Raw genomic sequence first — 56109 nt, 5'->3', positions numbered from 1 at the left:
CGCGCACGCTCTCCTGGTCGCAGATCCGTTCCAGCAGCTCGCGCATGACGCCGGGCGGCATCAGCCGGAACGGGTAGTGGTGCGTCCGGGACCTGATGGTGGTGAGCACCTTGTCCGGCTCCGTCGTGGCGAAGACGAAGATCAGGTGCTCCGGCGGTTCCTCGACGATCTTCAGCAGGGCGTTGAAGCCCTGCGTGGTGACCATGTGGGCCTCGTCGATGATGAAGATCCGGTACCGCGACTGGGCCGGCGCGAAGAACGCGCGGTCGCGCAGCTCGCGGGTGTCGTCCACACCACCGTGGCTGGCCGCGTCCAGCTCGACGACGTCGACGCTGCCGCCGCCCTCCGGCGCGAGCGCCACGCACGAGTCGCACTCGCCGCACGGGTCGGCGGTCGGGCCCTGCGCGCAGTTCAGCGAGCGGGCGAGGATGCGTGCGCTGGAGGTCTTGCCGCAGCCGCGCGGGCCGGAGAACAGGTATGCGTGGTTGATGCGCCCGGACGCGAGCGCGGTCCGCAGCGGTTCGGTGACGTGTTCCTGCCCGACGACCTCAGCGAAGGTCGCCGGCCGGTACTTGCGGTAAAGGGCGAGCGCCACGGTCGAGACCCTACGCGGTGGTGCCGACAGTGCTGTCGAGGGACGAGCCCGGTGACCCGGCCCAGGAAAGTAAGGGGACCCCGTGCACCCGCCAGAGCCCGCTTACCCTTGCTGCCTTCCGGCCCTGGGGGAGTTCACAGGATGGACGCCGCACGAGGTCCGCGTTAAGTGTAACCCGCCGCCCCCACGGCTTCACGAAGGCCCCGCCGCCCGGTCCGGCGAAGCGCTCCAGCAGCCGGGAACCTGCGCCGCAGCAGCCAAAACACCGTCAGCCGCCCTCACGGCACGCGAGCGCCGCGGACCGCGACCCCGAACGCAGAACCCGCCCCTGAACGCGACGGAGCCCCGGGCGCGATGCGCTCCGGGGCTCCGGTTTGGCGGAGGATACGGGATTCGAACCCGTGAGGGCTGTTAACCCAACACGATTTCCAATTCCGGTGGTACCGGTTCGGAGCCGTCCGAACCGGTACGTCATCGCTGGTCAGCGCAATGGCTGGAACAGTGGGGGTGGTTCGCACGGGGGCGAACTGAGACCCCAACTGAGACCCCGTCGGCCGCCCGTGCCCGGTGCCCTACGGGCACTCGCCCAGCCCAAACCACACGGGGGCGCCCGTTGAGCGCTCTACGGCGCTCTCAGCGCCTCCTGAGATCCATTCTCCGCCAACGACACCCCCCGGTTCCCTAGCCTCAACCAGCATCCGCCGAGCCGTGCTCGACGACCTGAGCCCCCCCCTGTTCCAGCCCGGACCGGGTTCCGGGGACAGTCGACGTGACGACCCTCTAGACCTAGACGGGCCCCCTCTAGGTCTAGAGGGGGCGCTAGAACCTCACACGCGTCCTGGCCAGCCATCTAGCGCCTAGATGCCTCACGCCGGCACCCGAGCGGACCCCCATATTCCAGCGATCGCCCGAGGGGCGACGCCTTGCAGAGATGTACGTTCGAGGAGCTAGTGAAGGGATGACGCCAACCGTGGCATTGACTAGGGAAACCGCGCAGAACGCCCTGAACGCCGCATGCGCCGCCGTAGGACTGGACGCTGCCGGAGCGGAGCTGATCCGCATCGGTTCGAACGCGGTCTACCGGCTCTCAGAGCCCGTGATCGTACGGATCGCGCGCAACGGCGAGTCGATCGAGAACGCACGGATGCAGGTTCAGGTAGCTCGATGGCTGAGCGGCGAAGGCTACCCAGCGACGCGCGCGCTCGACGTCGACCAGCCAGTGAGGTCCCGCGGGTTGGTGACGACCTTCTGGGAGTCGGCCTCGGAGCGGGAGGAGTACGCACCGCTCGACCAGGTCGCTGAGCTGATCCGGCGACTCCATTCGCTCGACGCGCCGTCGTCGTTGCACCTGCCGGAGATACGGCCGCTCGCGAAGCTGGATGCGCAGATCGGGGACCTGGCCAACCTCGACCGCGCGGATGCACAATTCCTGGAAAACCGAATCTTGTCGATTCGAGACCAGTACGAGCGTCTCGAATTCGACCTTACCCCCGGCGTGATCCACGGAGACGCGAACGTAGGGAACGTCATCCTCGATCGCGCGGGCCAGCCGATACTCATCGATCTCGATAGCTTCGCGACGGGACCGCGCGAGTGGGATCTAGTTCAAACCGCGCTGTTCTATGAGCGCTTCGGTTGGCACACCGAAGACGAGTATCGAACCTTCGTTAAGGTCTATGGCTACGACATCATGACGTGGCCCGGATATCGGGTTCTCGCCGACTACCGCGAAGTCGCAATGACGCTTTGGCTGTGCGGTAAGGCGGGGACGGATATGCAGGCTGCCGCCGAGGTCCGCAAGCGGGTGGAGTCGCTCAGGTCAGGAGGGTCGCGTCACGACTGGGCGCCCTTCTAGCGTCTTCTGGCGTCCAGAGTCGAGTACCTGAAACCTGATCGACGAAGTCCTTGACGACCGCACTGCTACCAACACCTGAAAGACGCTGTCGGAACTCGCCGACGTATGCCTCACATCGGGCGGACTTGAGCTGTTCACCGATTTCGAGCGCACCCAACGCTACTTCGCAAGCCTTTTCCGCTTCTCCTTGATCGAGGTATGCGTCGGCGAGAACCATCGTCACGAAGAAATCACTACGCACATATCCGCTCTCCACTGGCCCAAGTGATTGGGTAGCGTACGTCGTAGCGTCAACCGCTCGACCGAGATCACGGTTGCAGTGGCCGAGTTCGGCCGCTAGCTCAGCTTCGTTGAAGTATCCGAACCAGTCTGCGGGATCGTCGTCAGGCTTACGCCGCTCGAACTCGCGGACCGCGGCAGCCATTGCCCTATCGCAGTCAGCCGCCTCTCCAAGCCGAGCCAGGGCGCGAGCCTCCATCGAGTAGAAGTGCGCGGCAGCGCTGGCTGATCCCGAGCTCGCGGTTCCCATCCGCGCCGCACGAGCAAGGTTCGCTGCCTCGCGGTAGTTACCCAGGAAGGTCGCCTGGTGGCTCATGGCGTCGAGGATGCTCGCGCCAAGGAGCCGATCCCCTGACTCGTCCGCCAAGCGGAGCGCCTGGATGAAGTAGCGCTGCGCCAAGCCATGCAGCCCAGCATCGTAGGACATCCAGGCACCGAGCAGCGTTGCTTGAGCTGCGGCCTTGTACAGCTCCCGCCCGACCTTGTCGTCGTACGAACCGCGGAGCAGGCCGCCGAGGTCAGTCCCCAGGAATTCGATCAGCGCTCGCCGGGCATGGCCTCCTCCGTGCTGCCCGTCGAGCCGATCGAACATGTCGGTCATGCTGCGGAGGCCAGTGATGTCCGCCGTAGTAACCCGACGCTTTCCGGTGCCATTGACCATGTCGTGACGTGCTGCGACCAGCCAAGAGAGCGACGCTTCGTTCCAAGCCGCGACGTTGGCCGGCGCAACGAGCAGAGCCGACGCCTGGTCCAGATCAGCGCGCCACAGACTGGTGACCGCCGCGATTCCGTCCAATGCCTTGGTCGGGTACGAAAGGCCGAGATCAGCGGGCATCGTCTCGCCCGAGGCGAAACCGACCTCTTCAAGGCCGACACGACGACCAAGACGCTCACTGAGGGCCTGTGCAACGGCTTTTCGTACCTGCGGGTCGCGCGGAACCATGCCGCTCAGCCAGCGCTGAACGTAGGTGTGTGTGAAGGTCTTGCCCGCATGACGGCCAGCGGCCCGCGCGAAGACCTTCAGCCCGACGCTGCCGTCTTCCTTGAGGAACCCGGCCTCGCGCATCAGGGCAGCTAACTGCTCGTTGTATGCCATCCCTGTGCTCCTCGTGTGTCCACCGAGTGTGCAAGTGTGCCCCCTTGTGTGCCCTGTTGTCCTGCATTTCCTGGCGGTTCCATTGAGGCGTGAGCAACCACAGGAACAGCACAGTCCAAATCGGACTAGCGCTGACGGTTCACGGACTCAACGCAGGAGGATGCAATGGGCAAGAACGCGCTCCCGATGGTGCAGAACGGCGGCGGGGTTCTGCGGAAGCTGGCCGGATGGGCCGTTGCCGTCGCGCTGGTGGTCGTGGTGGTGAAGTACCCGAGCGAGGCCGCCGGCTGGGTGCAGACGGCGGCCAGCTGGCTCGGCTTCGTGATCGACGGGCTGGTGACGTTCTTCCGGCAGGTCGGCAACTAGCCGTCCGACAGCCGGTTTTCCAGCGCCGTAAGCCGGTCACTGATCTCGCGCAGAAGCCGCAGGACTTCAGTCAGATCACCGGCCTGTACTGCGACCTGGCGGTCAACTACGGGCGGGAGGCTCGCGGGGTCAAGATCCTCGTGAACGAACGATCCGGTGCCATGCCTCGTCACGATCACCGAACGGTCGCGCAGCACCTCGAGGGCGCTCCGCACGGTCCCGACCGCTACGCCGTATTCGGTAGCGAGTGCGCTGTAGGTCGGAAGCTGGTCCCCAGGTCGAAGGGCGCCGTTTCGGATCGAGTCCGTCAGGTCTTCGGCGATCTGAAGGTACGGGGGCTGGGAACTTTTCGTGTCGAGTTTGCCCATGTCAGGCAGGGTACAGACAGGTCTAGCAACGTACCTAGTCAAGCAGTTCTGTTGACAGACCTGACACACATGTCTACTGTTCCTCTCATACCGGTTGTTGCAGGAGTCCCAGACGCCCCAGCCGGACACGAAAAAGCCCCGGTCAGTGCGGCAACACCGACCGGGGCGCACATCGAAACCGTTGGAGAAACGATGCAGTTCGAGGGTAGCCGGATGTACCGGGTGAAGGCAGTAGCCGAGATGTTCGACGTCTCGGTGAACACGATCTACCGGGCGATCGAGTCCGGTGAGCTGGACGCGATGAAGTTGGGGACGGGCAAGGGCACCATCCGCATTCCGGGGTGGGCGTTGTCGGTCTACGCCGAGAAGTGCTCGCAGGCCGCCTACGAGGCGTTCGTGACCGGCACCGAGTCGGCCGCCGCCGACGACCGTGACGAGACCGCGGGGGAGGTGGCGTGACGATGCGACTGCACACCGAGCGCGCACAGGGCATGGTCGGCGACCACCACGCCACGTTCATCCCCACCCACCGCGAGGACAACGACACCCCGATCGTGATGCAGGTGAGCATGAGCGTGCCGGTGTCGCTGGAAGACGTCGAGGCCGTGTTCTGGATCCTGGTCAACGGCGGCGCGACGCTGGAGCCCTGCGAACTGGGCGACGACCAGTACGCCCACGCGATGGTGCTGGAGACCTTCCTGCACGAGGGCTCCAACCGCATCTACCTGGTACGCCAGGACATCGAGGACATCAAGCCGGGCAGCGGGGACTACGCGCTGCTGCTGATGATCCGCCGCCGGGTCGCCGAGCTCTACGGCCGCCCCGACGTGCCCGCGCCGCGTCGCGCGCTGACGGGGGTGTGAGGCATGGGCGTGCGATTGCGGGAGTACCGCAAGGCCCGGTGCTGGTCGCAGAACATCGCGTGCAAGCACCTGATCGCGGTCGCCGACCGGCAGGGCCTTCGTATCCACTCGTGGGGCACCCTGCTCGGGCTGCTCAGCGAGTGGGAGCGCGGTGTGCGGGTCGTGTCGGCGACCTACCAAGAGCTCTTTGCCGAGGTCTACGGCACGACCCCGGAGATGCTGGGTATCGCGGGATCCTGGTCCCGCAATCACCCGGTGGTCACCCGCGCCGACATCGACCGCGGCGCTCCGATGACGCAGGTGATCTCCAGCCCGAAGGACCCGCTCATCGGCGGCCTGTCCGGCGCCGAGCGCATCGAGCTGGAAGGGGCGGCCGCGTGATGACCGCCTCCAAGGTGCCGGTGCATGGCGTGGTGACGGTGCTCTACGCCTGCCCGCTGACCGACGCGCAGCTGCGCGACGCCGAGGTCTCCGACCTGGCCCGGTTCGTCGCCCTGGTCCACCGCACCACACCCCGCAAGGTGCTGGGACCACTGGAACAAGGGCTGGCGGTGCTGGCCGAGTCCGGCGGGCCGAGCTTCGACCGGCGCCGCTACGCCCTGGCCCAGGCCAGAGCCGACGCGATCCGGGCACTCATGCCGGCACCGGGACGGGACACCTCGGCAGAGCCCCCGCCGGTGCATCCGGTGGAGATCGAGCCGGACGCGATCTGGCCGAACTAGCCCGGGTGTTCCCGCTGGTCGCGGCCACACCGCCAGGGAACAGCGCAAACACACTGTTTCCGCTGGTCGCAGCCACACCCGTCGGGAACAGCGAAAACGGGTGTTCCTGCTGGTCGCAACCACAGGGCGTGTTTTGCCCTGTCGGAAGCGTCCCGACAGGTGCGCGAACAGCACCAACCCCGGCCCGGTGGCGCCATCCGACCACCCCACCCGTGGGGCCTTGAACGCCGCCATCGGGCCGGGTCTCCCGCCCCTCCCGATCAGCCGACCGGTCCCGGGTCCGGACCCGCCAGTTCGACAGGGGTGCTCCCAACTCCCCCGCGGGTTGGGAGCCCTGAACCACCGCCGAACGCGGGCCGCGGACCCGAGGCCGACCGCTCGTACTACGCGGCGTGACCGGCGCCCTGCCCGTCACCACGGGCACGCCGCCCGACATGTCGCCAACCGCCGTAGCAAACCCGCAAACCCCGCAACCAGCCCCACGACCAGCAAAAAGAGGCCGGGACAGGAGGGGGAACCAAACCCGCCGAGCTTCCCGCCAAACCCGCAAACCCGCCAAACCCAGCCGCCCAAACCCGCAAACCCGCACCAAACCCGCACCGCAAAACACCAGCTCGAAGCCCCTTTTGCGGGTTTGCGGGTTTAAAACCCCGATTCCCGCCCCCACTGTTCCAGCCTCAGTGAACCCGACCCGACCACGACCGCAGCGTCACCGCCAGTAGCCGCCCGGGGCCTGGCTCCGATCCCAACCGAGCGGGGATCGGGGGTCGATCGACCTGGACTCGATCGGCCTCGATCCACCCGGTTGGCCTGCACGAATCGAGGTCGATTCCTCCGGGTTCTTCACCGCTTCTCACCTGCATGGGAAGAACCTCACCAAGATCACCGAGAACGCCAGCGAGAACCCACCCGAGAAGCCGTGAACCCGGGTCCGCCCCCGGGTTCCCAACCCCTCTGAACAGCACTACGACCCATCGGAGCGGTAGCCCATGAGCAAGCCCGACACCCCCGCAGCCACCCCAGCGGACCAGCCTCGGCGGCTGCGCCTGGTCTCCGACTCCGACCAGCCCACAGCGAGCCCGGAGACTCCCGGCACGGGGACGGGGCCGGTGTTGCCGCCGGACCCGGAGACCGAACGCCAGGCGCTCGCTCAGATCGCCAACGCCCGCGCCGAGCTCCCCGCCCGTGATGAGGCGATGTTCGAGACCTTCCTCGGCGACCTGGTCCGCCAGGTGCAGCCCACCAGCGAGGCCGACCCCACCAACATCCTGGCCTCCCTGCTGGCCGGGACCGGGGTTTACCTCGGTGCCCGCCCGCACCTGCGGGTCGGTGACGACCGGCACCCGCTGCTGGTGTGGCCGATGGTGATCGGCCGGACCGGCATCGGCCGCAAGGGCGCGGGTTGGTCGGCCGCCAAACGCCTGCTGCTGGCCGCTGATGCCGGGTTCGTGGCCTCCAACATTCACAGCGGGCTCACGTCCGGTGAGGGCCTGACGCAGGCGTTCGCCGACGAAGACGAGGGGGACGGGACCGAGCCCGGCAAGGGCAAGCCGCGGCCCCGGGCGCTGCTGCCGACGGGAGATCGGCGGCTGCTGGCCTTCGAACCGGAGTGGGCCTCGGTGATGGCCCGGATGCGCCGCGAGGGCAACACCCTCTCGGCGACGCTGCGCGCGGCCTGGGAAGGCGGCAACCTGTCCACCCTCGGCGTCAACGCCCGCATCGTGCGCGACGCCCACGTCGGCATCCTGACCCACATCACCCCCGGCGAGTTCACGGCCAAGCTGTCGTCGTCGGACATGGCCGGAGGCACCTACAACCGGTTCCTCCCCGTCTTCGTCGCCCAAACCCAGTTCCTCCCAGCAGGCACCGGCGCCGACCCCGCGCTCATCGAGCGCCTGGCCGTCGACCTCCGCGCCCGCCTGGACCAGGGCGCCACCCTCGGACAGCTCGGCTTCAGCGATGAGGCCGCCTACCTGTGGCGACGGCTCTACGTCGAGTTCGGCGGCTTCAGCACCGAAGACGGCCCGATCGAGCAGTTCCTCTCCCGCGCCGCACCCAACTGCCTCCGGGTGGCCGGCATCCACGCCGCCCTCGACGGCACCGCCACCATCCAGCCCCCGCACCTGGTCGCCGCCGCCGCGTTCATCCGCTACGCCGTCGACTCCGCCCGCGCGGTGTTCCGCAAGGCCGATCCGGTGCTGGCCCAGCTCGCCGCGTTCATCCGCGAGGCCGGGCCGCAGGGGCGCACCCGCACCGAGATCACCTCGGACTTCTTCCAGGGCAACGCCAAGAAGCCCCGCATCGACGCGCTGCTGGAACGGCTCGTCGCCGACCAGACGATCGCCAGGACCCAGCGGCGCCCGGAGGGCCGGAAGGGAGGACGCGCCACCGACATCGTCATCGCGCACGAACACTACGAACTTACGAACAATGCCCCTGACCAGGACAAACCCTGAAAGCAAAGTTCGTAGCTACGAACTTTGCTCCCCACGAAACCGCAGGTCAGAGCCAAAGTTCGTAATTTCGTCAACTTCGTACCCACGGGAGCCGCCATGCACACCGACCACCACCCGACCCCCGCCGCAAGGCAGGGGACCCGGCAGGGAACCGCCAGGGAGGCAGGGAATTTCCCCTACCCCGTTCCCTCCACCACTCCCTCGACGCGACCTGCGCAGACCCCGCCACAGGGAACGAGGGAACGCCCCGCACACACCGCCCGAAACCCCCGGAATCCGGGGTTGTCGACCTCGACGCCAGCTTCCCTCCCCCGCCCCCGGGAGGCCGGGGACGCAACCCGGCTGCTGCTGACCGTCGAGCAAGCCGCCCGCCGGTTGTCGGTCGGCCGCACCACCATGTTCAAGCTCATCAAGTCCGGCGACGTCGACTCGGTGCGCATCGGCCACGCCCGCCGCGTCCCCGCCGAAGCGCTCACCGCCTACATCAACCGCCTGGCCCGGAACGCGGCATGACCACCGCCGCCATGTCGCCCAGTCGGCCCACTCCGAGGGTGGGAGGGGGTGCCGTCCCAGCCGTCCCAGCCGTCCCACCGCAGGTCAGCGCGGGACGGCAACACGCCCTGGGACGGCACGAGCCGTCCCACTCCTGCAAGCCGTCCCAGCCTGACCAGCACCGGGACGCTTGGGACGGCTGGGACGGCTACCCCCCTCACCCCGTGCTGCCGGACCGAGGTTGGCCAGTGAACGGGCCAGTGAGCCCGGCAGGGGCCAGTGAATATCCACTGGCCATCCACTTGCCCGGCCCACTGGGCGCGACCTGCGCGAACGCGTCCCCAGTGGGCAAGTGGATGCCCGGTGGATCAGGGGTGGATGCGCCGATTCAGGGTGGATTCCCACCGACGCGCCCACCCACTCACTCCACCACCCGCCACCAGCCACAACCCCGCCCAGGTGGATGGGTGGATCTGGTGGACACCCCGCGCGGAGACGCCCCTGCGCGGCTGTGCCGGGGCGGCCCGCACCGTCCACCCACCCGCTCGAACCGCCCGCCCTCAACCACACCGGGAGACCCGCGATGACCCCGTTGGACATCACCGGCCGCGCGCTGGCCATGCTCGCCGCCCTCGCCCTGCTCACCGCCGCAGCTGCCGCCGTCGTGCTCTGGCGCGCGGTCCTGCCCGTGATCCTCATCGCCGCCCTGGCGGTGACCTCCGGAATGGTGCGCACCCTCGCCCTCGGCGGCTTCGCCGCACTGGCCGGACTCCGCGGCCTCATGCTCGCCCTCGACCGCGCGGGCACCGCCGTACCCACACCCCGACTCCGACGCTCGCCGCCTGCCTGGATACCTCAGACCGCCGGTGCCGGCCATGAGCCCGGCAATGAGCACCCCGCCACCGAATGAGATCGCTCATCCCCCGCTCATCCCGCCGCGACCTGCCGAAATGAGCCGAATGAGCCCAATGAGGTCGGCGCCCGGGGCGCCTGTCGGGGCCCGCTGGCACGCTCACCACCAAGGCACCTCGGCTCATTCCGCACCGCTAGACCTAGCACCCACACCCGCTAGACCTAGCGGGAGCGCTAGCGGCCCGGACCGCCGCCGACCAGCGAGCTAGCACCTAGCAGGCCAGCGGCCAGAGCCCCACCACAGCACCGAACACGGCCCGCCCGTGACCCCGACCAGGCACTAGACGAGTTAGCCACCCGGCACCCTCGCTCACCCCCGAATTGGGAGCCCCCAAGGCCGCTCCCAATCCCGGGTCTAACCCGTAACTCGGCTAACTCTCCGCAGGTCAGACCAACAAGCAGGCGATCTCACCCCCGAGTTAGATATCTAACTCGCCTCCGGCGACCTAACCCCGGGTCTAACCCCCACCGCGCTCTCGCGCGGCGACCCCGCACGCCCACAACCAGCCACGAAACCGACCACCGAGAGGAACCACCCATGCCCCGCAAACGCCGCCCAGAAGGCACCCGCGCGCCGAACGGATCCAGCAGCATCTACTACAGCGAGACCGACGGCTACTGGCACGGCCGCGTCACGATGGGCGTCAAGGACGACGGCAGCCCCGACCGACGCCACGTCAAGCGCAAGGACGAAGGCGAGTGCCGGCGGCGGGTGCGCGAGCTGGAGAACGAGCGCGACTCCGGCAAGGTCCGCAAGCCAGGCCGCGCCTGGACGGTCAAGAAGTGGCTTGAGTACTGGGTGGAGCACATCGCCGCACCGTCCGTCAGGGAAACCACGATGGTCGGGTACCGCGCTTCGGTCTACCGGCACCTGATCCCCGGCGTCGGAAAGCACCGCATCGACCAGCTACAGCCGGAACACCTCGAACGGCTTTACGCCCGCATGCAAAAGAACGGTTTGAAGGCGGGTACCGCCCACCTGGCGCACCGAACGATCCGGGTCGCGTTGAACGAGGCGGTTCGTCGTAGGCACCTCTTGGAGAACCCGGCAAAGGTCGCGAAAGCGCCGCGACTCGACGAAGAGGAAATCGTCCCTTTCACGGTCGACGAGGCCCGGCGAATCCTCGATGCAGCTTCGAATGTTCGAAACGGCGCGCGGTTCATAATCGCGCTGACGCTGGGCCTACGTCGAGGAGAAGCGTTGGGAATCAAGTGGTCGGACATCACGATCGCGTGGAAGCACGGCTGCGACAAAGGCAGTCCTTGTCGGCGAAAGCAGGATGCACAGAGGTGCGGCCAGCGCCGCGGAAGCGGGACGCTCGTCATTCGTCGCGCGATTCAGCAACAGGTGTGGAAGCACGGCTGCCCGGAAGAAAAGCCGTGTGACCATCGCTACGGCGCGCATTGTCCGCAACGTCACGGCGGCGGCGTGGTCGTGACCGACGTGAAATCCCGCGCCGGAAGACGCACCGTTGGTCTCCCACAGCCCGTGATCGAAGCGCTCGAAGACCACCGCGCACACCAGCAGTTCGAGCGCGAACGGGCACGCGACGAGTGGGAAGAGGACGGTTGGGTCTTCGCCAACCGGTGGGGCCGGCCGGTCCACCCCACCGTCGACTACGACAACTGGAAAGCGCTGCTGCGCCTGGCAAACGTACGCAACGCTCGCCTGCACGATGCCCGACACACGGCCGCGACCATGCTGCTCGTGCTCAAAGTCCCGCTTCCTGCGGTCATGGAGATCATGGGGTGGTCGGAGGCGTCCATGGCGAAGCGGTACATGCACGTGCCCCACGACTTGGTCACTGCGATCGCTGATCAAGTGGCCGGATTGGTGTGGCCGGATTTGGATGCCTAGTTGCTGCCCCCAACTGGCGCGGAGAGACGCTGCCCCTCCGCGCCCGACGCATCAATGTCCACGCCCAACTGCCGTCGAAGTGCCGTCCGCATACGGATCAGGGCTTCCGGCAGCCGACTTTGGGCTACTAGGGAACGTGTGTGTGCTCGGCTGTGCCTGTCCAAATCATCCGCCTTCACCGCGGCACGGGCCTCCTCGGCCGCTTCAGCGAGATCTGCAACAACGGTGGTGACGTCGTTCATGCGCTGCGCGACCTCGGGCGTCACCAAGATAGCCAGCTCGTAGGAAACTCTGCGGAAGCCCTCGAAGGGCGCCTCAAGGTCGGACTGCGTGATCTGCGCGTAGCGTTGACTGTCCCGAGCCTCCGTACAGAGTTCAGAGAGCTTCAGGGCGTGAGAGATGTAGTCACCGTATACGGCCTGTATGCGGTCCAGCCGCCGTGTTTCTCTCTCGATCTCTCGCTCGGCGGCGCGAGCCTCCCGTTCAGCCTCTCGCTCAGCGGCGCGGGCTTCCCGCTCAGCCTGACGATCCAACTCGCGCCGCGCGTCCTCCCGTCGCTCGCGCAAGTGACTTACGTAGAGCAGCACGCATTGGGCGACGAGCACGCCACCCAGGGCGACACCACTAACGATCAACGACACAACTTGGGCAGCGCCCACACGGCCTCCCCACGATCCAGTAAACAGAGCAGCCGACAAACGAGCCTACTGAGACCCAAACTGAGACCCCACGCGAGAGGCCCCGACCGCGGGACTCGCGGTCGGGGCCTCTGACCTGCGGAGGATACGGGATTCGAACCCGTGAGGGCTGTTAACCCAACACGATTTCCAATCGTGCGCCTTAGGCCGCTCGGCCAATCCTCCGTGCGGAAGCCTAGCAGAGCGGTTCCTGACCAGGAGATATGGCCTGTGAGCTGCGATGACGGCGCTGGGTCCCCGATCATCGGGGATCACCCGGTGGCACGACCCGGATCGCTCCGCCGGAGCACGCCGCGCAGGACCGCCGGGAGCGGTCGGCGAAATGTGAAACAGATCGCACGCGGCTCGCTAGCATGATCTCCGCCGCGCGGCGCGAGATCTCCTCGCGACCACCGCCCGGCGATGGAGCGCCATGAACGACGCGGGATGGCTGCACGATCGGCCCATCGCCCACCGGGGCCGCTACGACGAGAGCGCGGGCGTGCCGGAGAACTCCCTGGCGGCGTTCCGCGCCGCCGTCGAGCTCGGCACTCCGTTCGAGTTCGACGTGCAGCTCACCGCCGACGGCGTCGCCGTCGTGGCGCACGACGCGAACCTGCGCCGGGTGACGGGTGAGGACGTCCTCGTCGCCGAGAGCACGCACGCGCGCATCCGGCGGCTGCGCACCGGTTGCGGCGGCGAGCCCGTCCCCACCCTCGACGACGTGCTGGAAGTCGCCGGTGGCCAGGTTCCGGTCCTGGTCGACGTGCGCAGGTGGGGCGGGCACGGCGGCACCGACCTGGAACGCGTCGTGGCCGCGAGCCTTCGCGGATACCGGGGCGCGGTGGCGTTGCAGTCGTTCGACCCGCGCGCGGTGCTCCGGCTTCGGCGACTCACCGCGGACCACCCCGTCGGCCAGGCTTCCGGTTCCCTGCCGTCGGCCGCGCCGCCGCTGCGGTGGATCGGCCGGTCGATGGTCTCCAACGTGCTCACCCGCCCCGACTTCGTCAGCTACGAGCTGGCCGCGCTGCCGTGCTGGTTCGCCGACCGGTGGCGGACGCGAACCCGCCCGCTGATCGCGTTCACCGCGCATTCCCGGGCCGAGGCCGGACGCGCGTTGCAGGTCGCCGACAACTACTTCTACGCGGGCTTCACCCCGGACGAGCATCGCGAGGAGCAGAGGCCATGAGGTTCCGCCCGCCGTTCCGCCACCGGCTCCCCGACGTCTCCGAGCACGGCCTGGAGGCGGCGGCCGACATCTACGCCCAGCGGCTGCGAGCCTTCTACGACTCGCGCGCCCGCTGGCACCGGCGGTTCTACCGGTTCAGCGGAATCCTGGTGATCGCGGTCGGCGCGGGGCTGCCGATCCTGACGACCCAGCAGTTCCCCGGGCAGGACCTGGTCATCTCGATCGCCGGTGTCACTGTCGCGGTGTCGGCGGGCCTGCGCGCCTTCTACCGCTGGGACCAGTCGTGGATCCTCCTGCGCCGCACCGAGATCGCCCTGACCGACGCGCACTGGCAGTGGAAGGCCGGGCTCGGCGCCGACCCGGTCGCCAACGCCGAGAACACCCAGCGGTTCCTGGAGGAGCTCGGGTCGCTGCGGCGGCAGGAGTCCGACTCCTTCTTCCAGGACCTGTCATTCCCCGGCTCCGCCGAGGCTTCCCGCCCGCAGCACTGACCGCGGTACCGGCCGGGCACGCCCTGCCGGTACCGCGGCGACCTCAGCCCTTGAGGCGCACGATCTGCGGGTCGTGATCGCTGGCCTGGTCGGCGAACTCGGCGTTGACGTGCACGACGTCGTAGTCGGCGGTACCGGCCGCCGGACTGGTCAGGATGTGGTCCAGCGCCTGCGAGTTGCCTTCGTAGACGTAGCTGTAGCGCTCGGCGGGCGGCAGCCCCTCGGCCGCGTCGACCAGCGCGCCGTCGGCGGTCAGGGTGCGCACCACAGGCGAGAACCCGAAGTCGTTGAGGTCACCCGCGACCACGATCCTGGCCTGGTCGTCGACCGCGCGGAGCTGGTCGGCGAAGGCCCGGACCGCCTTGGCCTGCGCTTCCCGCTGCTCCTCGGAGCCGCGGACCGGCGGCTGGAACCGGCCGTGCAGCGGCTGGTCGCCGCCCTTGGAGTTGAAGTGGTTGGCGACCACGAAAACCCGCTGACCGCGGAAGGTGAACTCGCCCACCAGCGGCTTGCGGCTGTTCTCCCAGGCCGCGTTCGCGGGGTCGATGCGACCGGGCGAGACGCTGAGCGCGGCTCCGCCGCCGTCTGCGACCGGCCGCACCGGCGTCGTCGCGTCGCCGCCGGGGCGGTCGTTGAACGACACCCGCGCCGGGTCGAACAGGAACGCGACCCGGATGTTGCCGCCGGGCTCCCCGCCGTCGGCGCCGTTCTGCGGGTCGATCTGCCGCCACTCGTAGCGCGGGCCACCCGCCGCGGCGATCGCGTCGGTGAAGCGGCGCAGCGTCTGGTCGGCCGCGACCACGCCGTCGTCTTCGGCACCGGTGTTGTCCTGGACCTCCTCCAGCGCGACGACGTCCGGGGAGGCCAGGTTGCCCGCGATGCCCTGGGCGAGCCGGTCGAACTTGGCCTGGTCGTCGTCGGCTGCGAGGTTCTCGACGTTGTAGGTGGCCACCGCGAGCTCGTCCTCGGCCTGGTCGCGGGTCGTCTCCCGCTGGAGCCCGCCCGGCTGGTGCTCACCCAGGACGGCGGCTTCCAGGACGTAGCCGCCGAACCGGCTGTAGTCCAGCGGACCTGCGGTCGCGCCGGCGAGCCGGTCGCCGACGTCGGCCTTCGGGAACGGGCGCTCGGCGAACGGGATCAGCGACTCGACCTTCAGGCGCCCGCCATTCGGGTCGTCGTAGGAGGTGTAGGTGCTGCCGCCACGCTCGTTGGCACCCTGCTCCGGCTTGGACGTCACCCACAGCGCGTTGTAGGCGTCGGTCGGGCCGACGACGCGTGCGTCGGACACCGCGAGGCTCATCCCCTCGCGGGACTCGTAGAAGTCGAGCGCGTACTCGGCCGGGTCGAGCTCCCGCTTCTCCAGCTCACCCTTCGGGGCGTAGGCCTGCGGCACCGACTCCGGGGTCAGCGCCTCCGCCCGGACCGCGCCCTTGCCGGTGACCTGCCACTGCGCGTTCTTGAGCTCGGTGACCGACTGGTTCGCGGTGTCCTGCGGCGTCTCGCCCTCGGCGGTCGGGTAGTACTCGGCGACCTCGCCGGAGACGGTCACGGCGTCTCCGACGGCGACCTGCGGGGTCTGCTGACCGGTGAACACGAACAGGCCCTCGCTGGTGCGGGGGTCCTTGTCGGGTTCGGGGTCCTGGAACCAGAACCCGCGCGACGAGCCGAAGGCGCGGACGCCGGTGACGACTCCCGGGACGTCGGCGACGTGCTTGCCGGCCAGTGGCGAGAGCCGCCCGGTCCCCTGGATGTCGTGGATCCTGTCGGCCGCGTCGGCCGTCGCCACCGGTGCGATCGACAGCGCACCGCAGGCGACGACCACGCCGGCGGCGATCGTCGAGTTCCTGCCCACTTCGCACACCCCTCGTCCAGCAGCGGACGCTGCTCGTGAAAATTTCACTCCGAGGGGTGAAAATACCGTCGAGAGGTAACCTGCAGTGGTCATCCATGTGGCGCAAGTCAGGCGCCCGGATGAGCCATCGCTCCTCGATCGAGGCTCAGGTCGAGGCAGGAGCGCTCGTCAGACACCCGGTGTGCGGCCCGCCGCGGGCCCCGCGAAAGCAGAAGAGCCGGTCACCGCCTTGCGACGATGACCGGCTCTCACCGGCGGTAGCGGTGGGATTCGAACCCACGGTGGCTGTTAACCACACACGCTTTCGAGGCGTGCTCCTTAGGCCGCTCGGACACGCTACCGCCAGCAACTGTAACGGACGGACTCCGCGCCTTCGGCAGGGGGGCCACCCCGCCTGATCAGCGCCAGGCCCGCATCGCGTCGGCCAGGGTGGCGCGGGCCCGCGACAGCCGGCCGCGCACCGCCTCCTCCCCCGCCCCGACGCGCTGCCCGATCTCCACATAGGACAGCCCGTCGACCTCGGCCAGCAGCCACACGTCGCGCTGCCGCGTCGGCAGTCCGGCCAGCGCGCGGCCGAGCGCGCAGACCCCCGCGCCGGCCTCGGCCATCCGCTGCGGGTCCGCCACCCCGCGCGCGGCCCCCACCGCGGGCCGGTGCTCCGGGACCGAGCCCACCGGGTAGGTCCGCCGGATGCGCTTCCGGCGAAGGACGATCAGGCACTGCCTGCGCGCGATCTGGAACAGCCACGCGCGGGCCGCGCCGAAGTCGGCGAGCTCGCCGACCCGCCGCCAGACGGTCACGAAGACGTCCTGCACGACGTCCTCGGCCTCCACCCGGTCGCCCAGCATGCGCAGCGCGAGCGCGAACACGCCATCCGAATGGCGACGGACGAAGACCGCGAACGCCTGCTCGTCGCCCGCCGCCGCCCGGGCGGCCAGCACAGCATCCGTCGGTTCCACGCCAACCCCCGAAGTGCGATGGATCCGCCCCGCTCGCGCCGGCGGGGCGGATCCATCGTCACAGGCCGGGCATCGGATGACGGCCGGGACAGGCCACCCGAACCGGTGGAATGCGCGGCCCCCGCAAGGCCCTTGTCCGGGGCGCCCGAAGATCACCGAGCGGGTCAGCGCTGGCCGTGGAAGAAGGCCTCCAGCAGCGCCGAGCACTCCGCCTCGAGCACCCCGCCCACGACCTCCGGGCGGTGGTTGAGCCGCCGGTCGCGAACCACGTCCCAGAGTGAGCCCACCGCGCCGGTCCGCGGCTCCCAGCACCCGAAGACGACCCGTTCGACCCGGGCCAGCACCAGCGCGCCCGCGCACATCGTGCAAGGCTCGACGGTCACCGCGAGCGTGCAGCCCTCCAGCCGCCACCCGTCGCCGAGCACCCCGGCGGCGGCCCGCAGCGCGAGGATCTCGGCGTGGGCGGTCGGGTCGTGCAGGGCCTCGCGGCGGTTGTGGTCGCGGGCGAGCACCCGCCCGTCGGGGCCTGCGACGACCGCGCCGATCGGAACATCCCCAGTGGACAGAGCGCCGGGCGCGACCTCCAGCGCGGCCCGCACCAGCTCGGTGTCGCGGGCACCGGCGGCGGTCACTGGTCCAGCTTCTCCATCAGGCCGGCGAACTGCTCCCCGAACCCGCAGCGCTGGGCGATCATCTCCAGCTGCTCGTCCGGGTACAGGTCGACCTCCTCGATGATCACCAGGAGCTCGCCCTCGGGCAGCCCGATGTCGGACAGGATGGCCAGGTTGCCCTCCGGCCACACCTCGTCGTCGTCCTCGTCGGGCGGGTCGATGCGCAGCAGGTCGAGGACGTCGGCGGCGATGTCGTAGTCCAGCGCCGCCGCCGCGTCGGACAGCAGCAGGTCGACGCCGCCGGGCACCGGCCGGATGAGGACGAAGAACTCGTCGTCCACATTGCACATGCCGAACACCGCGCCGGTGGATCGCAACCCGCGCAGTTCCGTGATCGCGGTGTCGAGCCCCGCCAGCACCGAGCTGTCCATCGCGCTGCACCGCCACCGGCCGTCCTCACGCACCACGGCAACGGCGAAGCCCGCGACCGGCTCCTGGTCCGTCATGAGGACACCGTAGAGGGTGCGAACGCCACCCGAAAGCACTATTGCGCGCTCGTAACCTTCCGGGCTCGGATTCCCGCTCATCCGGGTACGTGGGCCCGCCGGCGGCGGCTCCGGCAGGATGGTCGCCATGCGTGCCGTATGCGTCATCGGACTCGGACTGATCGGCGGCTCGGTGCTGCGGGCCGCCTCCGCCGCCGGACGCCCGGCGTGGGGCGCGACCGCCTCGCGGCCGGACGCCGACGCGGCGCGGGCGGAGGGCTTCGCCGTCGAGGACAGCGCGGAGGACGCGCTGCGCAGGGCCGCCGCGGAGGACGCGCTCGTGGTGGTCGCCACGCCGCTGACGGCGGTCCGCGAGGTGCTGCGCCAGGTCGCCTGGCACGCGCCGGAGGCATGGCTGACCGACGTGGTGAGCGTGAAGGACCCGGTCGAGGCCGAGGTCCGCAGCCTGCTGCCGGGCGCGAAGTACGCCGGGGGCCACCCGATGGCGGGCCTGGCCGAGTCGGGCTGGCGGGCCGGGTCGGCCGAGCTGTTCAGCGGCGCCTCGTGGGCGGTGACCATCGAGGACGGCACGACGGCGCCGGCCTGGCGGGAGGCCGCCGCACTGGCCGTGGACTGCGGGGCGCGAGTCGTGCCGTGCTCGGCGGCCGAGCACGACTCCGCGGTCGCCCGCGTCTCGCACCTGCCGCACGTGTTCGCCGCGGTGCTCGCTGCGGTGGGAGCCGACGGCGGCCCGCTCGCGCTGTCGCTGGCGGCCGGGTCGTTCCGCGACGGCACGAGGGTCGCGGGCAGCGCGCCGGACCTGGTGCGCGCGATGACCGAGGGCAACCGGGTCGCGCTGCTCGACGCGGTCGACGACGCGCTCGGCAGGCTGGGTGCCGCCCGCGGCTCGCTGGCCTCCACCGGCTCGCTGAAGTCCACTGTGGATGCCGGCCACGAGGCCCGCCGGGCACTGGAGGCAGCACCCGAGCCGCGCAGCCTGCGGGTCCGGCTGGACGAGAAGGGCGCACTGGACCGGCTGCGCGACGTCGGCGCCCGCGGGGGCCGCGTGGTCGCGCTGGACGAGGACGCGGCGACCGTCGAGGTGCCCTGACCGGCACCACGGAGCCGAGCGGCCGGGCTGTTTCACAAGCGGCGTCAGCCGATCGCGGTGCGGGACCAGCACCGCTGCGCCAACCATTTCCTCCGCCGTCCCCCGGACAGACAGAGGGGCCGCCCTGTGCGAGAGGCGGCCCCTCCATGATCCGCTCCGGCCACTACCGAGCGGGACGGCCGAACCCCCGGTCCCACCCGCCAGCCCTGGGCCGGGCGGCGAAATCGACTACCGGCCAAAAGTAACCAGGCCTCGCTGCTCCCGCCCCGCCGAAGCGATCAATCCGCACCACCGGGTGACGCAAGCCCGTTGTCACCCGACCCGATCGGGTATACCGTTCGAATGACCGGATGACCAGATTTCAAATCTGGTCATAAGGTCACTGCGACACGACCCACTACCCATCCAGACGACCCGAACAGGAGGGCAAGTGCCCAAAGCCGAGGTCAGGAACACCGACCGCGCCGACCGCATCCTCGACGCCGCCGCGGAGCTGATGCTGCGCCTCGGCTACCGCAAGGTGACCATCGAGGACGTCGCCCGGCAGGCCGGAATCGGCAAGGGCACCGTGTACCTGCACTGGCGCAGCAAGGAGACGCTGTTCCGGGCGCTGCTCCACCGCGCGTCCATCGCGCTCACCGAGCAGATCCTGGAGCGTCTGGAGACCAGCCCGGAGGAGATCCGGCCGCACCGGTTCCTCCGCACGGCCTTCGTGATCACGATGCGCGACCCGATCCTCCACGCGATGTTGCTCCGCGACACCGAGGTGCTCGGCGACCTGCGGGACAGCCTCACCGGCAGCCTGGAGTCGGTGGTCAACGAACGCTACTTCGCGCTGATGGCCGAGCGCGGGTTCCTGCTCGACATGCCCCACCTCTCCTACGCGGTGTCGGCGTCGATGCTCGGGCACTACCTGATCGACCGCTTCGACCCGAGCGTGCCGTCCGACCTCGAGCTCCGGGGCGAGATCGTCGCCCACACCGTCCGCGCCTCCTTCGAGCCGGCGGAGGGTCCCGACCGCGCCACCGTGGTCAGCACCGCGACCGAGATCAGCACCATGCTCCGCGACCTGCTCGCGCACTACCGCGAGCGGATCTACTCCCACGACCCGACGCGCGAGCACGGCTGAGGTCGTCGCCCGCAGACCGGAGGCACCGCCATGTCCATCCCCGCCGACACCTGGGGCATCCCCGCGTCGCAGTTCTGGCTGCGCGGCCGGCGTCCCGAGCGGACCGTCGACTACGACGCCGCGACCGGCATGTGGAACGTCTACGGGTACCCGGAGATCCAGCACGTCCTCAGCGATCCGCGCACCTTCTCGTCGGACACCACGCGGCTCATGCCCGCCAAGGTCGCCGAACGCACCTCGGCGCTCTCCGAGGGCAGCCTGCTGCAGATGGACCCGCCGGAGCACACCAAGCTCCGCAAGCTGGTCAGCCACGCCTTCACCCCGAAGGTGGTGGCCGACCTCGCGCCGCGCATCGCCGACCTGGCCAACGAGCTGCTCGACGACGTCGGCGACCGGATGGAGATGGTCGAGGACCTGGCCTACCCGTTACCCGTGATCGTCATCGCCGAGCTGCTGGGAGTGCCCGGCAGCGACCGCCACCTGTTCAAGAAGTGGGTCGACGCCCTGCTGCAACGCGACCAGCAGTTCTCCCTCGTCGACGAGAGCGACGAGCAGGTCCAGCAGGTTGAGGAGGCGATCGCCCAGGTCAAGCACCTGACCGACTACCTGGGCGAGCACGCGGCCGAGCGGCGGCGGGCGCCGCGTGAGGACCTGCTGACCAAGCTCGTGCAGGCCGAGGTCGACGGCCACCGGCTCAGCGACACCGAGGTCGTCAACTTCGCCAACATCCTGCTGCTCGCCGGGCACATCACCACGACCATGCTGCTGGGCAACACGGTGCTCTGCCTGGACACGCACCCGCGGCAGCGCGACGCGGTCCGCGCCGACCGGTCGCTCGTGCCGTCGGCGATCGAGGAGTCGCTGCGGTTCTTCAGCCCGTTCGCCGTGCTCGGCAGGGTCACCCAGCGCGAGGTCGAGGTGGGTGGGCAGACCATCCCGCAGGACCAGATGCTGATGCTGTGGATCGCCGCGGCCAACCGCGACCCCCGGCAGTTCGCCGATCCCGACGTCTTCGACGTCACCCGCGACCCGAACCCGCAGATCGCCTTCGGGCGCGGCATCCACTTCTGCGTCGGGGCGCCGCTGGCCCGGCTGGAGGGCAAGGTCGCGCTGAACATCCTGCTGGACCGGTTCCCGCACCTGCGCACCGATCCGGACGAGGGGCCCACGTTCCTGCCCGCGCCGACCACCACCGGCGTGCGGAAGCTGCCGTTGCTGCTCACCCCCAGCGCCTGAGCAGCAACGGCAGCCCGCAGTCCCCCGGCCACTCCTTTAGACGCACCAACCGCCGAATGGTTGCCTCGAAAGGCTGACTTTCCGCGCGAACGGACACGCCGCGTGGGGACGCGGGGCGGAGCGCCTCCGGGTGAGGAGCACCCTCACCCGGAGGCGCCCACCGGCACGTCCTCGGGACGTGCCCGCTCGGGGACGGCGGCCCGCGCGGCGGGCGCGGGCAGGCGCCAGAACAGCACCAGCGCCAGCACCGAGACCACCGCCGACGCCGGCCCGAGCGCGGCCCAGCCCCACGCCGCCGCGACCGCGCCTCCGGTGATGCCGCCGAGCCCCATGCCGAGGTAGAGCGCGGAGGAGTTGAACGCGATCACCACCGCCGCGCTCGCCGGCGTCAGGTTGATCAGCCGGTGCTGGATCGCGGGCATGATGCCCCAGCCGCCGAGGCCCCACAGCACCAGCAGCCCGGCGACCGCCCAGGTCGCCGAACCGGCCAGCGGAAGCAGCGCCAGGCCGGCGGCCAGCGCGAGCAGCGAGCCGGCGATGCCGACTCCGGAGCCGAACCGGTCGGTGATCCGGCCGACGACCGCGTTGCCCGTCGCACCCGCCACGCCGTAGACGAACAGCAGCGCACCGAGCGTCCCCGCACCGGCGCCGGTCAGCGCCGACAGCATCGGCGAGGCGTAGGTGTAGGCGGCGAAGTCGGCCAGCGAGCCGAGCAGCGAGACCGCCAGCACCCACACCACCGTCCGGTCGCGCAGGACCGACAGCCGCTCGCCGAACCGGGCCGCGGGCGGCGCGGGCACCCGGGGCAGCGCCAGCAGCGCCACCGAGGCCAGGACGCCGAGCAGGGCCACGATCCAGAACAGCCCGCGGTAGCCGAGCATCCCTTCCAGCAGCACGCCCATCGGGACGCCGACGACGGTGGCCAGCGTCAGTCCACTGAGGACCATCGACACCGCGCGACCGCGCCGGTCCAGCGGGACCAGGTCCGCCGCGATGACCACGGCGGTCGGGGTGAACATGCTCGCCCCCAGGGCTCCCAGCACCCGGGCGGCGGTGAGCGAGGCGAAGTCGGGCGCGACCGCGGTGGCGATGTTGCCGAGCACGAACAGCCCCAGCGAGACCCACAGCAGCCGCCTGCGCTCCCAGCGTCCGGCCAATGTGGACAGAACCGGCGCGCTCACCGCGTAGGTCAGCGCGTGCATGGTGATCAGCTGCCCCGCGGTGGTGACCGGCACACCGACGGCACCGGCGATCGAGGGCAGCACACCGGCCACGAGGTAGGAACCGGTGTTGATGACGAAGGTGCCGACAGCGAGCACCAGCAGCCGCAACGGCATGGGCGTCTCTCAAGGGTCTGCGCACCGGGACGGACATGTCCGCGGGCGGGGTCGGGCGGGGCAGGGCAGGACGGACCGCGCGAGCGGCCGTGCGCAGGCCGTGGAGCGGTTCGCCTTGGTGCCAAGCCGATTCCCGGCCACCCACCACGGCTGCCGGTGGCAGCGCGGGACACCCGGACGCCGGAATCGGCCGGCGGATGTTCGGTTGGGGATGACCCTGCAACTGCGGACGGTCGAAGAGGACCAGACCCGTTCTCGGTGTCAGCACAACAACGGCCGACTGGCCGCACCCGGCATTTCGGCCGGCCGGGCCGCGGCGTTACGACCCGTGACGCGCGTCACGGAACCGCTCGAACTCGGTTGCGCCGAGCGGACGACCTGCGCGAACCTGCCGCGCATGACCAACGCCGTCGACGACTTCTCCGCCCACCTGCGCCGCCTGGGAGCAACCGGGGAGGTGGTCGAGTTCGAGACCGAGGTGCCGACCGCCGCCGCGGCGGCCGAACTGCTCGGCTGCGAGGTCGGCGCCATCGGCAACAGCCTGGTGTTCGACGTCGGCGAGGAACCGCTGCTGATCATCACCAGCGGCGCGCACCGGGTGGACACCAGACACGTGTCGCGCACGCTCGGCCTCGGCCGGATCCGCCGTGCCACACCGGAGTTCGTGCTCGCCGCCACGGGGCAGCCGGTCGGCGGCGTCGGACCGGTCGGGCACCCGGAGCCGATCCGCACCCTGGTCGACCGCCACCTGGAGAACTACCCGACGGTCTGGGCCGGCGCGGGCACCAAGCACCGCATGTTCCCCACTTCGTTCGGCGAACTGCTCCGGATCACCGGCGGAACGGCGATAGACGTGAGCGCCGGCTGACGGCGAAACGCATTTTCGCGACTTATCGACAAATCGCCACCGGAAACCGCGTTGCATTTCCCGGGTTCACCCCGGGGTGACCTGCGGACTCACGATCGTGGCGGCTCGAGAGTCCCCGGAAAGTGCTACCCGCAGTGCGTTTGCGCAGCCCAGAACGCCTGTTGACGGTCCACAACGGAGGGACCCAGAGACGTGAAATAGCGGACGCGCGGTAATCACATCACCATTCGTGCACATTCAGGCCAGCCGTCCTGACACCTTATGGTGAAGAGCATCGTTTCGAACCTGCGGCGCCGTCCCTCCCCCGCTAGAAAGGTGATGCAACATCGTTTCGGACGCTCCGGAACAAACCATCCCGATGAAGGAAGGCAGGCATCATGCGCTCTCTGTCTCGTGCGGTCATCGTCGGCGCCATGACCGTTCCGCTGGCCCTCGGATTCGCCGGCTTCGCGGCCGCCCACGGCGACTCGGCGGTCTGCAACGTCAAGGCTTGCAACAACCACGACTGGACCTGGGACTGGTTCAGCGTCGAGAACACCGAGACCCCGACGATGAACATCGCGAACATCAGCTGAACCTGCTCGGATCCGGAAAGCCCCGCCGCGAAAGCGCGGCGGGGCTTTCCGTTTCCCGGTCACAGGGCGGGGTCGAAGCGCCCGTCGATCGCCGTCCAGCCGCCTTCCACGTACTGCACGGTGCCGGTGACGTAGGACGCCGCGTCCGAGGCCAGGTAGACCACGGCCCCGGCGATCTCGTCGGCCGCGCCCCAGCGCTTCAGCGCGGTCTTCTGCGCATACGCCCCGTACCAGCGCTCGTCGGACTTGATCTGCTCGGTCAGCGGCGTCTCGAACGGCCCGGGCGCCACCGCGTTGACCCGCACGCCCTGCGGCCCCAGCTCTGCCGCCAGCGCTCGGGAGAGCTGCACGACCCCGGCCTTGCTCGCCGCGTAGATCCCCTGGCCGGGCTCCACGACGTCGGCGCGAAAGCTCGCGAAGGTGATGATGCTGCCACCGCCGCGCCGCGCCATGTTCCTGCCGAAGTCCCGCACCAGCCGGTAGGTGCCCTTGAGGTTGAGCTCCACGACGCGGTCGAACTCGTCGTCGACGGTGTCGAGCAGGCGTTTGCGCACGTTGACGCCCGGGGTGATGACCAGCACCGCGGTCTCGTCCTGCTCGTCGGCCAACTCGCGGATGGCATCGCCGTCGCGGATGTCGAGCTCCCGCCAGGACGCCTTGTGCCCGAGCTCCCCGATCGCCGCGACGGTCCCCTCGGCGCTGTCCCGGTCGAGGTCGGCGACGACGACGTCGGCACCGAACTCGGCCAGCCCCAGCGCGCTGGAGCGGCCGAGCCCGCTGCCTCCGCCGACGACGACCGCGGTGCGTCCGTCGAGCCGGAACAGGTCGGCGAGCCGTTTGGTCATGGTCTACCTCCCGCAGCTGAGCACGATTTGGTCCAACCTATGCCGCCGCCCGGCCCGCGGTCTTGAGCCTTTCGGAGGTACCTGGTGGTCGCGCTGGGTTCCATGGTCGCTGCGCGCTTCTGGAGCGCGAGTTTCAGCGGCGCATGAACAACACGTAGCCGTGGTTCCAGCCCCGGTCGCTGGGCACGGTGGAGAAGTGGTCGACGATCCACCCGGCCGCCTCGATCGCCTCGATGTGCCGCGACCAGGAGTCCACCTCGTCGTCCTTGGCCGAAGGCAGGTCGAGCAGGCGCACCGCGAAGCGCTGCCGCCCGTCGTCGTAAGCCTGCTTGGCCTTGGCTGCGAGGTCTTGCGGTTTGTTCTGGAGGAGTCCCATCGCCCCATTCAAGGCCCCCGGAGCGTGCGGGCGAAGATTCGTACACCGACTCGTGATGTCGCGCCCTCCATCACCGGCGGGCGATCGAGGGCTTCCGGATGCCGAAGGCCCCCGCGGCCGTCGGGGCGCCGCGGGGGCCTTCGTCGAGCTGCGCGACCGCTACAGCCCGCAGGAACCGCGGTCGAGGTGGAAGAGCCTGGCGTTGGCCCAGCGGCACAGCCACATGCCGACCATGACACCCGCGATCGTGACCAGGGCGGGCAAGTAACCGCTGGCGACCTGGATGATCGGAATGGCGGGGCAGCCACCCGAGATCGCCCAGCCGGTGCCGAACATGATGCCGCCGGGGACGACGCCGGCGTGGATGCGTCCGGGGGTGCGACGGGCACCCACCACGGCGAAGACCACGACGATGATCCCGACCGCGCCGGCGAAGGCGAACAGCATGCGCGGGTCCTGGAAGGTGAACATGCGGTTCAGCTCGGCGTAGTCGCCGAACCCGATGTTGGTGACGGTGAAGCCGAGGGCCAGACCGGTGATGACGTTGGCGACGAGAACAGCGCCCCGGGTGCGCATCAGACCACCTTCCACAGCAGGAACGACACCAGCACGGCGGTGCCGAAGAACACGGCGGTCGCGACGAGGCTCACCGGGCGCAGCCTGCCGCAGCCGCTGAGTCCGTGGCCGGAGCTGCACCCTCCCGCGAGGCGGGTTCCGAAGCCGACCAGCAGCCCTCCGGCGAACAGCAAGCCGATCATGGCGTTCGGGTCCGCGGTGACGAGATCGCGGAACCCGGCGCCCATGTCGAAGCGGACCTCGAACCGGCCGGCGGTCACCGCCGCCACCCATCCGCCGGCGAAGATCGCCAGCAGCAGTGCGGCCTGGGTCACCACGGGCACCGGGCGCATGCTCGCGGCCGAGGTCGCCTCGACGGCCGAGGATCCGACGTACTGCGCCCTCACGTCGTCTCCGCGATCCTGGGTCGAGGAGCGATCGCCGAACTCCTCGGCGGTGGCCGCGGCCAGCGCATCGGCGAGCGCACCTTCGTCGGCGAACCGGGCCTCATGCCGTTCGTGACGTCGTTCGGCGCGCCAGTGCAGGACGCGGTCCCACGCCGACGACACACCCAAGGACCGGTCGGTGATGAGGGTGTAGTTGATGGTGACGAGCGCGAGGCCGACGGCTCCCGCCCACCAGGGCCAGTAGTTGCTCATGCGGGACCTCTCATCCAGTCGGCGAGCCGCCTCCACCAGCCCCGCTTCTCGGGCTTGCGCCGCCGAGCGGGTTCTCGTGGTTCGGACGGCGGTTCCTCCGGGGACCGCGGTGGCGGCTTCGGCTGCGCCACGGCGCCGAACTGCTCCGTGGTCTCGGTCGACCTGGGTTCGGGTCGCGCCGCGCGTTCATGCGCCGCGCGTTCATGCTGGTGTGCGCGGCCAAGGTCGGAGGCGCGCACCGGCTCGGTCACGGCCGTCCTGGACTCCTCGGCGGCCATCGCCAGGTAGTGGGCGTCGCGCCCGTTCGGGAGCAGCGAGATCGGCACATGCTGGCCCGTGCGGGCCACCTGGTACCGGGCGCATTCGAGCCAGCGGTCCTCGCTGTCGCAGTAGTGCTCGCGCCAGCCGCGCAGGCTGGCCTTGAGGAACGGGAAGAGAGGACAACTCTCGGCGTGGGTACAGCCCACGTCACTCCGATCTGACCGGCGCACACCACCGGCCGGGGAAGGCGGCGTGGCGCGATCCGGTCGGTCGTTGCAGAACCCGGCCAGCGATCGCAGAGCGTCGCGCGGTGTAGCCACGGCATCGTGGTGATCCACCGGACGGGTTAATCCCGTTCCGCCCTCCGCCCGTTACTCGTGCGACGGCGGCGGCAAAAGGCGAATGCTGGTCGCAAATCCGTGAACACCAGCGGTTTTTCCCAGTTGCTTTCGATCAAACAACCAGAATGGGCAAATTTGGTTATCGCACTGTGATTCATTCTTCTTCTCATCGTTGGACGCAGGCGTGGAATCGGTCCTGCTCCATTGCCCGTGCCCGTGCCCGTGCGACGACCTCGGGCTGCGATCAGGCTCAGCACGTCGATCTCGCCCGTGGCCGGGGTGACCACGCCGACGTGGATGGTCAGCTCATCCGCTCGCACCGCCCCGCGCCAGCCCGCCGCTCAGCCTTGGCAGCGCGGCGACGACGAGAGTCTCGCTCTGTGGCCCGGGCTCTAACGCAGCCGGGGCGGCCTGGCGTTGAAGCGCAACTGGTCCTCGTCCGGTTCTCGCGCCTGGGCCACGGCGTGCTCGAGTTGATCGCTCAGCTCGCGCGCGAGCCGCTGCATCGATCCGCTCCACTGCTGGCTCACCGGCAGGCGCACCAGCCGTTGCTTGAGGAGGCCAAGCAGATCGCGGACTTGCACGTACTCCCGCTGCAACTCGTCGACCACGTGATCAGTATGAGCTGAACCACCCTCAAGTACGAGGTCCGTACGATAACTGTTCGAAGACCCGCCCTGATCAGCGGAAACACCCGAACCGCTGCCGGTCCCCAGCGGCGAAGGGGCCCTCGGCCGGGTCCAGCGATGAGCCATGCCCACCGCGACCGTCGGCGATCAACCGCCAGCCCGGGAACCCGACGCCGTCATCACCGGGGAACCCGACCGCCGTCCGGAGCAGGCCCTGAAAAGCAGGAAACCCCCTGCTAGAGGGGGTTACCAGCTGTCTCGACCAGACGCGCGCCCGTAGGGATTCGAACCCCAAACCTTCTGATCCGTAGTCAGATGCTCTATCCGTTGAGCTACGGGCGCATGTTCATTTTTGGATCCCCGCCGGGGCGGGAACCGCTGCGGAGGCTCCGGGATTTGAACCCGGGAGGGGGCGTAACCCCCAACCGCATTAGCAGTGCGGCGCCATAGACCAGACTAGGCGAAGCCTCCCGGTAGTCCTCTCTCGGCCACCGGAGAAAAGACTACACAACCCCCGAACGGCCCGACACAGGGGGGTCGCTTAGGGGTCCCGGGAGGCCCAGGCGGGGCCCTCCCGGGACCCACCGCTCAGGCTCCGGAATGCCTGCTGATCTGCACGAACGGGGTCAGGGCGTCCGGGTTCTGCAGGGCGTCACGGCTGACGGCCCGCTCCGGGTCGGCGCCGGCGAGGATCTTCTTCACCGGCACCTCCAGCTTCTTGCCGTTGAGCGTGTGCGGGATCTCCCCCACGACGATGAACCGGTTCGGCACGTGCCGGGGCGAGAGCTGGCCGCGCAGGGCCTCCTTGAGCTTCGGCTGCACGTCCTCCAGGGCGACCCCCTCGGCCAGGACGAGGAAGCACAGCAGCTCGCCGTCGGTCTCGCCCGCACCGGAGGTGTCGATCACCAGGGAGTCGGTGACCTCGTCGAAGCCCTCCACGACCCGGTAGAACTCCGCGGTGCCCATCCGGATGCCGCCCCGGTTCAGGGTGGAGTCGCTGCGCCCGTAGATCACCAGGGTGTCCCGGTCGGTGATGCGCACCCAGTCGCCGTGGCGCCAGACACCCGGGTAGGTGTCGAAGTAGGCGTCCCGCAGCCGCGAGCCGTCCGGGTCGTTCCAGAAGAACACCGGCATGGTCGGCATCGGCTTGGTCACCACCAGCTCGCCGACCTCCTCGTGCAGCTCCCGGCCGTGCTCGTCGTAGGCGGCGACCGCCGCCCCGAGCATGCGGCAGGAGATCTCGCCGAGGTACACCGGCTCGTCCGGCGAGGCCCCGACGAAGGCCGTGCACATGTCGGTGCCGCCGGAGATGCTGGCGATCTGCACGTCCTCGCCGACCGCGTCGGCGATCCAGCGGAAGCCGTCGGTGGTCAGCGGCGCGCCGGTGGACCCGACGGTGCGCAGCGCCGAGAGGTCGTAGTCCTCCTTCGGCCGCAGCTCCCGCTTCAGGCAGGTCTGGATGTAGGGCGCGGAGGTGCCGAAGTAGTTGACCCGGTAGCGCTCCGCCAGCCGCCACAGCGCGCTGAGGTCCGGATGGGCCGGGCTGCCGTCGAACAGCACGATCGTGGTACCGGTCAGCAGCCCGCCGACCAGGAAGTTCCACATCATCCAGCCGGTCGTGGTGAACCAGAAGAACCGGTCCCCCGGCCCGAGGTCGCAGTGCAGCCCGACGGCCTTCAGGTGCTCGAGGGTCATGCCGCCGTGGCCGTGCACGATGCCCTTGGGCAGGCCGGTGGTGCCCGAGGAGTACAGCACCCACAGCGGGTGGTCGAAGGGCACCGCGTCGAACGCGAGCTCGGCGCCGCGGTGCCGCTCCAGCAGGTCGTCCCAGCCGACGCAGCCGGGCAGGTCGGCCCCGTTGCCCAGGTAGTCGACCAGCACCGTCGCCGGGGAGCCGGGGATGGCCTCGCGCAGCTCGTCGACGGTGGAGCGGACGTCGAAGGACCGGCCGCCGTAGACGTAGCCGTTGACCGCGATGAGCACCTTCGGCTCGATCTGCACGAACCGGTCGGCGACCGCCCGCAGGCCGAAGTCCGGCGAGCACGACGACCAGGTCGCGCCCAGGCTCGCCGCCGCCAGGAAGGCGACCAGGGTCTCCGGCGAGTTCGGCGCGAGCGCCGCGACCCGGTCGCCGCGCTCGACACCGAGCTCGACCAGCCCAGCACGCGCGGCGGCGACCCGTGCCCTCAGCTCGCCGAAGGTGATCTCCTCACCGCGTCCGTCCTCGCGGGCGAAGATGACGGCCAGGTCGTCGTCGGCCTTGCCCGCGCCGCCGCGCAGCGCCTGCTCGGCGTAGTTCAGCGTCGCGCCCGGGAACCAGCGCGCGCCGGGCATGACCTCCTCGGCCAGAACGCGCTGCGGCCGGTCGTGGTAAGCGACGTCGAAGAAGTCCGCCAGCGCACCCCAGAAACCTTCGAGGTCGGCGACCGACCACTCCCAGAGCGCCCGATAATCGGACAGATCGAGGTCTCGCTCAGTGCGCAGCCACGCTCGAAAGGCAGCCATCCGGCTCTCCGCGATCCGCGCCGGGCTCGGCTGCCACAGCAGCTCAGGAGTGGTGCTTGAAGTCATGGGACGTTCCTAACCCACAACCGCCCCCCGCGGCCATAGCGAACACCAACACATCCGATTATCGGACACTCGATCAGCGCAGGTGCAGGTCGAACCAGTTCCGGGTGCGCTGCCACGCCTCGGAGGCGGCCTCGGCGTCGTCGTCGAAGCGGTGGTCGGTGTCGTCGAAGCAGACGACGTCGGTGGCCACCCCGGCGCTCTCGGCGGCCTCGCGCAGCTTGTCGACCTCCTCGACCGCGATGTCCTCGTCGCCCGCGCCGTAGAGGCCGAGCCACGGGCAGGTCAGCTCGCCGGCGATCTCGACCAGCGCGGGCAGCGCGTCCGACAGCGGGTCCAGGATGCCGGGACCGCCGACGGTCACGGCGGCGCCGAGGCGGCGGCTGGCCGCCACGACCAGCGCCGCGGTGCCGCCGATGTCGAAGCCGACCACGCCCAGGTGGTCCGGGTGCACGCCCTGGTCTGCGAGCCAGACGAAGGCGGCGTCGGTGTCGGCCAGGATCGACTCGCCGGAGAGGCGCTGGACCTGGTCGATCACGTGCTCGGCGGTGTGCTGCTCGTCGAGCTCGTCGGTGCCGTCGCGGTGGTAGAGGTGCGGGGCGACGGTGAGCCAGCCCTCCTCGGCCAGCGAGCTGACCAGGTGGCGCACCCGGTCCGTGACGCCGCGGGCCTCGTGCAGGACGACCAGTCCACCGCGTACGACGTTGTCCGGCTCGGCCACGGTGAGCCTGAGTTCGGTGCCGTCGGTGAGCGCGAGCGTCTCGGTCCGGGTTTGGGTCATACCGTGCAGGTAACCACGCCGGGGTGAACGCAAGTCAACGTGATCAACCAGACGGGCGAGTGATTTTGCCCTCTGCGACAAGCGGTTCCGGAGCGTTCTCGACCAGGCCGCGAAGGGCGGCCACCTGACCGCGGAAAAGGCGGCGGACTTGGTTGGCCGACCGCAACCACGTGCGCGGACGTCTTCCCGCGGATCTCCACCCGACCCGCTTCCGCAAGGACCCACGAGCGCTTGGACGGCGTCGAACCGCTCGGTTCGGCCGTGTCGCACACCGCGGCGAAATCCACCCAATCGGCCCCGCCTCGAACACCGCGCAGATCGAGATTCTGGGCGGGGAGGATGACTCGCGAACCGCGCATTCCGCGATTCCAGCGACAGACATGGCGGACGGCGAAGGCCGCCAGGTCGCCGAGACCGGAGCGAAGCGGTCGGGGGGCCGGTCATCCGTGCACGTCGTCGGCCTTCCGACTGGAGCCCACGTCGGATCGGCGAGCAGGCGACAATGCGTTTCAACCCCGGCGGCCGGCGCGCTAGGTTCGGCCGAGCGCCATCTCCGCCCGCAAGCAAGGAGTCACGAATGACCGTTCGCACCCGCGCCGATCTCGATCAGCTCCCGGCGTACGTGGCAGGTCGCACCGTCCCGGGCTCGATCAAGCTCGCCAGCAACGAGGTCTCCGCCGGTCCGCTGCCCAGCGTCGTGGAGACCATCACCCGGGCCGCCGCGGAGGTGCACCGCTACCCCGACATGGGTGCGACCAAGCTGACCGAGGCCCTCGCGGACAAGCTGCACGTCGCGCCCGAGCGGCTCGCCGTGGGATGCGGCTCGGTCGCCCTGTGCGAGCAGCTCGTCCAGGCGACCTGCTCGGCCGAGGACGAGGTCGTCTACCCGTGGCGGTCGTTCGAGGCGTACCCGATCATCACGCGCGTCGTGGGCGCGAGGCAGATCCCGGTACCGCTGACCGGCGAGCACGCGCTGGACCTCGACGCGATGGCCTCGGCCATCACCTCCAGGACCCGCCTGGTCTTCGTCTGCTCGCCCAACAACCCCACCGGCCCCCTCGTGCGCCGCGCCGAGCTGGAGGCGTTCCTGGACCGGGTTCCCTCGGACGTACTCGTGGTGCTCGACGAGGCCTACTGGGAGTTCGTATCCGACCCCGAGGCTCCCGACGGCGTCGAGGTCGCCCGCGCCCGCGAGAACGTCGCGTCGATGCGGACCTTCTCCAAGGCCTACGGCCTGGCCGGGCTCCGCGTCGGCTACACCTACGCGCCGGAGCACGTCGCCGCGGCGCTGCGCAAGGTGTGCATCCCTTTCAGCGTCAACGCGGTCGCGCAGGCCGCGGCGGTGGCGTCGCTGGAGGCGCAGGACGAGCTCAAGGAACGCTGCGACAGCGTCGTGTCCGAGCGCCGGCGGGTGCGCGACGAGCTGCTCGGGCTCGGCTACGAGGTCCCGGAGACGCAGGCGAACTTCGTGTGGCTCCCGCTCGGCGAAAGCACCCAGGAGTTCAACGAGCACTGCCTGGACAACCGCGTCGTGGTCCGCGCGTTCGTCGGCGAAGGCGCCCGCGTCACGATCGGGCGACCTGAGGAGAACGACACCTTCCTCGCGGCCGCGCGGTCCTATCGTCGGTAGTCGCAGGACGACGATCGGCACCGGCGTGCGAACGCGCGCCGGTGCCCGCGCGATCGAGGGGTTGCGATGGACGACATCTCCGCCGGCTACCTGGTCGTCGACGCCGCTTCGGGACGGGTGCTCAGCGAGCGGGACCCGCGGCGGCGGTTCCGGTCCGCCTCGATCGTCAAGATCCTCATCGCGCTGGACCACCTGCTCGAGCTCGGCCCGGGCGGGGACATCCCCGACGACGACCGCGCCCTGCTCGGACCGATGCTGCGGGCCAGCAACGACGACGCGGCGAGCACGCTGTGGGAACGAGCGGGCCAGCGGGCGGTCATCGATCGGATGGCGCCCGCGCTCGGCCTCCGGGACACCGAACCGCCCGCGGACGAGGGAATGTGGGGATACACCGCCATCAGCGCGGCCGACGTCGTCCGGATCTACCTGCACCTGCTGCACGACGCGCCGGACGACGTCGGCGCGTTCGTGCTCGGCCACCTGCGCAACCACACGCAGTGGGCCGACGACGGCTTCGACCAGTCCTTCGGTCTGCCCAGCGCACTGCCCGACGCCGGCGCGGTGAAGCAGGGCTGGTCGGGCTTCGGGAGCAGGGCGCGCACCGACGCCGGCTCCGGCGACGGCATCGACCTGAAGCGGCCCGCCATGCACACCACGGGCACAACGGCCGACGACGGCACCGTCATCGCGGTCCTGACCCTGCATCCCGACGACACCGACTGGGACACCGCGGCGAAGCGCGTCACCGAGCTCACCCGCGCGATCGTCCGTACCTGAGCATCTGACCGAAGCGGCTGACCTGCCGAATCACGCCCTGAAATGATCTTCACTTGCTAGCGTCGTTCCCGTCGTGACGAACGTCGGCGACGCGAACAGAAGACAGGGCACCACATGAACAGAACAAAGCGTGCTGTCACCGGTTTAGCGGCTGCGACCGCGAGTCTGGTGATTGCTGCGACACCGGCACTCTCCGCGCCACAGGCACCGCAGGTCGACCCGGGCATCACGCTCGGATACACCGTTGTCGACGCCCGGTCCGGAGAGACCACCCTGCAGAGCAACGAACACGAGCAGTTCCGGTCGGCTTCCGTGGTCAAGCTCCTCATCGCGCTGGACTACCTGGAGGGTCTGGAACCGGGAGCCGAGATCCCCGCGGAGGACGAGGCCCTGCTGCAGCCGATGCTGCGCTCCAGCAACGACGCCGCCGCCAGCACGTTCTGGGTGCGCGGCGGCCAGAAGGCGATCGTCGAGCGGATGGCCGACAAGCTCGATCTCGACGACACCCGACCGCCCGCGAAGGAAGGCATGTGGGGCTACACGGCCCTCAGCGCCTCCGACGTCGCCAAGACCTACCGGTACGTCCTCGACGACACCGAGCCCGAGGTCCGCGACTTCATCATGGGCAACCTGCGCAAGCACACCACGTGCGCCGACGACGGCTTCGACCAGTCCTTCGGGCTCGCCGGCGCCCCCGGCGCCGACGCGGTGAAGCAGGGCTGGTCCGGATTCGGTGCCGCCCCGGAGCCCGGCGAGGAATGCAGGGACTCCAGCGACGACCCCGCGGCGACCGCGCGCGTGCTGAACTCGCCCGAGGTGGCGCGGGCCCGCCAGATCGCGCCCGGCGAGGACCCGGACGACGCGCCGGAGATCGACCTCAAGCGGCCGGCGATGCACACGACCGGCACCGTCGACGACGGCGACAAGATCGTCGTGCTGCTGACCCTCGAGCCCGAGAAGACCGACTGGCAGACCGCCGCGAAGCGGACCACCCAGATCGCCAAGGCACTCGCCCTGGCCTGAGCCGGAGACGTGGATCGGGCCGGGAGTGCGGCCCCGGCTCGATCCACGCGGCGTTCCGCCGCCGGCTCGACCCTCAGCTCCCGCGTCAGCCGGCCTCGACCGGCTGCTCCTCGCGCCCGGCCTCCGCCTGGCGCCTGCCCAGAACCGAATGCCTGCGCCCGTACGCGAAGTACACCGCCAGCCCCAGCACCAGCCAGACGAAGAACCACACCCACGTGAACACCGTCAGGTTGATCATCAGCCACAGGCAGGCGAGCACCGCGAGCACCGGCACCACCGGCACGAAGGGCGTCCGGAACCCGCGTTCCAGGTCCGGCCGGGTCCGCCGCAGCACGATGACGCCGACCGACACCATGGCGAAGGCGAACAGCGTGCCCACGTTGACCAGCTCGGCCAGCACGTTGGTGTCGAACAGGCCCGAGACCAGGGCGACGACCACGCCGACGAAAGCGGTCGCCCGGGCGGGCGTGCCGCGCTCGCCGGTCTTCGACGCCGCCTTCGGCAGCAGCCCGTCCCGCGACATCGCGAACAGCACCCGGCTCTGGCCCATGATCAGCACCATCACCACGGTCATCAGGCCGATCATGGCGGCGACCGAGATGAACCCGGCGACCCACGTGACGCCGTGGTCGGCGAACGCCGTCGCCAGCGTCGCCGAGCTGCCGTCCGGGCGGTCCTTGAGCGTGGTGTAGTGGCTCATGCCGGTCACCACCAGCGAAACCGCGACGTAGAGGACCGTCACGATCACCAGCGAGCCGAGGATGCCGCGGGGCATGTCCCGCTTGGGATCGCGGGTCTCCTCGGCCGCGGTGGCCACGATGTCGAAGCCGATGAACGCGAAGAACACCGTCGAAGCGGCGGCGAGCAGACCGAACGTGCCGTAGGTGCTCCCGGCGCCGCCGAACAGCAACGACAGCAGCGACTGGTCGAGCCCGGTGGCACCGGCGTCGGCGCCCGCCGAAGGCGCCGCCGGCGGGATGAACGGCGTGTAGTTCTTGGGGTTGACGTAGCCGATGCCGACGACGATGACCACCAGCACCACGGTCACCTTGATCGCGGTGATGACCTGGTTGACCCGCGACGAGAGCTTCGTGCCCGCGACGAGCAGCACCGTGATCAGGCCTGCGATGAACATCGCGCCCCAGTCCACGGTCACCGGTCCGACGGTGGTGACCGGCGACAGGTCGGCTCCGGCCAGTCCCAGCACCTCGGCCAGGTAGGAGGACCAGCTCTTGGAGATCACCGACGCGGCGACGGCGAACTCCAGCACCAGGTCCCAGCCGATGATCCAGGCGATCAGCTCGCCGAAAGTCGCGTACGAGAAGGTGTAGGCGCTGCCGGCCACCGGGACGGTGGAGGCGAACTCGGCGTAGCAGAGCGCCGCGAGCCCGCAGGTGACCGCGGCCATGATGAACGCCAGCGACACCGACGGCCCGGCCATGTTGCCCGCCGTGCTGGCCGCCACGCTGAAGATGCCCGCACCGACGACGACCGCCACGCCGAAGACCGTGAGGTCGAAGGCGCCCAGCGACTTCTTCAGCTTGGAGTTGGGTTCGTCGGTGTCACGAATCGACCGCTCGATCGACTTCGTGCGCAGTAGCCCGTTGCCCGGCATGGTGTCTCTTTCGCCGCGTTCGCTCCTGGCCGCCGCAAGTGATCCTGGTTGCACCAAGGACAGCCAGACCATGCCGCGACCCCGGGCGGGGAGGCTACGCCGCGAGAAAGGGGCCGCTCCTCGCCGGTACGGGCGAGGAGTGCGAGATCTCACACGGTGGTGTCCGGCGAAGAGAGGGGGAGTACTTCGCCGGGACACCACCGCGGGGGTTGTGGCCGTCCTGATCCGACAACGGCCACGTGGAGCGCGCAGTGACCTACGCAGCACGCGAATTTAGTGCCATGCAAGGAAATCACGCCATCCACGGAGCAGAATTCTGCCCCTTCGGGTGGAAGATCGAATCGAGCGACTGATCTTTTTCACCCGAGCAATGCTGCGTCAGCCGGTCACCGCGACGTGGCCGAGCACCGCGGAAGGGGCAGGCGCGGTCGGCAGCGCCGCGGCCTGGACCTGCGGCTGGGCCTGCGACACCGGGCTCACGGCACTGGGGGCCGGGGCCGGTGCGGCCGGGCCGGGAGCCGCCGGTGCGCAGGGCAGCTGGCCCGGCAGGAACGGGGGCTTGACCGCGCACGGGAACTCCGGCTTGGGCTTGGGCTTGGGCTTGTGGTGCTCGTGCTCCGGCTTGGGCTTGGGCGGCACGACCACGTTGACGTCGCCGGTCTCCTGGCTCGGGTGGTCCACGATCGGCGCGTTCACGCACTTCGTGTCCGTCGTGGACAAGGCCTCCACGACCGCCCCGACGATCGCGATGTCGTTCCCGCAGAGCTGGATCGGCAGCAGGCTGACGTTGTTGCCGTTGGCGACGTTGACTCCGTCGTTGTCGACGCTGTCGGCGAGGGCCGGGCTCGCGGTGGCCAGCAGCCCGGAGCTCAGGGCGACCGCACCGAGCAGGAATCGCTTATGCATGTGCACTTCCTTCGATTACCGGTTTGGAGGGGGATTTCTCGTTGTTCACCGCAGGAGCACGAGCGTGCCCAGCGGTAACGACGTCAACGTCCGTAGTGCGTCCGGGGGCACCCGCACGCACCCGTCGCTGCGGTCCTGGCCGAACACCGACGCGTCCGGCCAACCGTGCAGCGCCACCGTTCCGGGGCCGCCGCCGTAGGTGCTGAACGTCTCCGAATGCGTGCCGAGAGGCAGGATGATCGGGCTGTACCTGGTCACGGTCTCCTCGATGGCGGCCATGATGAAGGTGCGCCCGCGCGGGGTCGGGGAAGCCGGTGCGCCCACGCTGACGTCCCAGGAGGCGGTCTCGACGCCGTTCTCCCGGAGCACCAGCCGCCGCTTGTCGACATCGACGTCGACGACGTAGGGCGACCGCGCCTTCTCGGTCCGCTCCGGACCGCCCAGCCACACCCATCCCGTGGAGCCGTTCGGCCGGGAGGGCAGCAGGACCTGCGCCCAGCCCTCGCGCTCGGCGATGGCCGGGACCCAGGTCGGATTCGCGAGCTGGGTCGCGGGCAGCCGGGCGAAAGCCCGGCCGTGCGGTGCGTCGTACACCGCCAGGTCCTGCTTGACACGCACCACCACACCCGTCGTCTCCGACTGGGGTGCCGGGTCCGAGGGGGCGGCGGCGAGATCGCCGAACGTGGTGGATTCCGGGAGAGCGGCCAACTCGTGCGCCGCGATCGTGTCGGGCACCATCACCAGCGGGGGCGGGGTGCCCGGCAGCTGGGGCTGACCGGCGCATCCGGTCAGCACCAGCGCGCCGACCACGGCGGTGGCGGCGCGCCGGAAATCGATCGTTGGTGATCGAATTCCGCGAGATCTCATCATCGACTCCTGTCCCGGTGACGTCAGCGGCGTCCCGGAAGGAACCCGGGGAATCCGTTCGGCGGTCGCACCGGACCACGCGGGGTCCGGTGCCGCAGGGACACTAACCCGGGCTGCGGCGATGGCCGGTGAACGGCGAGTCGGGAAGATCGAGACCGAAAGTGCTCTGACCAGCAGAAACAGAATTGCGTTAACCGTGCCTGGTTCTAGCTGATCACCCGCAAGGGTGTAGTTTTTAATTCGTCCGAGTGATCACGAGAACAAGCTTCGAATATGACGAACCGGGCCGCCCTCCCCATTCTCGGGGAGTGACGACCCGGTTCGGAAGCCGTTGACCGGCCGTGGCTCAGGCGGACTGATCCGCCGCGGCCGCGTGTCCGCGCATTCGCGCATGCGCGCGGACGCTCAGGCGGTCCAGGAACTCAGGCGGTCCAGGTGCCGCCGATGCCGACCGGCTTGTCGCTGCTGTCGGTGGCCTCCCACTCGACCTTGAGCGACGAGAGGTCGGTGCCCTCGGGCACGTCGTAGACGATCATGCCGGTGCCGGGCTCGCCGTTGGGGGCGAGCATCTCCAGGAACATGTCGTCGAGGGTCGCCGCCGCCTGCTCGTAGCGGTTGCCCTCGCCGTCGACCAGGGTGAACTCGTCACCGCTGACGACGCCCATGATGCCGTCGGTGAGCACGGCCTCGGCGGCGATGTAGACGTACTTGCCCTCGGCCGGGACCATCGTCTCGAGGGCGCTCTGGTCGGTCGGCGCCTGGAGGGTGACCTTGAGGGCGGTGTCGGCCTCGGGCGCGAACTCGACGGACTCGCCGAACTTCACGGTGCCGGAGCCGGTGGACGCCTGCTGCTCGCCGGCGGACTGCTGGTTCTGGGTTTCGCCGCTGCTCTCGCCCGCGACGTCAGCCGGGGCAATGGTGTCGGCGCCGTTCGAACCGGCGCATCCGGTCAGCCCGAGCAGCAACGCGACCGCAACAGGCGCGATCAGCCTTTTCAATTTTCCTCGCACAAGATCAGAGGGAACACGAACGGGTGAAAGACTGCCACACCCGGAAGACGGGACGCAATTTCTGAATGCAACTGATCCAGGGATTGGAAATACTGCACCTGAGATCAGATAATGAGCCTCGGAGAACCCCTCGACGAGCATACGGCAAATGCATATCGGAATCGAATCCGATGAAACCGGAATGCGTCCCGATGCGTCCAATCCCCGGCATCTGCCGGGTCGTCCGGCCCGCACCGCTCGGGCGAACGTCGCACGTCGGACGGCGGCACCACCGGCTCGGCACGACTTGGCAAGGGCGTCGCACCCTCGGTACACACCATGCCGCAAGATCCGTGCATTGCACAGCCGCGCACGGTGACGGAAATGGCGCTGGACCGCAGATGCGTCTCCGCTCAGATCCAGACCCGTGGACCAGTACTCACGGCTGACGAGGTCGGCCGATGGCCGATACCTGGCCCGGCAACGGAAAAAGACGATGACCGCGTTCTTGCACACGCCGGTGAAAGCACTCCGGTGTGCTTCGTCCCCGCAGCGAGAACATCCACCGCTGGCGACTACACGCCCCCGACCCCTTCTCGCAGCAGACCCGCGCAGGAGGACCACCGTGCTTCTAGTCTTCCCGCCACATGGCCAACAGCCACGCATAGATCTCCGGCCGGCTCATCTCCGGACGTTCCTCTTCGACGGCGTCGGTCACGCGCCTCGCCTCGTCCCGGTTCAGGCCCCGCGACTGAGCCGCGCGCAAGTACTCACGTTCGGCGGCCGACGGTCGTCCGCCGCCGGCTCCGCGGCCCGGCAGATCCGCACGCCATTGCTCCACTTCGGACACACGCGCCGGCCGCCAACCCGGCACCCCGTCGATCTCGACGTCCGGCACGGGGAACGGGTGCGAGGAGTCCGGTCCATGGCGTTCGCGCCACTTGGCCACCGCTGACCGGGACACGCCGAGACGCCCGGCGAGGCCGGACGCCCCGAGATACCGCACTGGAACGCTGTTCACGACAGCACCCATCTCCCTAACGTTGTCTTGATCGTTGACGACGTTAGGACGCCGCGATCACTATGTCAACGTCGAGGACAACGTTTCTCGGCACGATTCGCATGTTCGGCCCTCAACTGGGGCGAGAACTTGAGACCAGGCGCAACGGAGCCCGGCGAGGATGGTCCTCGCCGGGCTCCGTTCGTGCTGGTCACAGCGGCGGAAGCGGGGGGATTCGAACCCCCGGTGCCTCTCGGCACGCTCGCTTTCAAGGCGAGTGCATTCGGCCGCTCTGCCACGCTTCCAACATCGCAGCGTAGCCAATCGGACGGGTCCGGAAACAGCCGGGATGCGTCAGGTGTCGGTGCTGCGCAGGCGCGCGGTGAGCTTCCCGAAGACCTTGGCCAGGACCTCCTGGTCCTCCGGGTCGATCTGGTCGATCATGTGATCGCGCACGCCCGCGACGTGGGTCGGAGCGGCCTCGCGCAGCCTGCGCTCGCCCGCCTCGGTAAGCATCGCGAACACCCCCCTGCCGTCGCTCGGGCAGTCCTCGCGGCGCACCAGCTCCGCCGCTTCCAGGCGCCGGATCTGGTGCGAGATGCGGCTCTTGGAGTGCGCCACCTCGGTGGCGAGCTCGCTCATCCGCATCCGCATGCCCGGCCGCTCGGACAGCCGGACGAGGATCTCGTAGTCGGCGATCGAGAGTCCGTGGGCGGCCTGGAGCTCGCGGTTGAGCCGGTGCTCGAGCAGGGCGCTGCCGACGATGTAGGAGCGCCACGCGGCCATCTCCCGGCCGTCCAGCCAACTGACTTCAGCGTCGGACACGTTCTTCACTCGTTCAGGCTACAAGGCGGATACATCGGAACGGATGATTCCGTCCGCGCGAAAATGATTTGCCGACTAACTGTTCCCGCTCGCTACGATCGTGGGGTGGCCGGCCTGCTGGAACCGGATCCCGAGCGGATGCCGCTGGGGCGGCTGGTCGCGCTCACCGGCCAGCGGCTCGGCAGGCACTGGCACCAGGCCGTCACCGCGCACACCCAGCTGAGCGGGACGGCGCTGGCAGCGCTGACCGCGCTCGCCGAGCACGACGGCCTCACCCACCGCGACGTCGCCAGGCACTGCTGGGTCCGCCCGGCCACGCTCACGCCGGTCGTGGACGCGCTCGCGGCCGACGGCCTGTTGAGCAGGAAGCGCGACCTCAGCGACCGCCGGGCCGTCCGGCTGTGCATCACCGCCGCGGGAAGGCAGGCGCTGCGCGAGGCGTTGGAGGGGGTCGGCGCTCGGTTCCGCGCGATCGCCCCGCCCACGACCCCCGAGGAGGAGGCGGTGATCCGCGCCTACCTGCTCACGATCCTGGACGGGCTCGACGCGGTGGAAGCGACCGAAGCGAGAGAGGGCAGCAGTGACGTCTGCGGTTGAAGTGGTCGACCTGGTCAAGAGGTACCCGAAGAGCGCGTCCAACGCCGTCGACGGGCTGAGCTTCGAGGTCAGCCCCGGCGAGGTGTTCGGACTGCTGGGACCGAACGGCGCGGGCAAGACCACCACCGTCGGGATCCTCACCACCCGGGTCCTGCTGACCAGCGGTACCGCGCGGGTCGCCGGGATCGACGTCGCCGCCGACCCGGTCGCCGCCCGCGGCAAGGTCGCCGTGGTCCCGCAGCGGGTCAACCTCGACCGCTCGCTCAACGCCCGGCAGAACCTGGTCTGGCACGCCAACTACCACGGCGTCGGCAGGTCCGAGCGCCACCGGCTCGCCGACGAGCTGCTGGAGCGGATGGGCCTGTCGGGCAAGGCGAAGGCCAGGGTCGACGACCTCTCCGGCGGCCAGGCCCAGCGGCTGATGATCGCCCGCGCGCTGATCCACCGTCCCGAGGTGCTGTTCCTCGACGAACCGTCGACCGGGCTGGACCCGCAGGCCCGCCTGTTCGTCCACGACCGCGTCACCGAGCTGCGCGCCGACGGCGTGACGGTGGTGCTGACCACGCACGACATGGACGAGGCGGAGAAGCTCTCCGACCGCGTCGGCATCGTCGACCACGGCAAGCTGCTCACGCTCGACACGCCGGAGAAGCTGATCAAGTCGCTGCCCGGCAGCGGCACCCTCGCCGTGACGGTCCTGTCGGCCGGTGTCGACGAGCACGAGCTGTCCGAGCTGCTGTGCGCGGTGCGCGGGGTCGAGCGGGTGGAGTCGGTCAGCGCCGGCCAGACCGCCGAGGCCGAGCCGGAGCTGCGACTGCGGCTCTACGTCGAGGGCGAGCCGTCGGCGTTGCTGGGGCCGGTCGCACAGGCCCTGCACCAGCGGCAGGTTCCGATCATCGACCTGTCACCGGGATCGGCGACGCTGGAAGACGTGTTCATCGAACTCACCGGGAGAGAACTGCGATGACCTCCGTCCGCGCGTTCACCGCGGTCCTGGGCCGCGACGTCTTCGTCACCGGGCGGGAGCTGCCGAGCTTCCTGGCGCAGGTGCTGGTGCAGCCGGTCGCGATGCTGTTCATCTTCGGCACCGTGCTCGGCCAGCTCGGTTACACCCAGCCCGGCTACGAGCAGATCCTGCTGCCGGGGATGATCGCGCTCAACGCGTTCCTGGTGTCGCTGCAGAACACGTCGTTCCCGCTGGTGCTGGACTTCTCGTTCTCGCGGGAGATCGAGGACCGGCTGCTGGCGCCGCTGCCGATCAGCCTGGTCGCGGTGGAGAAGATGCTGTTCGGGGCGCTGCGCGGGCTGTTCGCGGCGCTGCTGATGGTCCCGATCGGCATCCTGATGTTCGGCACCGTGGCGTGGGACCTCGCCGGACTCCCGTTCGCGGTGCTGTGCATGCTGCTCGGGTCGCTGTCCGGCGCCGCCGTCGGCCTGACGGTGGGAGCCGCCGTGCCGCCCCGGCGCATCAACATCATGTTCGCGGTGATCCTGGCGCCGCTGATGTTCACCGGCGCGACGCAGTTCCCGTGGGCGCAGCTCGACCAGCTCCGCTGGTTCCAGGTGCTGTGCGCGTTCAACCCGCTGACCTACCTCAGCGAGGGGATGCGCGGCGCGCTGCTGCCGGAGGTGCCGCACATCGCGCCGTGGATCTGCGTGCTCGCGCTGGTGGCGGCGACGCTGCTGTTCGGCGTGCTGGGCGTGCGCTTCTTCCTGCGCCGCGCGCTGGACTGAGACGCCGTCTTCGATCTCCGAAGCGGCGAAGCCGCTTGGCCCACCCGGGCGAGTTCGAAGACAAGCGATGAGCCGCGCGTCAGTCGTGGTAGGCCGCCAGCACGTCGACCCAGACCAGGTGGTGGTCGGAGGTGTCGTTGAGCCGGGACAGCTCGTCGTGGCCGCCCGGCCAGAACACGCCTGAGCGCAGCGCGACCAGCGGCAGCGACGGCAGCACGTAGTCCACCCGCAGGTTGCCCGGGCTCTGGTCGCCGAAGTCGGCGGTGTCGAAGAACGGCGCTCCGCGGTGACCGGTGTTGGCGCCGCCCTGGTTCCGCGCCGCTTCGACGGCCCCGAAGCTGCCGGGTCGCGGGTCGACGACGCGCTGCGCGTTCAGCAGTTGCGTGGCCGCGCGGTCGGCGCTGTCGCCGTCGTTCGGATCGGCGTTCTGGTCGCCGGCGATGACGAAGGGCGCGCCGCGTTCGAGGCCGCCGGTGCGGCCGGCGTCGTCGTAGACGTAGCCGGCGCCGGCGACGTAGTCGGCCCAGAAGCGGATCTCGTCGTGGTTGCGCACGCCGTTGCGGTCCTCGGGACCGTCGAAGCTCGGCGGGGTCGGGTGCGAGGCCAGCAGGTGCACGGTCCGGCCGCCGACGTGGATCGGCAGGTCCCAGTGCGACTTCGACGACAACCGCAGCGCCTCCTTCTCCCGCGGTGAGTACCAGTCGGCGGGCTCGGGCGTGGCCGGGTCGTCGGGGAGCATGGCGCCGGGCATGTCGGTCCAGCGGAAGTTCTGGAACGTGCGGACATCACCGATCGGGTGCTTGGACAGCACCACCATCCCGTACTGGCCCGGGAACTGGCCGAAACCGTACGCGTCGCCGGGGCCGCCGGTGCTGCCGTCGTTGTCCAGGTCCATCCCGGACGGCACGCCCGTGTTGACCGGCGCGGTGTAGGCGTAGGGGTAGTCGACGGGCTGCGCGCCGTTGTGGCCGACGGCGAGGTAGTTGGCGCGGAACGCGTCGACGGCCGCGCCGCCGGGCACGTGGTCGAACTCGTTGAGCAGCACCACGTCGGGCCGGTTGCGCTGCACGACCTCGGCGACCTTGCGCGCCTGCTCGTCGTCCGGTGTGGACAGGTCCGCCAGCAGCTCGCCTTCGGTGGCGCGGTTGAGCGAGGCGTTGAAGGTGGCGAAACGCACCAGGCCGGGGATGTCGGCGGGCTCGGGAGAGGCGACCGCGGGCGCGGTGACCGAGGCCGTCGCTGCAACCACCGCGGACACGGCGAGGACGGTGCGCTTCATCGGGACTCCATGCTGCTCGGGCTCGGACCGCCGGTTCTCACGTTCGTAGTTTCACCCGCGGACGCGGTTTCCGCGGCCTCAGGCGAGAAGTCGCACTGCGTGCGGGTGCCCCGCCCGTCCCGGTAGGACGGACGGGGCACCTCGCCGTTCCACCTCAGGCGCGGTCGCGCCCGCACCCGTGCGCGTCCGCGCCGTGCGCGTGCTGCTCCGGCTCCGCCGTCGCGACGCGCTGCGCGGTCAGCGCGCCTTCGGCGCCGCGCAGCTGCGCCCGCTGCGCGCGGGTCTGCACTCCGTTCACACCTTCGGTGCTCGCGGCGTAGCGCTGCACGACCGACGCGACGGCCTTGGCGTTGCGCTCCAGGGCGACCCGGTCGACGTTGGCCAGGGTGTCGCCCGGCATGTGGTAGTTCGGGTCGTAGGCCTTGCCGGCCTCGCCGCCCCACTTCGCGGCCTGCTCGGGCGTCTTGATGCCCTCGGCGCCGGTGAACAGGCCACCAGCGGGGATGCCGACCGCGATGAACTCGCCGTAGTCGGAGCGGCCGTCGAAGTCCTTGCCCTCGGTCTGCACCCCGTTTGCGGCCATCGCGTCGACCAGGTCGCGCTCGATCTGCGCCGAGCCCTGCGGGCCGGGGCCCGCGCCGACGCCGTCGGAGTTGTCGCCGTCGTAGGCGAAGTAGCCGGCGTTGGGCGAGCCGATCATGTCGAAGTTCAGGTAGAGCGCGATGTCGAGCTGCTGCTCGAAGCTCAGGCCCTGCACGTACTTGGTCGAACCGACCAGCCCCGACTCCTCGGCACCCCAGAACGCGAAGCGGACCGCGTTGTTCACCTTGGGCGTGCTGCCGAGCCGCAGCGCGGTCTCCAGCAGACCCGCGCTGCCGGTGCCGTTGTCGTTGATGCCCGGGCCTTCGGGAACGCTGTCGAGGTGGGCGCCCGCCATCACCACGTTGTCGGCGCGTCCGGTGCGGGTCTGCGCGACGACGTTGCGGGTCTTGACGGTCTCCAGCCGCGACTGCACGTCGAGGTGCACCTCCGCACCGGCCTGGCCGGCCAGCGCCTCGCCGACCTGCTTGGTGACGCCCGCGGTCGGGATCCGGGCGTCGGCCGGGTCGCCGAGGGTGCCGTTGAGCGCGCCGTCGACGTTGTTGTAGATGATCGCGCCGACCGCGCCTGCCTCTGAGGCGATGCGCTGCTTGTCGGCGAAACTGCAGGTACCGCGCTGGATCAGCACGACGGTGCCGCTGACGTCGGTGCCCTGGTAGTCGGTCGCCTCGCAGCCCGGGGTCGGGTCCGGCGGCAGCACCGAGAGCGGTGCGGTCAGCCCGCCCTGCGGGGTCGCGGGCGAGTACTCCAGCGCGTCGCCCTCGACCGGCTGTCCCGCCACGGCGAGACCGAACTTGTCGAGGTAGTAGGCCTGGTACTCGAACTTCGGAGTGGTGACGTCGAACCCGGCCGAGCGCAGCTTGTTCGCGACGTAGTCGACGCTGGCCTCGTAGCCCGGACGTCCGGAGGCGCGGTTCCCGCCGTTCTGGTCGGCGATTCGCTGCAGGGCGACCAGGTGCCGGTTGACCGCGTTTCCGCTGATCCGGTCACCGAGGTCGCGCGAGGGAGCCGCGGAAGCGGGCGCGACGGCCACCGCGAGAGCAGCGCAGCTCGCGAGGACCGCGGTCGTCACACGCCCGGATGTGATGGTTCGCAAACTCATCATTTCCCCCGTTTCGGGTGAGTACGTGACGATCAGCCTTGAGACAACTACCCGGCGAAGTCAAGAGTTCACCTGCAAAGGTTAAGAACCAGGAATACGTTCCCCTTTTTGCCGGACTACCGTCTTGAACCATGTACGCCATCGCGATTCGAGAGCCGGGCGACCCGGACGTGCTGGAATGGACCGAGCAACCGGACCCGAGCCCGGGGGCGGGAGAGGTGCTGGTCAAGGTCGCGGCGGCCGGGGTCAACCGGGCCGATCTGCTGCAACGGCGGGGTTTCTACCCACCGCCGAAGGGAGCCAGCGAGATCCTCGGGCTCGAGTGCTCGGGCACCATCGCCGAACTGGGTGAGGGGGTCACCGGCTGGACGGTCGGCGACCAGGTCTGCGCCCTGCTCTCCGGAGGTGGATACGCCGAGCAGGTCGCGGTGCCCGCCGCTCAGGTCCTGCCGGTTCCGTCCGGTGTGGACCTGGTCGAAGCCGCCGGGCTCCCCGAAGTCACCTGCACAGTATGGTCCAACGTCGTCATGGAGGCAGGTCTGCGCGGCGGGCAGTTCCTGCTGGTGCACGGTGGATCCGGCGGGATCGGCACGTGCGCGATCCAGGTCGCCACCGCTCTCGGCGCGCGGGTCGCGGCGACGGCGGGATCGCCGGAGACGCTCCAGCTGTGCCGCGAGCTCGGCGCCGACCCCGCCATCAGCTACCGCGACGAGGACTTCGTCGAGGTCGTCAAGGGTCTCGGCGGCGCCGACGTCATCCTCGACAACATGGGCGCGTCCTATTTGGACCGCAACATCTCCGCGCTCGCACCCGACGGGCACCTGGCCGTCATCGGCATGCAGGGCGGGCGCAAGGCCGAGCTCGACATGGGCAAGATGCTGGCCAAGCGGGCACGGATGTCGTTGCTCGCGCTGCGCAGCCGCCCGGTCGAGGGAGCCAACGGCAAGGCCGCGATCGTCACCGACGTCCGCGAGCGGCTGTGGCCGCTGGTCGAGGAGGGCAAGGTGCGGCCGATCGTGCACGGCCGCATCCCGATGCGGGAGGCCGCGCGGGCGCACTCGGCGCTGGACGCCGGCGGCGTGCGCGGGAAGATCCTGCTCACGGTCGACTGAGTTCCGCGGCGGTGGCGACGCCAGGCGGCGTCGCCACCGCGGACTCTTGGACGGCGGCGTTCGCGCTCAGGCGCAAGCTCGCGCGGCGCGCGGAAGCGGACGCGCGGAGAAGACGGCGGAAACGGCGGGGCAGGACTTCTGGAGGACGGCTGCCCACCGGAAGACGGGCCGCCCGCTGACGGAGACGGCCGCCGGAAGACGTGCCGCCCACTGGAGGACCGGAAGGCCGCTGGGGTCGTCAGCCCAGTTCGGCGACGGCCCTGACGAGCTGGTCGACCTCGAAGGCGTTGGTGTAGTGCGCCAGGCCGACGCGCACCGCGCCGCCGACCTCACCTACGCCGAGCACCGCGAACACGCCGTGCGTGCCGGGGTCGGCGAACGCGCAGACACCGCGCTCGGCGAGGTGCTCGATGGCGTCCTCCGCCTTGACCCCGCTGACGGTGAACGCCATCGAGGGCACCCGGCGCATCGCGTCGCCTATCACCATCACGTGCCGCAGGCGTCGCAGGCCGTTGGTCAGGTTCGCCAGCAGTCCGGCCTGGTAGGCCTTGACCGATCCGAGCGAGGTGAGCAGCCGCTCGCGGCGCGGGCCGATCGCCGCCTCGTCCAGCGACGCCAGGTAGTCGACCGAGGAGACCACGCCCGCCAGCAGCGGGTAGGCGTGCGGACCGAGCTCCATCCGCTCCGGTCCGCGGGCGCCGGGCTCCAGCGCCACCGAGGGGAGCTGGTCGAGCATCGCGGGGTTGCGGAACACCAGCGCGCCGACCGGCGGCCCGCCCCACGCCGAGGCGTTCACCGCGACCACGTCGGCACCCATCGAGGCGATGTCCAGCGGCACGAACGGCGCCGCCGCCGAGGCGTCGACCACCACCAGCGCGTCGTGCTCGGCCGCGGCCTCCGCGGCGGCGCGCACGTCGGGCCGGGTGCCCACCGCGCCGGAGGCAGCGGTGATGGCGACGACCTTCGTCCGGGGCGTGACCAGCTCCTTGTACTGCCAGGCGGGCAGCTCGCAGGTCTCGATGTCGACCTCGGCGAAGCGCACCGAACCGCCGGAGCGCTGCGCGGCGCGCTGCCACGGCGCCACGTTGGCGGGGTGGTCCAGGCGCGAGACGACGACGTCGTCGCCGATCATCCAGCCGTCGCCGAGGGCGTCGGCGAGCCGCTGCAGGAGGACGGCCGAGCTCGGGCCGAGCACGACCCCCGCGGGGTCGGCTCCGACCAGGTCAGCAATCGCGCGACGGGCGGCATCCACGATCGCCTCGGCGCGCTGCGACGCGGGGAAGATCCCGCCGGGGCCGGATACCGGGGCCCGCAGCGCGGTCGATACCGCGGTCGCGACCTGTTCAGGCACTTGCATACCCGCCGGGGCGTCCAGGTGCACCCACCCATCGCCGAGCGCGGGGAACAGCCCGCGCACCGCAGCGACGTCGAACGCCATGCGTGACACCGTACGGAGGACACCGATGCATCTCGCCTCCGGGTGGCCCATATCGCATCCCCGCTCGCCCCGGCCGGCGCGGGCAAGCCAGGATGGAGCCATGAACCAGAGCGAGCACGAGCAGAGCGAGGGCAGGCCCCAGGTCTTCGTGGTCGGCGAGGACGGTGCGCCGATCGGCGCGGCCTCCGGCTCGAGCGAGGGCGGCGAGCGCGGCGAGGACATCAACGAGCTGGTCGAGCAGCCCGCGAAGGTGATGCGGATCGGCACGATGATCAAGCAGCTGCTGGAGGAGGTCCGCGCGGCGCCGCTGGACGAGGCCAGCCGCAGCAGGCTCAAGGAGATCCACCAGTCCTCGATCCGGGAGCTGGAGCAGGGCCTCGCGCCGGAGCTCATCGAGGAGCTGGAGCGGCTGTCGCTGCCTTTCGCGCAGGAGGCCACCCCGTCGGAGGCGGAGCTGCGGATCGCCCAGGCCCAGCTGGTCGGCTGGCTGGAAGGTCTCTTCCACGGCCTGCAGACGGCGCTTTTCGCCCAGCAGATGGCCGCCAGGGCGCAGCTGGAGCAGATGCGGCGCGGCCTGCCCGCGGGCACCGGCGACGTCGAGACCCCGCACCAGCCCCGGGGCACCGGCCAGTACCTCTGAGCGTTTTCGGGGGAACCGCGAGTCACCCGCGGAGCCCTGCTTCCGCGGGCGTTCGCGACCCTGCGCGCATACCCCCGCACGAGACGTGAGCGACAGCGTGAACCCGCCCGGAAAGTGCGGAATCCGCGATGGCTGTCCGTGAGCGGTGCCCAGGGCCGGAACTCGCACGGGCGGTCGGTACTCTGACGCACCGTGCAGGCCACAAGCACGCTAGAGCGATCAGAAGCACCGCCCGAGACGTCGTCGCGGAGCTGGCGCAAGGCGTTCAAGGACATTTCCGACGGGTTCCAGCAGCGTCAGCTGTGGGCCCATCTCGGTTGGCAAGACATAAAGCAGCGCTATCGCCGCTCGGTGATCGGCCCGCTGTGGATCACGATCAGCATGGCAGTGACGGTCACCGCACTCGGCCTGCTGTACTCACAGCTGTTCAACCAGGAACTGAGCGTCCACCTGCCCTACCTCGCGGTCGGGTTCATCATCTGGGGCTTCATCGGCAACAGCATCAATGATGGTGCAGAGGTCTTCATCTCCAACGAGGGCCTCATCAAGCAGTTGCCGTCTCCGGTGTCGATCCACGTGCTGCGCCTGCTGTGGCGCCAGGTGCTGTTCTTCGCGCACAACCTGGTCGTCTACTTCGTGCTCATCGCGATCTTCCCCAAGCCAGTCGGTCTCGGAGTGCTACTGGCCATTCCGGCATTCGCGGTGCTGGCCATCAACGGGGGCTGGGTGATGATCGTCGTGGGGATCATCTCCACCCGCTTCCGCGACATCCCACCGGTGACCCAGAGCATCGTCCAGCTGATGTTCTTCATGACGCCCATCGTGTGGAACTACGACCAGTTCCGGGCCAGCTCGAACCCAGCCATCGCGGAGCGGGCAAAACTCGCCGAGATCAACCCGTTCATGCACTTCCTGGAGATCATCCGCCGCCCCATGCTCGGGGACCCGATCGTTTGGCGGCACTGGATCGTGGTCGGCGTGATCACGGTCGTCGGCTGGGCAGCGGCCCTGCTGATCCTGCGCAACTTCCGTGCCCGTGTCTCCTACTGGGTGTGAGTGAGGCTGAACCGTGGTCAGCATCGACGTTTGGAACGCAGCCGTCGACTTCCCGATCTTCGACGCGAAGTCGAGATCGCTGAAGAAGGCCGTGCTCGGAAAGGCCGGCGGCAGGATCGGCACCGACAGCCGGGTCCCGATCATCGAGGCCCTGCACGACATCAACCTCTCCCTGCGCCACGGTGACCGGGTGGCGCTGGTCGGGCACAACGGCGCGGGCAAGTCCACGCTGCTGCGGCTGCTCGCCGGGATCTACGAGCCGACGCGCGGCAGCGCCCGCGTGGTCGGCAAGGTCGCGCCGGTCTTCGACCTGGGCGTGGGCATGGACCCGGAGATCTCCGGGTACGAGAACATCATCATCCGGGGTCTGTTCCTCGGGATGAACCGCAAGCAGATGGAAGCGCGGATCGACGAGATCGCCGAGTTCACAGAGCTGGGCGACTACCTGGAGATGCCGCTGCGCACCTACTCCACCGGCATGCGGGTGCGGCTGGCGCTGGGCGTGGTCACCTCGATCGACCCGGAGATCCTGATCCTGGACGAGGGCATCGGCGCGGTCGACGCCGACTTCCTGGAGAAGGCCCGCGACCGGCTCAACGACCTGGTCAAGCGCTCGGGCATCCTGGTGTTCGCCTCGCACTCCGACGAGTTCCTCATCGAGCTGTGCAACACCGCGCTCTGGATGGACAAGGGCGGCATCAAGGAACGGGGCTCGTTGCGCAGTGTGCTGACGCACTACAAGGGGCACGACCCCTTCGAGAATCTGAGCGAGGAAACCCTGGCCCGGATCGGCGAGTCCGCGGCCTCGATCGGGAGCGAAGAGGGCTCATGAGCACCGACTCCGAGCAGCAGCCGACGCCGCAGGTCCCCGAGGTTCCCGGGGGGTCAGTGGTGGCGGTGATCGTCACCAGGCACCGCAGAGAGCTGCTCGCCGAGTCGCTCAAGGTCATCGCGACCCAGACCCGCGTGCCCGACCACCTCGTCGTGGTCGACAACGGACCGGACCAGCCCGCGCGGGACGTGGTCGCCGAGTGCCCCATCCCGTCGACCTACCTGGCCTCGCACCGCAACCTCGGCGGCGCGGGCGGGTTCGCGCTCGGCATGCTGCACGCGCTGTCGATCGGCGCGGAGTGGGTGTGGCTCGGCGACGACGACGGCCGCCCGGGCGACGACCGCGCGCTGGAGACGCTGCTCGACGAGGCGCGCCGCCGCAAGCTCGCGGCGGTGTCGCCGGTCGTGGTGAACATCGACACGCCGGACAAGCTCGCCTTCCCGCTGCGCCGGGGCCTGACCTGGAAGCGCACCCCGGAGGAGCTGCGCACGCCGGGTTCGGACGGCGACTTCCTGCCGGGCATCGCGTCGTTCTTCAACGGCGCCCTGTTCCGCGCCTCGACGCTGGACGTGGTGGGCGTGCCGGACTACCGGCTGTTCTTCCGCGGCGACGAGGTCGAGCTGCACCGGCGCGTGGTGCGCTCCGGCCTGCCGTTCGGCACGACGCTGAAGACGCGGTTCGTGCACCCGGACGGCTCCGCGGAGTTCAAGCCGATGCTCGGCGGCCGCTTCCACGCCCAGGACCCCTCCGACGCGAACAAGCGCTACTACACCTACCGCAACCGCGGTTACCTGCTGTCGCAGCCGGGCATGCGCAAGATCGGCGCGCTGGAGATCCTGCGCTTCGGGCTCTACTTCGTGGGGCACCGGCGCGACCCGAAGGCGTTCCGGGAGTGGCTGCGGCTGCTTCGCCAGGGCAGGCGCGAGCACTTCTTCCGGCGCTGAGGCGGACCGGTCACCGGGTGGTCACGAAACACTGAGAGTGACCTGAGAAGGAGCTGAGTCAGCAGGTCACAGCGTTACCGGTGACCACTCGTTCGTGTCCAGACACACATGCACCGAACGCCGCGGCCGGGCTCGTACCAGCGGCTACTATTCTCCATTCGTGTTTACTGGCCAGGACGACGACAGCCGGAAGGACGACGACGGAACTCCGTCGGGCTCCTCGGCACGAGCAGCGAGTAACGGTCACGACGCTCCAGCCACGCGGCTGAAGCTGTTCGCGGCGATCACCGGACTGCTCGGCACCGTCCTGGCGCTGGCACTGCCGTTCCTCCCCGTCAACCACGAGGTCACCACCCTCAAGTGGCCGACGGCGCAGGGCACCAAGCCGGTGTCGGCTCCGCTGGTGTCCTTCTCCCCGGTCTGGCTCAACGCGAACGTCTCCTGCGAGACCGCGCGCGGACTCGACGCCCGCACCGACGGGCGGCCGGGGACCCTCCTCAGCACCAACCCGCCGAACTCCGACTACGGCAACCTGACCGGCCTGGTCCTGCAGGTCGACAACAACATGTTGACGCTGCTGTCCAAGGGCCAGTCGCTGAGCACCGTCCCGCTCCCCGCGGGCGACTGCACGATCTCGGTGCACTCCGACGCGGGCGGCACCACCGCCAACGTCGGCGACCAGCAGCTGGCCTCGACCCGCGGCGACCAGCGCCCGCAGCTCACCGGCGTCTACTCCGACCTCGACGAGTCGGTCGACAACGTGCGGGACCTGTCGTTCGAGGCCCGCGTCGACAACCGCTACGAGAGCAGCGCGACGGTGCTGAAGCTCTCGGCGATGGCGCTGGTCGTGCTGGCGTTCATCGGCTCCGTCGTCGCGCTGCGCAGGCTGGACGTGCGCGCGGGCCGGCGACCGCCGCGCCTGGTGCCGCCGGGCTGGTGGAAGCCGACGTTCCGCGACGTCGCGGTGATCGGCGCGCTCTGCGTGTGGTGGGTCATGGGCGCCATGACCTCCGACGACGGGTACATCCTGACGATCGCGCGGGCGCGCGAGACGGCGGGCTACGTCAGCAACTACTTCCGATGGTTCGCCGTACCCGAGGCGCCCTTCGGCTGGTTCTACGAGCTGTACTCGTTGTGGGTGCAGATATCCACGGCGACGCCGTGGGTGCGGCTGCCCGCCCTGCTGATGGGCATCGTGAGCTGGCTGCTCATCAGCCGCGAGGTGCTGCCCCGCCTGGGCCGCCAGGTCCGGCGCAGCAACGCGGCGGGCTGGGCCGCGGCGGCGGTGTTCCTGGCGTTCTGGCTGCCCTACAACAACGGCCTGCGGCCCGAGCCGGTCGTCGTGCTGTTCTCGCTGCTCGCCCTGTGCGCGGTGGAGCGCGCGGTGGCGACCGGGCGGCTGATGCCCGCCGCGCTGGGCCTGGTGGTGGCCGCGCTGGCGGTGGGCGCCAACCCGCACGGCCTGGTGGCGGTGCTGCCCTACATCGCCGCGCTCAAGCCGCTGCTGCAGATCGTGCGCAAGCGTGCGCGAGAGTTCGGCTGGGTGCCGGTGCTGGCGCCGATCGCGGCGTCCGGCTTCGTGATCCTGACCGTGGTCTTCTCCGACCAGACGCTCCAGTCGGTCCTGGACGCCACCGACCTGCGCACCGACCTGGGCCCCAGCCAGGACTGGTACCAGGAGCTGAGCCGCTACAACCTGCTGTTCAGCCAGACGCCGGACGGCTCGATGACCCGCCGCATCCCGGTGCTGCTGGTGATGCTGTGCCTGACGACCTGCGCGGTCGTGCTGCTGCGCAGGGGCAAGATCCGCGGCGCCGCGCTCGGCCCGAGCCGCAGGCTGCTGGCCGTGGCCGCGCTGTCGTTCGTGGTCCTGGCGCTGACCCCCACCAAGTGGACGCACCACTTCGGCCTGTTCGCCGCCGTCGGCGGCGCGCTCGCGGCGCTGACCGCGCTGGCCACCAGCAGCACCGTGCTGCGTTCGAAGCGCAACCGCGCGGCGTTCTTCGCGGGGCTGATGCTGGTGCTGGCCTTCGGCACCACCGGCCCCAACGCCTGGTGGTACGTGTCGGGGTGGGGCGTGCCGTGGTTCGACAAGCCGCCGCTGATCCTCGGCTACAGCGCGAGCACGGTGTTCCTGCTCATCGCCGCCATCACGATGATCGTCGCGTTCGTCGAACACCTGCGGCTCGACCCGCACAACCCCGAGGTCGTCGACGAGAAGGCGCGCGGCATGGAGGGCCAGAGCCGCGCGCTGCGGCTGGGCACCGCCCCGCTGTCGATCATCTGCGCGCTGCTGGTGGTTTTCGAGCTGGCCAACTTCGCCAAGGTCATCCAGAAGCAGTGGGGCAGCTACAGCCTCGGCGCGGACAACGTCAAGCAGATCACCGGGTCCAGCTGCGGCCTGTCCGACTACGTGTACGTGGAGGCCAACCCGCAGGCGGGCATGCTGAAGGTCTCGGCGAACCAGCCGACCACACCCGCTCCCCCGGTCAGCCCGGACGTGCCGGTGCCCGCCAAGCGCCTCAAGGACAAGGAGTCGCCCGAGGCGTACCTCAAGGCGAAGCTGGAGGGCTTCAACCGCTCCGGGCTGCCGCAGGGCGACGGCAACGACCCCGATGAGCCCGACTGGTCCCCGCCGCACCGCTTCGGCGGCGACAACGCTCCGGTGTGGGGCAGCTACGACCAGACCGGCACCGGGATCGGTGAGCTGCGCACCCAGTGGTACGACCTGCCCGAGCGCGCCGCCAACGGCGAGGTGCCGGTGGTCGTGATGCTGGCCGGCGCCAACGGCGGCGCCAACTCGGCCTACATCGAGTTCGGCCGCGACACCGACCAGGGCTTCCAGGTCATGCAGCGCCACTACGTCCCGGTCAGCCCCGGCCCGGAATGGCGGGACCACCGGGTCACCGTGCGCGGCGACGCCGAGGGCGCGACGAAGATGCGCGTCGTGGCCACCGACCAGTCGCTCGGGCCGAACGGCTGGGTCGCGGTCAGCGCACCGCGCGCGCCGCAGCTGCGCAACATGACCGACTTCGTCGGCGACGCGCCGACCTTCGTCGAGTGGACCGCGGCGCTGGTGCACCCGTGCCTGCAGATCCCGGGCATCCGCAACGGCATCGCCGAGATGCCCAAGTTCCGGGTGTCGGCGGGCGCCGAGGTGCGCGACATCGGTCAGGGCTGGTCGTCGCCGGACAGCGGCGGCCCCCTCGGGTGGCTGAACATCACGACGAGCATGCGTGAGCTGCCGACGTACGTGAAGAACGACATCCACCGCGACTGGGGCTCGCTGTACCGGGTCGACCCGTTCGTGCCGGACGCGCTCCCGGCGGAGGCGGCGATGGAGGTGCACCCCGAGACGCACTGGGGCACCTGGACGCCGGGGCCGCTGAGCAAGACGGTGCAGCTGCCCGGCGACGTGCCCAACTCCGACGACCGCAACGACGTGCAGGGCTTCGGGGACAGCGCGGAGGAGCCGCAGCCCGGCCAGCACCCGTGAGGTAGGCGGCCGGAGCCGTGAGGCGGCGGGCAGCCGTCGCCTCACGGCTCCGGCGGCAAGCCTGCGCCGGGCGGCTCCGGCGTCCGGCTCGCGCCGCCTGGCTCCGGCAAGCTCGCGCCGGGCGGCTCCGGGCCGCCGCCTCCTACGCCCTGGGCGAAAGCGGGGCCCGTGCGGTCAGCTCAGGGTGAAACCGGGTGTCACCGCGTCCGCACGCGTGGTGACCTGGATCCATGACCAACAACACCCGGCA

Annotated in this window: 56 protein-coding genes, 5 tRNA genes and 1 other RNA gene (2 of these 62 cut by a window edge); 30 read left to right on the top strand and 32 right to left on the bottom strand. The window is 69.9% G+C overall.

Annotated features, from left to right (window positions below; all coding sequences use genetic code 11):
- Nucleotides 1–595, bottom strand: the beginning of a protein-coding gene (locus tag SACE_RS01245) for a DNA polymerase III subunit gamma and tau (protein ID WP_011872987.1). Its footprint begins 1856 nt before the window's first position; the window shows 595 of its 2451 coding nt (coding positions 1–595); it begins with the start codon at nt 593–595; the stop codon falls past the left edge of the window.
- 69 nt (nt 596–664) lie between these two features.
- An RNA gene (gene ffs, locus SACE_RS35910) (signal recognition particle sRNA small type) lies at nt 665–759 on the bottom strand.
- A 794-nt stretch (nt 760–1553) separates the two neighbouring features.
- On the opposite strand from ffs, the gene SACE_RS01240 reads away from it, so the two are divergent.
- Entirely contained in the window at nt 1554–2450 is an 897-nt protein-coding gene (locus SACE_RS01240; RefSeq protein WP_009944855.1) for a phosphotransferase family protein, read from the top strand.
- Here the strand turns inward: SACE_RS01240 and SACE_RS38955 are convergent.
- The gene (locus tag SACE_RS38955; protein WP_009944857.1) at nt 2410–3825 is read right to left on the bottom strand and encodes an NsdA family TPR-like regulatory protein; all 1416 of its coding nucleotides are present in this window, start codon (nt 3823–3825) and stop codon (nt 2410–2412) included. The two genes, SACE_RS01240 and SACE_RS38955, sit on opposite strands and share 41 nt — an antisense overlap.
- Before the next feature lie 165 nt (nt 3826–3990).
- Between SACE_RS38955 and SACE_RS01230 the strand changes: the two genes are divergently transcribed.
- Complete coding sequence (locus SACE_RS01230) at nt 3991–4191, top strand: hypothetical protein (RefSeq protein WP_009944858.1); 201 nt, start codon at nt 3991–3993, stop codon at nt 4189–4191.
- On the opposite strand, the gene SACE_RS01225 is transcribed toward SACE_RS01230, so the two are convergent.
- Nucleotides 4188–4559: a GntR family transcriptional regulator gene (locus SACE_RS01225; RefSeq protein ID WP_009944859.1), complete on the bottom strand. Its 372-nt coding sequence runs from the start codon at nt 4557–4559 to the stop codon at nt 4188–4190. The genes SACE_RS01230 and SACE_RS01225 overlap by 4 nt on opposite strands.
- A gap of 213 nt (nt 4560–4772) precedes the next feature.
- Here SACE_RS01225 and SACE_RS01220 point away from each other — a divergent pair, with 213 nt between their 5' ends.
- The 8 genes from SACE_RS01220 to SACE_RS01185 all read left to right on the top strand — a co-directional run bounded on the left by SACE_RS01220 (nt 4773) and on the right by SACE_RS01185 (nt 11862).
- Nucleotides 4773–5018: a helix-turn-helix domain-containing protein gene (locus SACE_RS01220; protein WP_009944861.1), complete on the top strand. Its 246-nt coding sequence runs from the start codon at nt 4773–4775 to the stop codon at nt 5016–5018.
- 2 nt (nt 5019–5020) lie between these two features.
- Entirely contained in the window at nt 5021–5422 is a 402-nt protein-coding gene (locus tag SACE_RS01215; RefSeq protein WP_011872984.1) for a hypothetical protein, read from the top strand.
- 3 nt (nt 5423–5425) lie between these two features.
- Nucleotides 5426–5803 carry a helix-turn-helix domain-containing protein gene (locus SACE_RS01210; RefSeq protein WP_009944863.1) on the top strand — a complete coding sequence of 126 codons (378 nt, stop codon included), beginning with the start codon at nt 5426–5428 and terminating at the stop codon, nt 5801–5803.
- The gene (locus SACE_RS01205) at nt 5803–6144 is read left to right on the top strand and encodes a hypothetical protein (protein ID WP_009944864.1); all 342 of its coding nucleotides are present in this window, start codon (nt 5803–5805) and stop codon (nt 6142–6144) included. Before SACE_RS01210 ends, SACE_RS01205 begins: the two co-directional genes overlap by 1 nt.
- Before the next feature lie 989 nt (nt 6145–7133).
- On the top strand, nt 7134–8600 hold the full coding sequence (locus SACE_RS01200) for a DUF3987 domain-containing protein (protein WP_011872983.1): 1467 nt from the start codon (nt 7134–7136) through the stop codon (nt 8598–8600).
- 282 nt (nt 8601–8882) lie between these two features.
- Nucleotides 8883–9113, top strand: coding sequence for a helix-turn-helix domain-containing protein (locus tag SACE_RS01195; RefSeq protein ID WP_011872982.1), 231 nt, complete (start codon nt 8883–8885; stop codon nt 9111–9113).
- A gap of 562 nt (nt 9114–9675) precedes the next feature.
- Entirely contained in the window at nt 9676–10002 is a 327-nt protein-coding gene (locus tag SACE_RS01190; RefSeq protein ID WP_011872980.1) for a hypothetical protein, read from the top strand.
- A 540-nt stretch (nt 10003–10542) separates the two neighbouring features.
- Nucleotides 10543–11862, top strand: a complete 1320-nt coding sequence (locus tag SACE_RS01185) for a tyrosine-type recombinase/integrase (RefSeq protein ID WP_009944868.1) — start codon at nt 10543–10545, stop codon at nt 11860–11862.
- Here the strand turns inward: SACE_RS01185 and SACE_RS01180 are convergent.
- Both SACE_RS01180 and SACE_RS01175 read right to left on the bottom strand, forming a co-directional pair.
- Nucleotides 11859–12521: a hypothetical protein gene (locus SACE_RS01180; RefSeq protein WP_009944869.1), complete on the bottom strand. Its 663-nt coding sequence runs from the start codon at nt 12519–12521 to the stop codon at nt 11859–11861. The two genes, SACE_RS01185 and SACE_RS01180, sit on opposite strands and share 4 nt — an antisense overlap.
- A gap of 118 nt (nt 12522–12639) precedes the next feature.
- Nucleotides 12640–12725 (bottom strand) — tRNA-Ser (locus SACE_RS01175).
- A 247-nt stretch (nt 12726–12972) separates the two neighbouring features.
- Here SACE_RS01175 and SACE_RS01170 point away from each other — a divergent pair.
- Together SACE_RS01170 and SACE_RS01165 are read left to right on the top strand one after the other, a co-directional pair.
- Nucleotides 12973–13728: a glycerophosphodiester phosphodiesterase gene (locus SACE_RS01170; RefSeq protein ID WP_009944871.1), complete on the top strand. Its 756-nt coding sequence runs from the start codon at nt 12973–12975 to the stop codon at nt 13726–13728.
- The gene (locus SACE_RS01165) at nt 13725–14219 is read left to right on the top strand and encodes a DUF4231 domain-containing protein (RefSeq protein WP_009944872.1); all 495 of its coding nucleotides are present in this window, start codon (nt 13725–13727) and stop codon (nt 14217–14219) included. Before SACE_RS01170 ends, SACE_RS01165 begins: the two co-directional genes overlap by 4 nt.
- A 43-nt stretch (nt 14220–14262) precedes the next feature.
- On the opposite strand, the gene SACE_RS01160 is transcribed toward SACE_RS01165, so the two are convergent.
- The 5 genes from SACE_RS01160 to SACE_RS01140 all read right to left on the bottom strand — a co-directional run bounded on the left by SACE_RS01160 (nt 14263) and on the right by SACE_RS01140 (nt 18147).
- Nucleotides 14263–16071, bottom strand: coding sequence for an endonuclease/exonuclease/phosphatase family protein (locus SACE_RS01160; RefSeq protein WP_009944873.1), 1809 nt, complete (start codon nt 16069–16071; stop codon nt 14263–14265).
- 255 nt (nt 16072–16326) lie between these two features.
- Nucleotides 16327–16412, bottom strand: a tRNA-Ser gene (locus SACE_RS01155).
- 57 nt (nt 16413–16469) lie between these two features.
- The gene (locus tag SACE_RS01150) at nt 16470–17030 is read right to left on the bottom strand and encodes an RNA polymerase sigma factor (protein WP_029621486.1); all 561 of its coding nucleotides are present in this window, start codon (nt 17028–17030) and stop codon (nt 16470–16472) included.
- Between the two features lie 164 nt (nt 17031–17194).
- Nucleotides 17195–17662, bottom strand: a complete 468-nt coding sequence (locus SACE_RS01145; protein WP_009944875.1) for a nucleoside deaminase — start codon at nt 17660–17662, stop codon at nt 17195–17197.
- On the bottom strand, nt 17659–18147 hold the full coding sequence (locus tag SACE_RS01140) for a tRNA adenosine deaminase-associated protein (RefSeq protein ID WP_021341246.1): 489 nt from the start codon (nt 18145–18147) through the stop codon (nt 17659–17661). Before SACE_RS01140 ends, SACE_RS01145 begins: the two co-directional genes overlap by 4 nt.
- Nucleotides 18148–18274: 127 nt before the next feature.
- Here SACE_RS01140 and SACE_RS01135 point away from each other — a divergent pair, with 127 nt between their 5' ends.
- From SACE_RS01135 to SACE_RS01125, 3 genes are all read left to right on the top strand, one after another.
- Complete coding sequence (locus SACE_RS01135) at nt 18275–19237, top strand: prephenate dehydrogenase (RefSeq protein ID WP_009944877.1); 963 nt, start codon at nt 18275–18277, stop codon at nt 19235–19237.
- 430 nt (nt 19238–19667) lie between these two features.
- Complete coding sequence (locus SACE_RS01130) at nt 19668–20366, top strand: TetR/AcrR family transcriptional regulator (RefSeq protein ID WP_009944879.1); 699 nt, start codon at nt 19668–19670, stop codon at nt 20364–20366.
- A gap of 30 nt (nt 20367–20396) precedes the next feature.
- Nucleotides 20397–21602 carry a cytochrome P450 gene (locus SACE_RS01125; RefSeq protein WP_009944881.1) on the top strand — a complete coding sequence of 402 codons (1206 nt, stop codon included), beginning with the start codon at nt 20397–20399 and terminating at the stop codon, nt 21600–21602.
- A gap of 143 nt (nt 21603–21745) precedes the next feature.
- On the opposite strand, the gene SACE_RS01120 is transcribed toward SACE_RS01125, so the two are convergent.
- Nucleotides 21746–22939 carry an MFS transporter gene (locus SACE_RS01120; protein WP_009944882.1) on the bottom strand — a complete coding sequence of 398 codons (1194 nt, stop codon included), beginning with the start codon at nt 22937–22939 and terminating at the stop codon, nt 21746–21748.
- Nucleotides 22940–23336: 397 nt separating this feature from the next.
- On the opposite strand from SACE_RS01120, the gene SACE_RS01115 reads away from it, so the two are divergent.
- Complete coding sequence (locus tag SACE_RS01115; protein ID WP_011872978.1) at nt 23337–23807, top strand: YbaK/EbsC family protein; 471 nt, start codon at nt 23337–23339, stop codon at nt 23805–23807.
- 413 nt (nt 23808–24220) lie between these two features.
- Complete coding sequence (locus tag SACE_RS01110; RefSeq protein ID WP_231849901.1) at nt 24221–24382, top strand: hypothetical protein; 162 nt, start codon at nt 24221–24223, stop codon at nt 24380–24382.
- A 59-nt stretch (nt 24383–24441) separates the two neighbouring features.
- On the opposite strand, the gene SACE_RS01105 is transcribed toward SACE_RS01110, so the two are convergent.
- The 10 genes from SACE_RS01105 to SACE_RS01055 all read right to left on the bottom strand — a co-directional run bounded on the left by SACE_RS01105 (nt 24442) and on the right by SACE_RS01055 (nt 31397).
- Nucleotides 24442–25227: an SDR family NAD(P)-dependent oxidoreductase gene (locus tag SACE_RS01105; RefSeq protein ID WP_009944886.1), complete on the bottom strand. Its 786-nt coding sequence runs from the start codon at nt 25225–25227 to the stop codon at nt 24442–24444.
- 133 nt (nt 25228–25360) lie between these two features.
- Complete coding sequence (locus SACE_RS01100) at nt 25361–25603, bottom strand: hypothetical protein (protein ID WP_009944887.1); 243 nt, start codon at nt 25601–25603, stop codon at nt 25361–25363.
- A gap of 159 nt (nt 25604–25762) precedes the next feature.
- Nucleotides 25763–26179 (bottom strand): YeeE/YedE thiosulfate transporter family protein, encoded by a 417-nt coding sequence (locus SACE_RS01095; RefSeq protein ID WP_009944890.1) that lies wholly within the window; start codon nt 26177–26179, stop codon nt 25763–25765.
- Entirely contained in the window at nt 26179–26817 is a 639-nt protein-coding gene (locus SACE_RS01090; RefSeq protein WP_009944891.1) for a YeeE/YedE family protein, read from the bottom strand. The genes SACE_RS01095 and SACE_RS01090 overlap by 1 nt, the downstream gene beginning before the upstream one ends.
- Nucleotides 26814–27284: a hypothetical protein gene (locus tag SACE_RS01085; protein ID WP_009944892.1), complete on the bottom strand. Its 471-nt coding sequence runs from the start codon at nt 27282–27284 to the stop codon at nt 26814–26816. Before SACE_RS01085 ends, SACE_RS01090 begins: the two co-directional genes overlap by 4 nt.
- 527 nt (nt 27285–27811) lie before the next feature.
- Nucleotides 27812–28030 carry a hypothetical protein gene (locus SACE_RS37315; RefSeq protein WP_009944893.1) on the bottom strand — a complete coding sequence of 73 codons (219 nt, stop codon included), beginning with the start codon at nt 28028–28030 and terminating at the stop codon, nt 27812–27814.
- A 287-nt stretch (nt 28031–28317) separates the two neighbouring features.
- Nucleotides 28318–28390 (bottom strand) — tRNA-Arg (locus tag SACE_RS01070).
- A gap of 39 nt (nt 28391–28429) precedes the next feature.
- Nucleotides 28430–28519 (bottom strand) — tRNA-Ser (locus SACE_RS01065).
- Between the two features lie 117 nt (nt 28520–28636).
- The gene (locus SACE_RS01060; protein WP_009944894.1) at nt 28637–30619 is read right to left on the bottom strand and encodes an acetoacetate--CoA ligase; all 1983 of its coding nucleotides are present in this window, start codon (nt 30617–30619) and stop codon (nt 28637–28639) included.
- A 73-nt stretch (nt 30620–30692) separates the two neighbouring features.
- A complete protein-coding gene (locus SACE_RS01055) occupies nt 30693–31397 on the bottom strand; it encodes a dienelactone hydrolase family protein (protein ID WP_009944896.1) in 705 nt (234 codons plus the stop codon).
- A gap of 577 nt (nt 31398–31974) precedes the next feature.
- On the opposite strand from SACE_RS01055, the gene hisC reads away from it, so the two are divergent.
- The 3 genes from hisC to SACE_RS01040 all read left to right on the top strand — a co-directional run bounded on the left by hisC (nt 31975) and on the right by SACE_RS01040 (nt 34827).
- Nucleotides 31975–33027, top strand: coding sequence for a histidinol-phosphate transaminase (gene hisC / locus SACE_RS01050; RefSeq protein ID WP_009944897.1), 1053 nt, complete (start codon nt 31975–31977; stop codon nt 33025–33027).
- Between the two features lie 66 nt (nt 33028–33093).
- Complete coding sequence (locus SACE_RS01045; protein ID WP_009944898.1) at nt 33094–33804, top strand: serine hydrolase family protein; 711 nt, start codon at nt 33094–33096, stop codon at nt 33802–33804.
- 168 nt (nt 33805–33972) lie between these two features.
- The gene (locus SACE_RS01040; RefSeq protein WP_009944899.1) at nt 33973–34827 is read left to right on the top strand and encodes a D-alanyl-D-alanine carboxypeptidase family protein; all 855 of its coding nucleotides are present in this window, start codon (nt 33973–33975) and stop codon (nt 34825–34827) included.
- Nucleotides 34828–34912: 85 nt separating this feature from the next.
- Here the strand turns inward: SACE_RS01040 and SACE_RS01035 are convergent, their stop codons facing one another.
- The 7 genes from SACE_RS01035 to SACE_RS01005 form a co-directional block, all read right to left on the bottom strand.
- Nucleotides 34913–36442 (bottom strand): amino acid permease, encoded by a 1530-nt coding sequence (locus SACE_RS01035; RefSeq protein ID WP_009944900.1) that lies wholly within the window; start codon nt 36440–36442, stop codon nt 34913–34915.
- 378 nt (nt 36443–36820) lie between these two features.
- On the bottom strand, nt 36821–37348 hold the full coding sequence (locus SACE_RS39645) for a hypothetical protein (RefSeq protein ID WP_009944901.1): 528 nt from the start codon (nt 37346–37348) through the stop codon (nt 36821–36823).
- 45 nt (nt 37349–37393) lie between these two features.
- Entirely contained in the window at nt 37394–38215 is an 822-nt protein-coding gene (locus SACE_RS01025; RefSeq protein ID WP_231849900.1) for a L,D-transpeptidase, read from the bottom strand.
- 422 nt (nt 38216–38637) lie between these two features.
- A complete protein-coding gene (locus SACE_RS01020) occupies nt 38638–39213 on the bottom strand; it encodes a DUF4352 domain-containing protein (RefSeq protein ID WP_009944903.1) in 576 nt (191 codons plus the stop codon).
- Nucleotides 39214–39835: 622 nt separating this feature from the next.
- Nucleotides 39836–40102 (bottom strand): hypothetical protein, encoded by a 267-nt coding sequence (locus tag SACE_RS01015; RefSeq protein ID WP_231849899.1) that lies wholly within the window; start codon nt 40100–40102, stop codon nt 39836–39838.
- A gap of 322 nt (nt 40103–40424) precedes the next feature.
- Nucleotides 40425–40509 (bottom strand) — tRNA-Ser (locus SACE_RS01010).
- 49 nt (nt 40510–40558) lie between these two features.
- The gene (locus tag SACE_RS01005; RefSeq protein ID WP_009944905.1) at nt 40559–41038 is read right to left on the bottom strand and encodes a MarR family winged helix-turn-helix transcriptional regulator; all 480 of its coding nucleotides are present in this window, start codon (nt 41036–41038) and stop codon (nt 40559–40561) included.
- 96 nt (nt 41039–41134) lie between these two features.
- Here SACE_RS01005 and SACE_RS01000 point away from each other — a divergent pair, with 96 nt between their 5' ends.
- From SACE_RS01000 to SACE_RS00990, 3 genes are read left to right on the top strand one after another with little or no spacing between them, the layout of a single operon-like run.
- Entirely contained in the window at nt 41135–41626 is a 492-nt protein-coding gene (locus SACE_RS01000) for a MarR family winged helix-turn-helix transcriptional regulator (RefSeq protein WP_009944906.1), read from the top strand.
- On the top strand, nt 41610–42593 hold the full coding sequence (locus tag SACE_RS00995) for an ABC transporter ATP-binding protein (RefSeq protein ID WP_011872972.1): 984 nt from the start codon (nt 41610–41612) through the stop codon (nt 42591–42593). Before SACE_RS01000 ends, SACE_RS00995 begins: the two co-directional genes overlap by 17 nt.
- Nucleotides 42590–43360, top strand: coding sequence for an ABC transporter permease (locus SACE_RS00990; protein ID WP_009944908.1), 771 nt, complete (start codon nt 42590–42592; stop codon nt 43358–43360). Before SACE_RS00995 ends, SACE_RS00990 begins: the two co-directional genes overlap by 4 nt.
- Before the next feature lie 79 nt (nt 43361–43439).
- Here the strand turns inward: SACE_RS00990 and SACE_RS00985 are convergent, their stop codons facing one another.
- Nucleotides 43440–44639, bottom strand: a complete 1200-nt coding sequence (locus tag SACE_RS00985) for an endonuclease/exonuclease/phosphatase family protein (RefSeq protein WP_009944909.1) — start codon at nt 44637–44639, stop codon at nt 43440–43442.
- A gap of 154 nt (nt 44640–44793) precedes the next feature.
- A complete protein-coding gene (locus SACE_RS00980) occupies nt 44794–46341 on the bottom strand; it encodes a M28 family metallopeptidase (protein ID WP_044547743.1) in 1548 nt (515 codons plus the stop codon).
- A 131-nt stretch (nt 46342–46472) separates the two neighbouring features.
- Between SACE_RS00980 and SACE_RS00975 the strand changes: the two genes are divergently transcribed.
- A complete protein-coding gene (locus SACE_RS00975; protein ID WP_009944911.1) occupies nt 46473–47453 on the top strand; it encodes an NAD(P)H-quinone oxidoreductase in 981 nt (326 codons plus the stop codon).
- A 238-nt stretch (nt 47454–47691) separates the two neighbouring features.
- Here SACE_RS00975 and SACE_RS00970 read toward each other — a convergent pair whose 3' ends face one another.
- The gene (locus tag SACE_RS00970; protein WP_009944912.1) at nt 47692–48891 is read right to left on the bottom strand and encodes a cysteine desulfurase-like protein; all 1200 of its coding nucleotides are present in this window, start codon (nt 48889–48891) and stop codon (nt 47692–47694) included.
- 100 nt (nt 48892–48991) lie between these two features.
- On the opposite strand from SACE_RS00970, the gene SACE_RS00965 reads away from it, so the two are divergent.
- The 6 genes from SACE_RS00965 to SACE_RS00940 all read left to right on the top strand — a co-directional run.
- On the top strand, nt 48992–49531 hold the full coding sequence (locus SACE_RS00965; RefSeq protein WP_009944913.1) for a bacterial proteasome activator family protein: 540 nt from the start codon (nt 48992–48994) through the stop codon (nt 49529–49531).
- Between the two features lie 192 nt (nt 49532–49723).
- On the top strand, nt 49724–50587 hold the full coding sequence (gene wzm, locus SACE_RS00960; protein WP_173401298.1) for a galactan export ABC transporter permease subunit Wzm/RfbD: 864 nt from the start codon (nt 49724–49726) through the stop codon (nt 50585–50587).
- Nucleotides 50588–50600: 13 nt separating this feature from the next.
- Nucleotides 50601–51419: a galactan export ABC transporter ATP-binding subunit Wzt/RfbE gene (gene wzt, locus SACE_RS00955; RefSeq protein WP_009944915.1), complete on the top strand. Its 819-nt coding sequence runs from the start codon at nt 50601–50603 to the stop codon at nt 51417–51419.
- Nucleotides 51416–52363, top strand: coding sequence for a galactofuranosyltransferase GlfT1 (gene glfT1 / locus SACE_RS00950; protein WP_009944916.1), 948 nt, complete (start codon nt 51416–51418; stop codon nt 52361–52363). The genes wzt and glfT1 overlap by 4 nt, the downstream gene beginning before the upstream one ends.
- A 160-nt stretch (nt 52364–52523) precedes the next feature.
- Nucleotides 52524–55859 (top strand): arabinosyltransferase domain-containing protein, encoded by a 3336-nt coding sequence (locus SACE_RS00945; protein ID WP_009944917.1) that lies wholly within the window; start codon nt 52524–52526, stop codon nt 55857–55859.
- Between the two features lie 230 nt (nt 55860–56089).
- A protein-coding gene (locus tag SACE_RS00940) for a hypothetical protein (RefSeq protein ID WP_009944918.1) crosses the window boundary here: on the top strand, nt 56090–56109 show its 5' end (the start). 250 nt of this gene lie beyond the right edge of the window; only the first 20 of its 270 coding nucleotides appear in the window; its start codon is at nt 56090–56092; its stop codon lies off the right edge, out of view.

Origin of the sequence: Saccharopolyspora erythraea NRRL 2338 (assembly GCF_000062885.1) — a bacterium.
In the GTDB taxonomy this organism is placed as follows: Bacteria; Actinomycetota; Actinomycetes; order Mycobacteriales; family Pseudonocardiaceae; genus Saccharopolyspora_D; species Saccharopolyspora_D erythraea.
The sequence above is the reverse complement of the archived record's forward strand: the minus strand, read 5'-3'. Positions and strand labels throughout refer to the sequence as shown.

Excerpts from the sequence above, each read along its gene's own strand:
- SACE_RS01090 (WP_009944891.1), bottom strand. The coding sequence starts at position 26,817 with ATGAGCAACTACTGGCCCTGGTGGGCGGGAGCCGTCGGCCTCGCGCTC.
- SACE_RS00970 (WP_009944912.1), bottom strand. The coding sequence starts at position 48,891 with ATGGCGTTCGACGTCGCTGCGGTGCGCGGGCTGTTCCCCGCGCTCGGC.
- hisC (WP_009944897.1), top strand. The coding sequence starts at position 31,975 with ATGACCGTTCGCACCCGCGCCGATCTCGATCAGCTCCCGGCGTACGTG.
- glfT1 (WP_009944916.1), top strand. The coding sequence starts at position 51,416 with ATGAGCACCGACTCCGAGCAGCAGCCGACGCCGCAGGTCCCCGAGGTT.
- SACE_RS01115 (WP_011872978.1), top strand. The coding sequence starts at position 23,337 with ATGACCAACGCCGTCGACGACTTCTCCGCCCACCTGCGCCGCCTGGGA.
- SACE_RS01105 (WP_009944886.1), bottom strand. The coding sequence starts at position 25,227 with ATGACCAAACGGCTCGCCGACCTGTTCCGGCTCGACGGACGCACCGCG.
- SACE_RS01095 (WP_009944890.1), bottom strand. The coding sequence starts at position 26,179 with ATGCGCACCCGGGGCGCTGTTCTCGTCGCCAACGTCATCACCGGTCTG.
- SACE_RS38955 (WP_009944857.1), bottom strand. The coding sequence starts at position 3,825 with ATGGCATACAACGAGCAGTTAGCTGCCCTGATGCGCGAGGCCGGGTTC.
- SACE_RS01215 (WP_011872984.1), top strand. The coding sequence starts at position 5,021 with ATGCGACTGCACACCGAGCGCGCACAGGGCATGGTCGGCGACCACCAC.
- SACE_RS01225 (WP_009944859.1), bottom strand. The coding sequence starts at position 4,559 with ATGGGCAAACTCGACACGAAAAGTTCCCAGCCCCCGTACCTTCAGATC.
- SACE_RS00980 (WP_044547743.1), bottom strand. The coding sequence starts at position 46,341 with ATGAGTTTGCGAACCATCACATCCGGGCGTGTGACGACCGCGGTCCTC.
- SACE_RS01125 (WP_009944881.1), top strand. The coding sequence starts at position 20,397 with ATGTCCATCCCCGCCGACACCTGGGGCATCCCCGCGTCGCAGTTCTGG.
- SACE_RS01230 (WP_009944858.1), top strand. The coding sequence starts at position 3,991 with ATGGGCAAGAACGCGCTCCCGATGGTGCAGAACGGCGGCGGGGTTCTG.
- SACE_RS01120 (WP_009944882.1), bottom strand. The coding sequence starts at position 22,939 with ATGCCGTTGCGGCTGCTGGTGCTCGCTGTCGGCACCTTCGTCATCAAC.
- SACE_RS01185 (WP_009944868.1), top strand. The coding sequence starts at position 10,543 with ATGCCCCGCAAACGCCGCCCAGAAGGCACCCGCGCGCCGAACGGATCC.
- SACE_RS39645 (WP_009944901.1), bottom strand. The coding sequence starts at position 37,348 with ATGCATAAGCGATTCCTGCTCGGTGCGGTCGCCCTGAGCTCCGGGCTG.
- SACE_RS00990 (WP_009944908.1), top strand. The coding sequence starts at position 42,590 with ATGACCTCCGTCCGCGCGTTCACCGCGGTCCTGGGCCGCGACGTCTTC.
- SACE_RS01045 (WP_009944898.1), top strand. The coding sequence starts at position 33,094 with ATGGACGACATCTCCGCCGGCTACCTGGTCGTCGACGCCGCTTCGGGA.
- SACE_RS01135 (WP_009944877.1), top strand. The coding sequence starts at position 18,275 with ATGCGTGCCGTATGCGTCATCGGACTCGGACTGATCGGCGGCTCGGTG.
- SACE_RS01035 (WP_009944900.1), bottom strand. The coding sequence starts at position 36,442 with ATGCCGGGCAACGGGCTACTGCGCACGAAGTCGATCGAGCGGTCGATT.
- SACE_RS01205 (WP_009944864.1), top strand. The coding sequence starts at position 5,803 with ATGACCGCCTCCAAGGTGCCGGTGCATGGCGTGGTGACGGTGCTCTAC.
- SACE_RS01140 (WP_021341246.1), bottom strand. The coding sequence starts at position 18,147 with ATGACGGACCAGGAGCCGGTCGCGGGCTTCGCCGTTGCCGTGGTGCGT.
- SACE_RS01170 (WP_009944871.1), top strand. The coding sequence starts at position 12,973 with ATGAACGACGCGGGATGGCTGCACGATCGGCCCATCGCCCACCGGGGC.
- SACE_RS01055 (WP_009944896.1), bottom strand. The coding sequence starts at position 31,397 with ATGACCCAAACCCGGACCGAGACGCTCGCGCTCACCGACGGCACCGAA.
- SACE_RS00965 (WP_009944913.1), top strand. The coding sequence starts at position 48,992 with ATGAACCAGAGCGAGCACGAGCAGAGCGAGGGCAGGCCCCAGGTCTTC.
- SACE_RS01210 (WP_009944863.1), top strand. The coding sequence starts at position 5,426 with ATGGGCGTGCGATTGCGGGAGTACCGCAAGGCCCGGTGCTGGTCGCAG.
- SACE_RS00985 (WP_009944909.1), bottom strand. The coding sequence starts at position 44,639 with ATGAAGCGCACCGTCCTCGCCGTGTCCGCGGTGGTTGCAGCGACGGCC.
- SACE_RS00975 (WP_009944911.1), top strand. The coding sequence starts at position 46,473 with ATGTACGCCATCGCGATTCGAGAGCCGGGCGACCCGGACGTGCTGGAA.
- SACE_RS01200 (WP_011872983.1), top strand. The coding sequence starts at position 7,134 with ATGAGCAAGCCCGACACCCCCGCAGCCACCCCAGCGGACCAGCCTCGG.
- SACE_RS01100 (WP_009944887.1), bottom strand. The coding sequence starts at position 25,603 with ATGGGACTCCTCCAGAACAAACCGCAAGACCTCGCAGCCAAGGCCAAG.
- SACE_RS01110 (WP_231849901.1), top strand. The coding sequence starts at position 24,221 with ATGACCGTTCCGCTGGCCCTCGGATTCGCCGGCTTCGCGGCCGCCCAC.
- SACE_RS01240 (WP_009944855.1), top strand. The coding sequence starts at position 1,554 with ATGACGCCAACCGTGGCATTGACTAGGGAAACCGCGCAGAACGCCCTG.
- SACE_RS01165 (WP_009944872.1), top strand. The coding sequence starts at position 13,725 with ATGAGGTTCCGCCCGCCGTTCCGCCACCGGCTCCCCGACGTCTCCGAG.
- SACE_RS01025 (WP_231849900.1), bottom strand. The coding sequence starts at position 38,215 with ATGAGATCTCGCGGAATTCGATCACCAACGATCGATTTCCGGCGCGCC.
- SACE_RS01060 (WP_009944894.1), bottom strand. The coding sequence starts at position 30,619 with ATGACTTCAAGCACCACTCCTGAGCTGCTGTGGCAGCCGAGCCCGGCG.
- SACE_RS01190 (WP_011872980.1), top strand. The coding sequence starts at position 9,676 with ATGACCCCGTTGGACATCACCGGCCGCGCGCTGGCCATGCTCGCCGCC.
- SACE_RS01220 (WP_009944861.1), top strand. The coding sequence starts at position 4,773 with ATGTACCGGGTGAAGGCAGTAGCCGAGATGTTCGACGTCTCGGTGAAC.